Below are 55,141 nucleotides of genomic sequence, written 5' to 3'. Positions count from 1 at the left end.
GACCCCGCCACCTACGACGCCCAACTCGCCGAGAAGAAGGCCCGCCTGGTCGAACTGCTGGCGCCGTTCGCTGCACCGGAACCCGAGGTGTTCGACTCGCCACGCGAGCACTACCGCATGCGCGCCGAATTCCGTCTGTGGCGTGAAGATGGCCAGCGCCACTACGCGATGTTCGCCCCGGGCGACAAGCACACACCGATCCTGCTCGACGACTTCCCCATCGCCAGCCTGCGCATCAACGACCTGATGCCGCGCCTGCGCGCCGCCTGGCAGGCCAGCGAGGCGTTGTCGTTCAAGCTGTTCCAGGTCGAGTTCCTCACCACACTGGCAGGTGATGCGCTGATCACCCTGGCCTATCACCGCCCGCTGGACGCAGCCTGGCAGGCCGAGGCGGAAAAACTGGCGGCCGAGCTGAACGTCAGCCTGGTCGGCCGCTCCCGTGGCCAGCGCCTGGTGATCGGCCGCGACTATGTGGAAGAAGAACTCAGCGTGGCCGGGCGCAGCTTCCGCTACCGCCAGCCGGAAGGCGCCTTCACCCAGCCCAATGGCCGAGTGTGTGAAAAGATGCTGGGCTGGGCCTATGACGTGCTCGGCGAGCGCAGCGATGACCTGCTGGAACTGTACTGCGGCAACGGCAACTTCACCCTGCCGCTGGCCACCCGCGTGCGCCGCGTGCTGGCCACCGAGATCAGCAAGACCTCGGTGAACGCCGCCCTGGCCAACCTGGCTGACAACGGCTTGAGCAATGTCGAGCTGGTGCGCCTGTCCGCCGAGGAACTGACCCAGGCGCTCAACGAGGTGCGCCCGTTCCGCCGCCTGGCCGATGTCGACCTCAAGAGCTACGACTTCGGCAGCGTCTTCGTCGACCCGCCGCGCGCCGGGATGGATCCGGACACCTGCGAGCTGACCCGGCGTTTCGAACGCATCCTGTATATCTCCTGCAACCCGGAGACCCTGGCCGCCAACATCGCCCAGCTCGCCGACACCCACAAGGTGACGCGCTGCGCCCTGTTCGACCAGTTCCCCTACACCCATCACATGGAAGCGGGTGTGCTGCTGGAAAGGCGCTAAGCCTGAGTGCAACCGAGCGCCGGCAGTAAGGTGGACAACGCTTTTTTGTCCACCTGCGTGAAGTGCCCGATCGCCCATCAGCTCTCGCGCTGAATCCCCCGCAACGCCCACCAGGCCAGCCCGGCTGATATCACCTCCAGCAGCAGCGCCGTCAGGTTGAAGGTTTGCTGCGCGCCGCCGTCCAGCCACAGGCCGGCGATACGCGCCAGTGCCAGCGCGGCGTAGAGCAGAGTCAGCAGCGTCAGCGCCGGGCGCAACAGATCCAGGCGCGTCAGCGCCATCACCAGGTAGGCGGCCAGGCCCAGTTGCAGGCCGCCGTAGTAGGCGCGCACCTCGGTGACGGCGGCATTGCCCATCAACAGCGCACCACTGAAGCTGGCCATTTCCTCGGGGCGAATGAAGTAGGCCAGCCCCAGACCGGCGAGGGCGACAATCTGGATCATCAGTACGATTCGGGCGAACAGCATCGGCGGGCTCCTGATCGTTGAAGGCAGCCAGCAGCATAGGCGCCGTCAGTCGCGACGCCTAGTCGCAATGGCTTGGGCGGTCGGCAAGGGCGGGCTATCCTTGGCTCTCACCTTCAGGAGTCCCATCATGCGCCGCACTCTCCTCGCCCTTTGCCTCTGCAGTGGCCTGGCTCAAGCCGCCGAGCCACTGACCATCGACGTGCACCGTGACGCCAACTGCGGCTGCTGCACCGCCTGGATCGATCACCTGCAGGCCAACGGTTTCGTGGTCAACGACCATGTGGAAAACGACATGAGCGTAGTCAAGCAGCGCCTTGGCGTGCCGCCGCGCCTCGCTTCGTGTCACACCGGCGTGATCGATGGCAAGTTCGTCGAAGGTCACGTCCCGGCCGCCGATATTCTCAAGCTGCGCCAGCGCCCGGATCTGCTCGGCGCCGCCGTGCCCGGCATGCCCATGGGGTCGCCCGGCATGGAATATGGTGGCCGCGTGGATGCCTACCAGGTGATCGGTGTGGATCGTGAGCACCAGGACGTCGTGCTGAGCGACTATCCGGCCAACTGAGCGAACAGGGAGCACGCCCATGCGCTGGCAGCGCGGTAGACGCAGTGACAACGTGGTGGACGCACGCGGCCGTACCGGCATGCGCGTCGGCGGTGGCCTGAGCCTGGGCGGAGTGGCGGTGATCGTCATTTTCGGCCTGCTCACCGGGCAGGATCCGCTGCAGATACTCGGTCAGATCGCCGGCCAGGCCACGCAACCGCAGGTCAGCCAGACTGATCGCACAGCGCCGGCCCAGGATGAGCAACGCAACTTCGTCAGTGCCATTCTCGGTGATACCGAGGACACCTGGCGCGAGCTGTTCCAGCAGGCCGGCAAGCAGTATCGCGATCCGCAACTGGTGCTGTTCTCCGGCGGCGTCAACTCGGCCTGCGGCTTTGCCAGCTCGGCAGTCGGCCCCTTCTACTGCCCGGGCGATCAGCGCGTGTACCTGGACATGGCGTTCTTCCGCGAGATGGAGCAGCGCTTCGCGGCGGCGGGCGATTTCGCCCAGGCCTATGTGATCGCTCATGAAGTCGGCCACCACGTGCAGACGCTGCTGGGCGTCTCGGCCAAGGTCAACGCCGCGCGCCAACGTGGCGAGCGGGTCGAGGGCGACGGCGGCTTGCTGGTGCGCCAGGAACTGCAGGCCGACTGCCTGGCCGGCGTCTGGGCCCATCATGCCCAGCGGCGCCACGCCTGGCTGGAAGCTGGTGATCTGGAAGAGGCGCTGAACGCGGCCAGCGCCATCGGCGATGATCGCCTGCAGAAGCAGGCCCGTGGTCAGGTGGTGCCGGACGCCTTCACCCATGGCACTTCGCAGCAGCGCGTGCGCTGGTTCAGCACCGGTTTCGACACGGGCCAGCCAGGGCGTTGCGACACCTTCAAGGCAACGCGCCTGTAACGATCACTCAGGCCTGCGAAGGCGTCAGACTCGCCACCCGGCGCGCCGGCAACAGCACCAGCAAGAGCAGCGCCGCCGCGACGAACACCAGGGCGAACCAGCCATACAGCTCCAGCGGCTGCCAACCACCGTCGAGCATCAGCCCGGCCACGGTCGGCGACAGAATCGCCCCGCCACGGCCAATACCGATGGCCCAACCCACGCCAGTGGCCCGGATCGACGCGCCATAGAGCAACGGCGACAACGCATACAGACCGGCCACGCAACCGTTGGAAAACAGCCCGATCAGCAGCCCCATGCCCAGTGCGGCCAGGTAGGACGAGCCGATAGTGGTGAACACCAGCAGCATCACCGCCGTGATCAGCATGAAAGCGGCCAGCACCCGTGGCAGGGCGAAACGTGCGGAGAGCAGCCCCAGCAGCGTGGCGCCGAAGATGCCGCCAACGCTCAGCAGCACCCCGCCGGTGACGCCCTGCTGCACCGACAAACCGGCCGAGGTCAGCAGCTTGGGCGTCCAGCTCATGATGAAGTAGAAGCCGAACATCACCAGGAAGAACAGCAGCCAGATCAGCAGCGTGCTGCGCAGCAAACTCGGCTCGAGCAGGCGCAGCACCGGGTTGCTGCTGCCACCCGCCGCCTGCACGGGGCGTGCAGGCAAGGCGCTCAGGCTCGGCTGCTGCAGGCGCGCCGCCAGGGCGTTGACTCGCTGCAAGGCATTGCGCGGCTGCTTGCTGAGCAGGAAGTCCAGCGACTCCGGCAGCCACAGCAGCACCAGGGCGATGGCGGCGAAGGTGATCAGCCCGCCGGCAAGGAACACCGAGCGCCAGCCCCAATGCGACAGCAGCCAGACCGCCAGCAGGCCACCTAGCGTCGCCCCCAGCGCATAGCCGGTGGACTGCAGGCTGACGGCCAGGCCGCGCCAGCGCGCGCAAGCGTATTCACTGGCGATCACGTTGCTGCTGGCAAGAATGCCGCCGATGCCCAGCCCGGTCAGGCCGCGTAGCAGTGCCAGTTGTGTGGGCGACTGACTCAGCGACGACAGCACCATGCCCGTGCCGGACAGCACCAGACACAACAGGATCAGCGGGCGCCGGCCGATGCGATCAGCCCAAGGCGCCAGCAGCAGCGAGCCCAGTGCCATGCCGAGCAGGCCGGCGCTGAGCAGCATGCCCAGTTCGGCACCGCTCAGCGACCATTCCGCCGTCACCGACGACGCGGTAAAGGCCATCACCAGCACATCGAAACCATCGATCATGTTGAGCATCACGCACACGGCGATGGCCACCCACTGGAAGCCGCGCATCGGCCCCTGATCGACTATCTGGCGTAGATCACTCATTGCCCACCCTCCTTGCCGGCAATCGGCATGGACAGTGCATTGGAGGCGAGAGGACACAGCCGGCAGCAGACCGCTACCAGCGAAAAGCAGGCATGATTCATCAGCGAGAACCCTTGATTGTTCTTGTCGGGTGACAACCCAGGGCAAGCTCGCAGAGCTGGATCCAAAGCACAATTCATCGACAGGCTGGCGAGACCATGCCGAGTCGACGAAAAATGCGTGAAAGGTTGGCAAAATCTGGCTTTCAGCCCTTTTTCAGGGCACCAAGATTGTGTGCGCTGATCGAACGCCGCCAGCGCAGGGGGCGCACGGACTAAAACCGTAGGGCGGGTGTAACCCGCCAGCTCCTCTGTCGGCGGGTTACACCCGCCCTACGCCTGGCGATCAATATCGAGCACGCCTTCAGGCGTCAATGGATCCAAACCTGGCGAAAGCCAGGCGGCGACGCTCTTCACTGCAGCGGCAGAATCAGCCCAGCCGGGCCAACAACTGCGCACAATCCACGGCATGCAGCTCGGTCAGCTCCGGCCAGGGGTTGTCCGGCAGATTGACCAGTACGCTCCGTGCCCCGGCAGCCTGGGCGCATTCCAGGTCGAAGCGGTAATCGCCGATCATCAGCAACTCGCTCGGCGCCACCTGCCAGCGTTCGGCCAGATGCAACAAACCGCCGGGGTGCGGTTTGGGCGGCGCCTCGTCACGGCCGAGGATGTCGTCCACGGCAAAGCAGTCGTTCAGGCCGATGGCCTGCAGGGTCAGCAACGCCAGCTCATGGGCGTTGCGGGTCAGGATACCGAGCCGGCAGCCGCGCTCACGCAGGCTGCGTACCAGCTCGATGGCGCCCGGCGCCGGCTGCGAGGCCACCGCCAGTTCGCGCTCATGTTCCAGCAGCCAGGCGTGCTTGGCGGCAGCCTCCTCGGCTGGCAGCGCCGCGAGGTGGTGGAGGATGTCATCTTCCTGCGGAATGCCCAGCACCCGCTTGATCGCCGGGAAATCGTGCACGGCCAGGGTCAGGGTGCCGTCCATGTCGAACACCCAGTGGCGAACATCGTCGAGGTTCATTTCCAGTCCTCACGCACGCGGGTCAAGCCTTCCTGGGCGACCGAGGCCACCAGTTCGCCCTGGCGATTGAAGATGCTGGCGCGGGAGAAGCCACGGGCATTGCCGGCCCAGGGGCTGTCCATGGCGTACAGCAGCCAGTCGTCCATGCGCAGGTTGCGATGCACCCACAGCGAATGGTCGAGGCTGGCCACCTGCATGAACTTCTGGAACACCGAGACGCCATGCGGCAGCAGCGAGGTGGTGAGCAGGTTGAAGTCACTGGCGTAGGCCAGCAGGTACTTGTGCAGTTGCGGGTCGTCCGGCAGTTCGCCCGCAGCGCGGAACCACACGTACTTCACCGGCTCGGCCGGCTTCGGGTCGAACGGGTTGACCGAGGTGACCGGACGAATCTCGATGGGTTTGTCGCTGATGGCCCGATCACGCAGGCGTTCCGGGATCATCGCCGCCACCAGGCGCGCCAGCTCGGTTTCCGACTTGAGGTTCTCCGGGCCGATCACTTCGGGCATCGGGCTCTGATGATGGAACCCTTCCTCGTCGTACTGGAACGAGGCGCTGCAGAAGAAAATCGGATGGCCCTTCTGCACCGCGGTGACGCGGCGCGTGCTGAAGCTGCCGCCGTCGCGGGTGCGGTCGACCTGATAGACCACCGGCAGGCTGGCATCGCCGGGGCGCAGGAAGTAGCCGTGCATGGAATGCACATGGCGCGCTTCCTCGACCGTCTGGCTGGCGGCGGAAATGCACTGGCCAAGTACCTGGCCACCGAACAATTGGCGAAAGCCCAGATCCTGGCTGACGCCACGGAACAGGTTTTCCTCGATCTGCTCCAGGCTGAGCAGCGCGACCAGATCGTTGAGCACCTGGGTCATGGAGTCTCTCCTCGTGCGGTATGGGTCGGGGTGGGCAGGGAGCGAGATGGTAAAGAATTTGCGCGCGTCTGTCGGCATCGGCAGGCGATCAGCGGCCGAAATGCGGCGATCATCGTCGCGCCAGCCATCGCTCACGGCTGATGCGATAGAGCAGGTGCGGTTGCAGCGGATGGCCGTTCGGCAATTTCGGATGAAGGAAATCACCACGCTCGTCACGCTGCATGCCGATGCTGCGCATCACCGCCTGCGAAGGCAGATTGGCCGGCACGGTAAAACTCACCACCTCGTCCAGCCCGAGACGCTCGAAGGCCACGACCAGTGCCGCGCACGCCGCCTCACGGGCAAGGCCCTGACGCCAGTGCGCCCGGGCCAGACGCCAGCCGATTTCCACGGCGGGCACGAAGGGCGCCTCGAAACTGACATGCGCCAGCCCGGTGACCCCAATCAGCTCACACGTGTCGCGCCGTTCCAGCGCCCAGAAACCAAAGCCATATTGATCAAACTGCGCGCGCAGACGCGCCAGCATCTGCTCGCTCTGCGCGGCATCCAGCGGTGCCGGGAAATGGCGCATCACCTCGGCATCGGCATTGAGCGCGGCCAGCGCCGGCAGGTCACTGTCGCGCCAGGCGCGCAACAACAGCCGCTCACTGTGGGTTTCGATCAAAGGCATGGCGATTGACTCGGCAGATTGCGACCATAGGCCGTCGCGTCAACAAGGTTAAAGTGTATGCGCTTACCGCTGGTCTACCACGAGGATTACAGCCCGCCCTTCCCGACCGGGCATCGTTTCCCCATGGAAAAATTCCGTCTGTTGCGCGATCACCTGGTCGAGAGCGGCCTGACCCGCGATGCCGAGCTGCAACGCCCCGAGCTGTGCCCGGCGGAGGTTCTCGGCCTGGTGCATTGCCCGGACTACATCGCCCGTTACATGGCCGGCGAGCTGTCCCATGAAGACCAGCGCCGCCTCGGCCTGCCCTGGAGCGAGGCGCTGGCGCGGCGCACGATACGTGCCGTGGGCGGTTCGCTGCTGACCGCCGAACTGGCGCTGCGTCACGGCCTGGCCTGCCACCTGGCCGGGGGCACGCACCATGCGCACTACGACTTTCCGTCGGGCTTTTGCATCTTCAACGACCTGGCGGTGATCGCCCGCTACCTGCTTGAAGCAGGCCGCGTGCATCGGGTGCTGATCTTCGACTGTGACGTGCACCAGGGCGACGGCACCGCGCGGCTGCTGGAAGACGAGCCGGACGCGATCACCGTATCGCTGCACTGCGAACAGAACTTCCCGGCGCGCAAGGCCAACAGCGACTGGGACATTCCCCTGCCACGCGGGATGGGCGACGCCGATTACCTGAAGGTGGTGGACGATACGCTGAACTACCTGCTGCCGATCTACCAGCCGGATCTGGTGCTCTACGACGCCGGCGTCGACGTGCACAAGGACGATGCCCTGGGCTACCTGCAACTCACCGACGCCGGCCTGGCGGCGCGCGACGAAGCGGTGCTGCAGCACTGCCTGGGGCGCGACATACCGGTACTCGGGGTGATCGGCGGTGGCTACTCCAAGGATCACACTGCCCTTGCCCGCCGCCACGGCATCCTCCATCACAGCGCGGCGAAGGTGTGGGCGGCGCGCGGGTTGGGCTAAGCGCGCTTCCGATGGCGGGTAGCACCCGCCCTACAGGCCTGCTCGACACGTAGGGCGGGTGCAACCCGCCAGTTCAGCGAATGGCTCAGCCGGCCAGCACCTTGTCCAACGCCTGTTCCAGCGTGGCCACGGTGCGTTCGATATTCTGCAGCTTATCGAGCCCGAACAGGCCAAGGCGGAAGGTCTGGAAGTCCGCCGGCTCGTCGCACTGCAGCGGCACACCAGCGGCGATCTGCAGGCCGATGGCAGCGAACTTGGCGCCGGTCTTGATCTGCGCGTCGTCGGTGTAGCAGACCACCACGCCCGGTGCATCGAAGCCCTTGGCCGCCACACTCTTGAAGCCGCGTGCTGCCAGCAGCGCACGCACCCGGTCACCGAGTTCCTGCTGTTGCTCGCGCACCTTGGCGAAACCGAGGGCCTTGGCCTCCAGCATAGCGTCGCGGAAGCGCGCCAGGGCATCGCTGGGCATGGTGGCGTGATAGGCATGGCCGCCCTGCTCGTAGGCCTGCATGATCTGCAGCCACTTCTTCAGGTCGCAGGCGAAGCTGGTGCTCTGGGTCGCTTCGACGCGCGCCTGGGCCGCCTCGCTCATCATCACCAGCGCGCAGCAGGGCGAAGCGCTCCAGCCCTTCTGTGGGGCGCTGATCAGCACGTCGATGCCACAGGCCTGCATGTCCACCCAGAGGGCGCCGGAGGCGATGCAATCGAGCACGAACAAGCCGCCAACGGCATGCACCGCGTCACTCACCGCGCGCAGGTAATCGTCCGGCAGGATCATGCCCGAGGAGGTTTCCACGTGCGGGGCGAATACCACCTGCGGTTTCTGCTCGGCGATGGTCGCCAGCACCTCGTCCAGCGGCGCCGGAGCGAAGGCGGCTTGCGGGCCTTCGGCGACCGGGCGCGCCTTGAGCACATGCGCTTCGGCGGGAATCCGACCCATATCGAAGATCTGCGTCCAGCGGTAGCTGAACCAGCCGTTGCGCAGCACCAGGCACTTCTGCCCGGTCGCCAACTGGCGCGCCACCGCCTCCATGCCATAGGTGCCGCTGCCCGGCACCACCGCCACGGCATGGGCGTTGTAGACCTGTTTCAGGGTGGCGGAGATATCGCGCATCACACTCTGGAACGACTGCGACATATGGTTCAGCGAGCGGTCGGTGTAAACCACCGAATATTCGATCAGGCCATCGGGGTCGATGTCGGGGCAGATATGGGACATGGCAGGCTCCATCCAAAAAAGGTTCGCACAGAACCTGCCCGATGCCTGGGCAAATGACAAGGCCACGAGGCACTCGGGTAGAATGCGCAGCCTTTCTTCGACCGTCCTGCCGCCATGACCACAGCACCCCAGCCCATCACTCATCACGTCGCCATCATCGGCGGCGGCCCTGCCGGGCTGATGGCTGCCGAAGTGCTGGCGCAAGGCGGCGTGCGGGTGGAGCTGTTCGACGCCATGCCCTCGGTGGGGCGCAAGTTCCTGCTGGCCGGTGTCGGCGGCATGAATATCACCCACTCCGAGCCCAAGGACGACTTTATCAGCCGCTACGGCGAGCGCCAGGCCGAAGTCGCGGCGCTGCTGCGCGAGTTCGACGCCGATGCCCTGCGCGAGTGGATTCATGGCCTGGGCATCGATACCTTCGTTGGCACCTCCGGCCGCGTATTCCCCGGCGACATGAAGGCCGCGCCATTGCTGCGCGCCTGGCTGCGTCGCCTGCGCGAACTGGGCGTGGTGATCCATACACGCAGCCGCTGGCTGGGCTGGAACGACGACGGCAGCCTGCGTATCGCAGACGCCGACGGCGAACGCGCCTTGGCCGCTGATGCCTGCCTGCTGGCTTTGGGCGGTGGCAGCTGGGCGCGGCTGGGCTCGGATGGCGCCTGGGTGCCGCTGCTGCAGGCGCGCGGTATCGAGGTCGCGGCGCTGAAACCGAGCAACTGCGGCTTCGAGGTGGACGGATGGAGCGAATACCTCAGGGAAAAATTCGCCGGTGCGCCGCTGAAGAACGTCGCCCTCGCCCTGCCCGATCAGCCCGCCCGCATCGGTGAATTCGTGCTGACCGCAAGCGGTATCGAAGGCAGCCTGGTGTACGCCTTTTCCGCCGCTATCCGCCGCGCCATCGAGGCCGACGGCCAGGCGCTGATCCACCTCGATCTGCTGCCGCAGATGCCACTGGCAAAGCTGCAACAGGCGTTGGCCAAGCCGCGTGGCAAACACTCGATGGCCAAGCACCTGCACCGCCAGGCGGGACTCGATGGGGTGAAAGCTGCGCTACTCCGCGAGCTGGCGCCGGCTGCTGCCTTTGCCGAGCCTGCCGATCTGGCGCCCTGGATCAAGGCGCTGCCGCTTACCCTGCTGCGTACTCGACCGCTGGATGAGGCGATCAGCAGCGCCGGCGGCGTGCCTTTCGCAGCGCTGGATGAGGGCCTGATGCTCAAGTCGCTGCCCGGCGTGTTCTGCGCCGGCGAAATGCTCGACTGGGAAGCACCCACTGGTGGCTACCTGCTCACCGCCTGCTTCGCCAGCGGTCGGGTGGCCGCACAAGGCGTGCTGAACTGGCTAGAACCGTAGGGCGGGTGCAACCCGCCATCCCCTGTTGGCGGGTTGCACCCGCCCTACACAAGGAAAAGCCTCGTAGCCCTCATGTAATCCGGGACAGCGCCACATCAGCCCCCGGATTTCATCCGAGCTACGCTTGAAAAAGCACGCAAAGCGCTGTGACGCCGCTCGGCGTGCAGCTATGCTGTTTTCCAGCGCTTCTCCACACAGGTAAAACCACGCCGTGATCCCCCTGCTGGTCTGCGACGACTCCAATATGGCGCGCAAGCAATTGATCCGCGCGCTTCCAGCTGAATGGCCGGTTAGCCTCAGCCAGGCGAGCAATGGTGAGGAAGCCCTGGCCTTGATCCGCCAGGGACAGGGACAGGTCATGCTGCTCGACCTGACCATGCCGGTGCTCGACGGCTACCAGACCCTGGCTGCGCTCAAGGCAGAGGGGCTCAGTACCCAGGTCATCGTGGTTTCCGGTGACGTACAGGACGAAGCCGTGCGTCGCGTCCGCGAGCTGGGCGCGCTGGCCTTCATCAAGAAGCCGGCCGACCCCGAGATTCTGCGCCAGACGCTGCTCGAACTGGGCCTGTTCAATCCGCAACCCAGCCCGGCGCCACACGCTCAGGCCGTGGAACTGCCTGAGCTGAAGGTGAGCTTCCGCGACGCCCTGCGCGAGGTGACCAACGTCGCCATGGGCCGCGCTGCCGCGCTGCTGGCCAAGGTGCTCGGCGTATTCGTGCAGCTCCCCGTGCCGCAGGTGAACATCTTCGAAGTCAGCGAACTGCACATGACCCTGGTCGACGCCCAGCGCGGCGAACGCTTCAGTGCCATTTGCCAGGGTTTTATCGGCGAAGCCATCGCCGGTGAGGCATTGCTGCTGTTCCATGACTCGGAAGTGAACGACATGGCGCGTCTGCTGGGCTGGCAGCCGAAGAACGAGGCGGAAACCTCGGAGATGCTGCTGGATCTGGCCAGTATTCTGATCGGCGCGTGCCTGGCCGGCGTTGCCGAACAGCTCGACCTGCGCTTCTCCCAGGGTCATCCGCAACTGCTCGGCCAGCACGCCAGCCTCGACCAGCTCATTCAGGTCAATGCCCAGCGCTGGCGCAAGACCCTTGCCGTCGAGATCAGCTACAGCCTCGAAGGCCACGCCATTCATTTCGACCTGCTGCTGTTGTTCACCGAAGACTCGATCAAACGCCTGACCGGCAAGATCGGCTACCTGATGGAGTAAGGCGATGCCCGCGCAGATCGATATCAAGGAAGTTCACTGGCTGCTCGACATCGTGCAATGCATCGACGTCGGCGTGGTGGTGCTCGACCGCCAGTACCGCGTCGAGGTGTGGAACGCCTTCATGGAAAACCATTCAGGCCTGGGGCCGGATCAGGCGCAAGGGCGCTCGCTGTTCGAACTGTTCCCCGAGATCGATCGCCCCTGGCTGGAACGCAAGGTGGAAAGCGTGGTGCAACTGGGAACCCGCGCCTTCAGCCTGTGGCAACAACGTCCGTACCTGATGCGCTTCAAGAGCTACCAGCCAATCACCGGCCAGGCCGATTTCATGTACCAGAACGTCACCCTGCTGCCACTCGCCGGCCAGCCGGTGGAGCATGTGTGCCTGGTGATCTATGACATGACGGCAGCGGCGGTGGCGGCGCAGCCGTAGGGCGTACTCGCCACAGACAGTACGCCAGGGAGCCTGCATGGCGGACTGTTCGCTGGCGCTCCTGAGTCCGCCCTACTAGCTGGCGGGGTTCCCCCGCCCTACAGTTTGCACCCGTAGGGCGGGTGCAAACCGCCAACTTAGCCTGCTATTTCTTGCCCCCCTTGGGCTTGCTGCCAAAGCTAGGCACCTTGCGCACCGCCTTGGCCTTGGGCTTGCTGTCCTCCTCCTCGAACCAGCGGCCGAGGTGGATATTGCCCTTGCCGGCAGGCTTGGCCGCACCAGGAATCAGCTTCTGCTTGGGCTTTTTCGGCTTCTTCAACACCTGGCCACCAACTGCCGTCAGCGGTACGCGATGATCCGGAATGAAATCCGGCTCGTCGACGCGCTTGATCAGTTGCTGAGTCAGGTTCTCGATGGCCGCCAGCTGATCCACCTCGTCGGCGCAGACCAGGGAGATCGCCTCGCCGGTGCTGCCGGCACGGCCGGTACGGCCGATGCGGTGCACGTAATCCTCGGCATTGATCGGCAGGTCGAGGTTGACCACCAGCGGCAGGTCGTCGATATCCAGGCCACGCGCGGCCACATCGGTGGCCACCAGGATCTGCACCTCGCCGGCCTTGAAGCGTTCCAGCGCACGCAAGCGGCTCGGCTGCGGCTTGTCGCCGTGGATCGAGTCGGCGGCCACGCCCATGGCCAGCAGTTCCTGCTCTAGCTGGTCGACGCCCTTGCGGGTCTTGGCGAACACCAGGACCTGGCTCCAGCGTTTGACTTGCAGCAGGTGCAGGAACAGCTCGCTCTTGCGCTTCTTGTCCACCGGGATCAGCCACTGCTTTACGGTTTTTGCCGCAGCATTACGCGGGCTGACTTCCACCGACAGCGGGTCGCGCAGCAGCTCGCCGGCCATCTGCCGGATGGCATCGGAGAAGGTGGCGGAGAACAGCAGGGTCTGGCGCTTTTTCGGCAGCGCACTGAACAGCTCGTCCAACTCGCGGGCGAAGCCCAGGTCAAGCATGCGGTCGGCCTCATCGAGGATCAGCGTCTGCAGTTGGGAGAACTTCACCGCGTTCTGTCGGTACAGGTCGAGCAGCCGGCCCGGCGTGGCCACCAGCACGTCGACGCCCTTGCGCAGTTTCATCATCTGCGGGTTGATGCTGACCCCGCCGTACACCGCGTAACTGCTCAGCGGCAGATGCTGGCCGTAACTCAGAAAGCTCTGCAGCACCTGTTCGGCCAGTTCGCGGGTCGGCGTCAGCACCAGCGCGCGCACCGAGTTACTTGCCACCTGCGGGCCTTCCAGGGTCAGACGCTGCAGCAGCGGCAGGGCGAAACCGGCGGTCTTGCCGGTGCCGGTCTGCGCAGCGGCCATCAGGTCGCGGCCCTTGAGCACGGCCGGGATGGCCTGGCTCTGCACCGGAGTCGGGGTCTGGTAGTCGAGATCGGCGAGGGTGCGCAGCAGCGGCTCGATCAAACCGAGGGAGGCGAAGGTCATGGAGGGTAACCGCAGGAGTCAGAGAAACAGGCGCATAGTTTACCCGTTCACGCCCACCGTAGGAGCGGCTGGGCGGCATTCCGTTTCAGCCGCGAAAATCCTACAGTCTGTGCCAGGACAGAACAGTGGGTGGGGCTTTAGCCGCTATAAACGCTCGCGGCTAAAGCCCCTCCTACAAACCTCGCAGACGCAAGCTAGGTAGCCCGGATGCAATCCGGGGATTTACCCATCTGAATTCCCGGATTGCATCCGGGCTACGGACATGGCGCTGCCAACAGCGCGCGCACCTTGGCAGCGGAGAGGTTCTGCAACTGGCAGAGAAACGCATGATCGGCCTGGTGCCGGCCATGGCGTTCACGCAGCAGGCCGAACAGGTGCAACGTCAGGTTCGCCGCCATCTCGGCATCGGCCAGGGCACGGTGGGCCCGACCTGTGTCCGGCAAACCAGCCCAGGCGTTGAGGTTGCCCAATTTGTGGCTGGGTGCTTCCGGCAGCAGACGCCGCGACAGCAGCAACGAGCAGGCGAACGGCTGCGAGCGACGGCGGCGCACACGCGCCAGCTCAGCGTCCCAGAACTTCTGGTCAAAGGCGGCGTTGTGCGCCAGCAGCGGTCTGTCACCGATGAACTCGGCCACCTCGTTCATCACCTGATCGGACGGCGGCGCCTTGCGCAGCATGGCATTGCTGATACCAGTGAGCTGTTCGATGAACGGCGGCACCCAGGCGCCACTGTTCATCAGGCTCTGGTAACGGTCGACGATGCGCCCGCCTTCGATGATGGCCACGCCGATTTCGGTGGCGCGCGCCTGGCTCGGCGATACGCCCGTAGTTTCGAAGTCGATAACGGCGATGGATTCCACGTGAAACCTCAGTTGTTGCGTAGTAACAGTTCGCCCTCGATGGGCACGTACAGGCTGGCGGCGCGGATCAGCGACTGCGCGGTCAGCCCTGGCGCGCCGAAGGCGATGGCCTCGACGCCACGGCTGCGCACGCGTTCGAGCAGCAGGTCGAAATCGCCATCGCCAGAGGCCAGGACGATCTCGTCGACACGGTCGATGGCGTCGAGCACATCGATGGTGATGCCCACGTCCCAGTCGCCCTTGGCCGAGCCATCGGCACGCTGGATGTAAGGCTTGAGCTTCACGGTGAAACCCAGTTTGCGCAGGATCTGCTGGAACTGCTGCTGCTTGGCGTCACCACGGTCGATGGCGTAGGCGTAGGCCTCTACGATCACGCCACGGCGGCTGACCTCGGCCCACAGCACGCTGTAGTCGAAGTGACAGCCATGCACCTGGCGCACCGTGTAGTAGAGGTTCTGCACATCGGCGAATACGGCGATCTTCTTCACCGGGAGTCCTCGGGGGGCAACGAAGGCGCCAGTATGCCAGAGCCGGGCTGCCGACGCGCCCAGGGCTGGCCCGGATGCGGCGCAACCCCTATGCTGACCGACATGACGCCTCTCGACCGCCTCTGCCAACGCAACCTCGACCTGCTTCAGCGCCTGCAAATCCGTCATCGCCTAGTCGAGCACGAGCCCGTGCTCGACTACCCCACCGCGCATGCCGTGCGCCAGCGGTTCGGCCTGCGTGGAGTGGAGAGCAAGAGCCTGTTCCTGCAGGTGGACGGCACGCGCTACGCCATGCTGATCACCCTCGAAGGTACACGCGCCGACTGGGCCGCGCTCAAGCACCTGCTGGGCAAGCGCCCACGTGTCGCCAGCGACGAGGCGCTGAGCGCGCAGACCGGCTGCGTGCCGATGTGCGCCTGCCCGTTCGGCCACGACGCGAGCATCACCTTGCTGATCGATCGCGCGGTATTGGCCTGCGACTTTCTTCTGTACTCCCCCGGCCCGCCCGAGCTGACCCTGGAAGTACCAGGCGAAGAGCTGCCGCGTCTGCTCGCTGCGCATCCCAATGCACAGCTGGAGTACCCTTGAACCTGTCCCGGCAACCCGCCACAGTGCGGGGGCCTTCACCCTTGGTAATCTGCCGATGAGTCCACTTTCCGTCCTGCGTGACGCCTGGTTCTTTTCCAGCCACAACCTGGCCGCCATCGCCCGCCTGACCCTGCCACTGCTGCTGCTCGAAGCCATCGCCCAGGCCTTGCTGGCCTCCCAGCTCGGCGCAGGCGCCAACCCCGCGTACGGCATCCTGCTCGGCATCCTGTTCTATCCGCTGTATGCCGGCCCGCTGATTCTCTTCCTGCACGCACGCAGCAACGGGCAGACGCCCGGCAACGCCCAACTGTTCGCCGCCGGCCTGCAGTTGTGGCCAAGCTTCGCGCTGCTGGCCGGTTTCAGCACGCTGGCGATCATGCTCGGCCTGTCATTGTTCATCGTGCCGGGGATCTGGGTCATGGTGCGCCTGGCTTTCGCCGAACTCCTGCTGGTGCTGCGCCAGGAGCCGCCACTGCGCGCATTGCAAGGCAGTTTCGCGATGACCGAAGGGCGCTTCTGGCCAGTGCTGACCTGCCTGCTCAACGTACTCCTGCCCCTCTGGTTGCTGGACTGGTGGACGGTTCCGGAACCGAGCGACACCCTGCTCTGGGTGGTGCAGCAAAGCGCCAGCGGCTTCCTCCAGCTGTTCGCCATCGTGGTGCTGTTTCGCCTGTTCATGCTGCTCGAAGGGCAGCAACCGGCACCGGAAAATAACGACTAGGCCGGATGAGTCGTGCCGGCCAGGCTGTCTCAGGCGGACGGGCGGTGACGGCCAGCCTCATGCAGACTGCAGCTACTGCTGCACTACGACCTCGTGATAGCGCATGGCCGCACGGGCGATCCAGCCATCGGTCTGCATGCTGCTCAGCGCAGCCGCTACGCGGGGCAGTTGCGCCAGACGCTTGCGGGAGAAGCCGATGTAAAGATCGGTACGCGCCTGCGGCTGGTAGCTTGCCTTGACGATATGCCCGGCCAGATTGGGGTCGAGCAGGGCGAAATCGACCTGGCAATCGGTGCCGATCAGTGTGTCGATGCGCTTGCGCACGAGCATTTCCAGCAACTGTGCCTCGGCGCTGACGCCGACCTTGTCCAGCGCCTGGTCGGCATCGAAGCGCGGAAAATAGGCCGACTCCAGCACATAGCCGATGCGCAGCCCGCGCAGGCGGTCGTAACGATCGAGTAGCGATGCCACCGACGGCCGGGCGTAGAAACGTGGCGAACAGGCGTAATAAGGCGTCTCCAGGTACTGGATATAGCGCTCGCGCTCCGGGGTTTTCGCCAGACCGGTCATCATGTCCGCACGCCCCTGCTCCAGGGCGGCGAGGCCTCGCGCCCAGGGTGCGCGCTCGATCTCGAAGCGCAAGCCGCTGCGCCGCGACAGTTCATCGAGCAGATCGATGTCCAGCCCGATCAGTGTGCCGTCGGCCGCCTCCATGCGAAACGGCGGCCAAAGATCGGTCATCACCCGCAACGGCTCAGGTTCCGCAGCCCGGCAAAGCAAGGGCAACAGGAACAGGCCAAGCCAGCAACGACGCATATCAGCGCACCTCGGAGCGTTGCGGCTTGAGCCCGGACAGGCGCGGCAGCAGCGCCCGTTCGAACAGCCGGGGGAAGAAGCGCGCCAGCAAGCGGGCCCGCCAGTCGACATTGGACAACACCAGCAGGCGCTTGCGCCTGAGTGCGCCACGGTAGATCGCTTCGGCGACGTCCTGCGGCGAGGCCACCTTGCCCATTGCCAGCGGCGGCTGCGCAGCCACCGAGCCGTCCCCAACCAGGGCATTCTTGCGCAGATCGGTGGCGGTGAAGCCAGGGCACACCAGCATCACGTTCACGCCCGAGCCCTTGAGCTCGTAGCGCAGGGTTTCGAACAGGCCATGCAGCGCATGCTTGCTGGCGTTGTAGGCGCTGCGGTAGAGCAACGGCGCGATGCCCGACAACGAGCTGAGTACGATCACCTGGCCGCTGCGCGCGATCAGGCTCGGCAGGGCCGCCTGGGTGCAATGCAGGGCGCCGAAGTAGTTGACCGCCATGACCCGCTGGAACACGTCCAGCCGGGTATCGGCGAAGGTGCTGCGATGGGTGATGCCGGCATTGTTGACCAGCACGTCGATACCGCCGAAATGATCCACCGCCAGTGCCACGGCGCGCTGCACCGCCTCGGCGTCGGCCACGTCGCAGAGCAGGCCGAGCGCCTCGGCATTGTGATGATCGGCCAGGTGCTGCACCAGGCTGTCCAGCGCCGCCTGATCGAGATCGAGGATCACCAGGCGCGCACCGGCCTGCGCCATGCGCATGACCAGTGCCCGACCGATCCCGGCGCAACCACCGCTGACCAACACCACCTTGCGCTCGAATACCTTGTTGGCGAATACCTTGCGATGCATCTGTACTCTCCCCGTCTGCCAGGCTTTTTAGCACGGTCACCATGACAACTGTCACCCAGCCTGGGCCACGAGGCCCGGGTCGGTTATTCTCGCCACCTTCTCAGCATAGTCGTCGACACTGCCATGTCCCTGCCTCGCCTCGCCCGTCTGCTCGCACTTGCCCTGGTGCTGCTGTTCGGTGCGCTGTGCGCGCTGATCTACGCCCTGACCTGGCAGCCCAAAGCGCACGAAGTGGCGCCGAGCGCCTGCAACGGCAAGGTGCCGCCCTTGCAGCCGGGCCAGGCGCTGAAGGTGATGACCTGGAACGTGCAGTACCTGGCCGGCAAGCGCCATGTGTTCTGGTACGACCTGCCCGACGGCGATGGCCCGGACACCCGCCCGAGCAGCGAGGATCTGGCCACCACGCTCGACGAGGTGGTGCGCATCCTGCGCGACGAAAAGCCGGACGTGGTGCTGCTACAGGAACTGCACGACGGCGCCCGGGCCACCGACTACCAGGATCAGCTCGCGCTGCTGCAGGCGCGCCTGGCCGATCTCTACCCCTGCGCCAGCCAGGCCTTCTACTGGAAGGCCGGCTTCGTCCCACACCCGCGCATCCTCGGCAGCGTCGGCATGAAGCTCGGCACCCTGAGCCGCTTCCGGATCAGCCGGGCCGAGCGCCTGCAACTGCCGGAAATGCCCAGCGACCCGATCAGCCATCTGTTCCAGCTCAAGCGCGCGCTGCTGGTCAGCTACCTGCCGATTCGCGGCGGTGGCGAACTGGTGGCCATCAATACCCATTTCGATGCCTTCGCCCAAGGCAACGACACCATGCAGCGCCAGGTGGCGATGACCGATGGCCTGCTGCAACACCTGCAGAAAACCGATGCGCCCTGGGTACTGGGCGGCGACCTCAACCTGCTGCCACCCGGCCAGTTCCAGCACCTGCCGGAAAATCAGCGCGGCTGGTACGCCGCCGACAGCGAACTGCAAAACCTTGCCCGCCGCTACCCGATGATTCCCAGCCTCGTGCAGGCCAGCGGAACGCAGCAGGCAAAGTGGTACACCCACTATCCCAACGATCCGGCGGCCAGCGGCCCGGATCGCACGCTCGACTACCTGTTCTACAGCCCGCACCTGACCCCCTTCACCAGCCAGGTACGCCAGCATGACACCCAGGCCATCTCCGACCACCTGCCGCTGATCGGCCGTTTCTTCCTGCCGCACCAGCAGTAGTGCGTATCAGCCTGACGTATCGGGCTGGACAGGCCCTGACGAGTTGTCCATGCTCGTCCAGCCCGACAATGACAAGACGGCCCAGCGCCGCGACACCCGGATGCCAAGACGTTTCTGCCTGCTGCTTTTCGCCCTGCTCTGGCTACCTGTAGCCCAGGCCACCGATGGCACACGCCATATTCAGGTCGGCTACTACGAATTCCCGCCCTATACCTACACCGACGCCCAGGGTGAGCCTGCCGGCCCCGGCCTGGCACTGACCCGGCGCCTGCTGCAGCAGGCCGGCTATACCGGCGACTTCCGCTCCTACCCCGGCGCCCGTCTGTACAGCGGCCTGCGTGACGGCAGCGTGCAGCTGTGGCTGGGCGCACCGGGCAAGCCGGAGCTGGCCGCGCATACGCTGGAAGGACGCAACCTCTTGGGTGAAATCACCCTGAATCTGTACTTCCTGCGCGATACCCTGCTACCGCGCCTACCCGAGGATCTAAAGGATCGGAGCCTGATTCTGATCACCGGCTACAGCTATTGGCAGGCAGTGAATGAATGGCTGGAAGACCCCGCGCTGAACCTCACCCTGCACCGCACCGCGACTCACACCTCGGCACTGGAAATGCTGCAGCGCCACCGTGGCGACTTCCTGCTCGACTACCAGACACCGGTCGAACAGGCCAGGCGCCGCCTGGGCATGGCCGAGCTACCGTTCGTGCAACTGCAGCATCTACCGCTGAAGTTCATCTACTCGCGCGCCTGGCCGGGAGCCGAACGCCTGCGCGACGATATGGAGCATGCATACCAGCAACTCGAAGAGGCCGGCGAGGATCTGCGGCTGTACTGATCAGAGATATCGGCAGCTCTCCAGGGCACGGGTTCAGTCCACCCCTTGCCCGAGCATCACGCCGTTGACGACCTTGCCGTACAGGTTCACACCATCATCAGCGTGGTACTTGTCTCGGGTTTTCTCGATGGAGCCGTCGATCAGCCGAGGGTCCTGCGGGCGCTCGTGGCTGTTCATGTAGGCCGCCACATGCCAGGCATCGGCATCGCTGAGCGTACCGCCCTTGCCCAGCGGCATGTTGTGACGGATGAAGCCGGCGGCGGTGTTGATACGGTGCATGCCCGCTCCCCAGTTGTAGGAGTCCTTACCCCATAGCGGCGGCAGGACATAGTCCTTGCCGGCTTTCTGCCCCTCACCGTTATCGCCATGACAAACCGCGCATTGCTGCTGATAGACCTGCTCGCCACGGGCCAGGTCATAGCCACCCGCCGGTTCCTGCACCACTGGATACAGCCGCCCCGGTAGCGCCTTGCCCACCGGGGCACCGGTCGCCAGCCAGTACGAATAGGCCGTGATGGCGTTGATGATGTGGCTGTCCACCGCTGGCGCGGTGCCGTTCATGCTGAACTGGAAGCAGCCCTGGATACGCTCGGCGAAGCTGTTGACCTTGTCGTTCTTCTTTCGATAAGCCGGATACATGGTGTAGGCACCCCACAACGGCGCCGAGTTGGCCTTGCGCCCCTGATCCAGATGGCAGTTGGTGCAGTTCATGCCGTTGCCGACATACTCGCTCGCCTGGTTGCGGGTATCGACGAAGATAGCTCGCCCCTCACGTACCAGTTGGCCGAATCCATCGTTGGGCAGGTCTTTCTCATGCGGAGGCTGAAACCACTCGCTATGTTCGGCCTTGGCCGGCGCTGCGGGTAGCTGACTCTGGTCTTCCATGGCGATGGTCGCGGCATGGGCGGTGGCAGCGCTGGCCAGGCCAAGCGCGAACGGGATCAGGTGTTTCATCGGGCACCTCCGGCGGGCAGACCGGCAAAGTAGTCGGACACGGCTTGGATTTCTTCTTCGTTCAGGGCCTTGGCGATATGCCCCATCAGGTCGTTCGGATCATTGCGGCGCACGCCCTTCTGCCAGTCGTGCAACTGATTGGCCAGGTACGCAGCAGGCTGCCCGGCCAGGGGCGGGAAGGTCTTGCCAACGCCGACACCTCCCGGGCCATGACAGGACACGCACTCGGGAATATTGCGTTCCCAGGCGCCACGCAAAGCCAGGCGCGCACCGAGGTCGCTGGCCGCTGCGGCACGGTTGGGTCTTGCGTACTGTGCCGCTGGTAACGCGGCGAAGAACCGCGTCACGGACTGGATATCCTGATCACTCAACCCGGCCGCGAATTGCTGCATGAAGGGATTGGAGCGTTTGCCCGCCTTGAAGTCATAAAGCTGCTTGGCCAGGTAGTCGGCAGATTGCCCGGCCAGACGTGGAAAACCGGCAGCCGCCACGCCCATCAGGGCATCGCCGTGACATGCCGTGCAAGTCAGCATCACCTGGCTGACGCCGCCTTGCTGCGCAAGCGGTAGCGACTCGAAAGCGAACACGCTGGACGTCAGCGCCACACACAGCCCTAGCAGAGATAAACGAGAGGCTCTCATTGGTATCCTCTTCAATAGTTGTTATCAGGCTTTTCCAGGCGCACAACCAAGGCTGTGCGCCGTCACTCAGGGCTTGGCAGAGCCCATGATGGTTTCCAGCATGTCCGGACGCGGCGCACCGTTCTGCTGCTGCAGACGGCCCGCATCATCGAGGTAGTAGATGGCCGGCGTCGCGGAGGCGCCCATTTCTCCCATCAGCTCCATGTTGGCGTTCAGTTGCTCCGTGATCTTTTCGGGGATCTTGCCCATTGGTTTGAGCGTGCTTTCGCGTCCGGCCGATTCATGCTCGCCGAGCGCCTTGCGCTGATCGCTGGCATCGAGCAGCGCCGCCGCCTTGCCGGGGCTGTCCGGGCGCAGCATGCCGACCATGACGTGGCGTACCTGCACACGCCCAGCCTCGACCCAGGGCCGCGCCTGACGCCAGAACATGTTGCAGTAAGGGCAGTTGGGGTCGGAGAACATGTAAACGACGCGTGGCGCCTTGTCGTCGCCGTCAGCGATCCAGGTGCTGTCTTGCAACTGCTGCCACATCTCCTGGCCCAGCGGCTGATAGACCAGACGCTCCAGTGGCTCCTTGGTCAGGTCCTCACCCTTGGCATCGAGCAAGGTACCGATCAGCACATGCTCACCATCGGCCGTCAGGTACAGCGCCAGCCCCTGGCCGTTGTAGCGCGCGGCATAGCCCTTGAGTCCACCAGGCGCGTCGAAGCTACCCACTACCTTGGCCCCACGGCCTTCGACAGCCTTGATCGCCGCAGGCAGCTCATCGGCCTGGGCCAGTGGCGTCAGCAACAAGCCGAGCAAGGCTAGAGACTTGATTGAGTTCATGATCATTCGTCCGTCTTCAGGGTTTCCAGGGCCCGGGCCAGGCTGGCGCGGGACAGTTCACCGAGGTGGCTGCCAACCTGGCGACCCTCGGCGTCGTAGAACAAGGTGGTGGGCAGTGCCCGTGAGCCAACCAGTTGCCCGAGGCGGCCGCCACTGTCGAGCAGCACGTTGTCCAGTTGCAGCGCCTGGCTAGTGAGAAAGGCACTGACCTCTCCAGCACCCTCGCCCTGGTTGGCAAAGACGAAGGTCACACCCGGATGCTCACGCTGCGCCTCGGCCAGTACCGGCATCTCCCGCCGGCAAGGTGGGCACCAGGTCGCCCAGAGATTGATCACCATGGGTTGGCCAAGCTGTTCGCGCAGCACCACCGACTGCCCCTGGACATCGCGCAGGGCCAGTTCCGGCAGCCGTGTACCCTGCTCCAGCGTGTGCAGCACCAGGCTGCCCATGCCCCAGATCAGTAGCCCCGTGGCCATGCCACCGCCCAGCGCCACACGCAACTGCGCGTGACGCCACAGATACCAGGCGCCCAGCAGCCCTGCTGCCAGCACACCGCCCCAGGCGATGAAGCCGCCATCGCGGATGTCGATCACGCGCCAGGGCGCATCCTGATAGTGCTCGAAATACAGCGCGACGAAAGCCAGGCGCGCGCCCAGCAAGGCGGCCAGCAACAGGCGAAAGATCAGTTTTTCCGGATTGACCTGACGCTTGCGCCCCAGCCACCAGCCGACCAGGGTCGCCAGCAGCAGGCTCACCAACAGCAATACATGGCTGACGCCCAGCGCCAGCGGACCTACACCTATCGTCAACATCAGCCACGCTCCATCGTGCTATCCCAGACCCGCAAAAACTGCTGCGCATCCGCCTCGCCGGTGATGCGCTGCTGGCGCCTCTCCTCGCCGTCCGGGCCGATCAGCAGCAGCGTCGGCGGCCCCAGTACCTGGTAACGGCTGAGCAGTTCACGGCTCGCCGCCCCAGGCGCGGTGACGTCCAGACGCAGCTTGCGCGCATCGGCCAGGCGCGCCTGCACCTCGGTGTTGCCGAATACCTCGCGCTCCATGACCTTGCACGACACGCACCAGTCCGCGTAGTAGTCCACCAGCACCCATTGTCCCTGCGCCTTGGCTTCATCCAGTTCGCGCTGCAGGTGTTCGGGCTCGCGCACATCGACGAAGCTGGCCGTGCGCACCTCGGCCTGGGGCGCAGCGACAGCAGTGAACACCCCCAAAGGGCGCAAAGGATCGCTGCCGCCAGCCGCCGCGCCCAGCAGCATCGCCACGCCCCACAATCCGAGTAACGCTGCGCCGGCATGGGCCAGCGCACGCTGCGCCTGAAGCTGAGCAGCCAGGTGCACGAGACTGCTGGCCGCCAGGATCAGCCAGGCGCCGCTCAGTGCCAGCCAGATCGACTCGGCCAGCAGTGGCCGCAGCAGGTACAGCGCCGTGGCCAGGAAGAGAAAACCGAACACCACCTTGACCCGCTCCATCCACAGCCCCGGCTTGGGCAGCAGGCGATTGCCCAGCGTTACCAGCAGCACCAGCGGCGTACCGATGCCCAGCCCCAGCGCGAACAGCACCAGGCCGCCCTGCAACAGGTCGCCACTCTGCCCGATGAACAGCAAGGCAGCCGCCAACGGTGCGGTCATGCAGGGGCCGACCAGCAGACCAGAGAGCACGCCGAGCAAACCGGCCCCCACCAGGCTACCGCCCTGCCGCCCGCGCCCGACCCGCTCCAGGCGATCCCGCAGCGCATCCGGCAATTGCAACTCGAAGAAACCGAACATCGGCAGCGCCAACAGCACGAACAGCGTCGCGAACGAGCCAATCAACCAGGGTTGCTGCAACAGACTCTGCAGATTGGCGCCGAGCGCTGCCGCCAGTACGCCGAGCAGCGCATAGACCAGCGCCATGCTCAGCGCATAAGTACCCGCCAGGGCAAAGCCACGTGATGGCGAAGCGCGGCTACCCACCACGATACCCGCGAGAATCGGCAGCATCGGTAGTGAACAAGGGGTGAACGCCAGCAGCAGGCCCAGGCCGAAGAACACCGCCATACTCAGCCACAGCGCCTGCTGCTGCAGACCATCGAGCAAGGCCAGATCGTCGGTCCGGCCGGCTTCGATGGCGCCAGTACCACCGAGATCGAGCATCCGGGTCTGCGGTGGGTAACACAGGCCGGCATCGGCACAGCCCTGCCATTGCACCTCGATACGCCCACGCGCCTCGGCTGGCAGGGTCAGTTGCAGCCGCTCACGATAGATCTGCGAGGCGCCGAAATACTCGTCCTCATGAGCCAGGCCCTGTGGTAGCTCTGGCGCCTGTTCATCCGTCAGGCCAGTGAACTTGAGCCGTTGCTGATACAGGTAGTAACCAGGCGCTATGTCCCAGCTCAGCGTCGTTTCACCTTCGCTCTGCTGCTGCACGTCGAGCACGAATGCCTGCTCGGCAGCGAGAAAGTCATCGCCCGAGCGCAGGCCGTCGATGGGCAGCGAGGCAAACGCGGCGCTACAGAACAGACTGAGTAGAACAACGAGCGAACGCATGACGGCACCGCGAAACTGAGGAGGTGTCGAGGATGCCAAAGTGCAATTAACAGCCGATTAACAGCCCGCCAATCAGCGCCAATAATCCTGCCTTAATCGCGATGAGCGATACTGTCGACTCGCCCTCTGCCGCCACTACCGCCCTATGCATGTTCTGCTTACCGAAGACAACTCGCTGATCGCCAGTGGCGTGCTCGCCGGCCTGCAAGCCCAGGGGTTCACCGTCGCCCATGCGGCCAGTGCGGCGGCGACGCAAAGCCTGTTGCAACACAGCCATTTCGACCTGCTGATTCTCGACCTCGGCCTGCCCGACGAAGACGGCCTGGCCTTGCTGCAACGCCTGCGCCGCGACGGCATGGCACTGCCGGTACTGATCCTCACCGCACGCGATGCCATCGCCGAACGGGTTGCTGGTCTGCAGGCCGGTGCCGACGACTACCTGACCAAACCCTTCGATCTGCGCGAGCTGGCTGCCCGCCTGCACGCCCTGCTGCGCCGCGCCGCAGGCCGGACCACGCACCTGATCGATCACGGGCCATTGCAGTACGACCCGACCACCTGTGCGGTGAGTCTTTGCGGCCAGCCCATCGATCTTTCGCGCCGCGAACAGGCGCTGCTGCAGGCGCTGCTGCAGAATCCGGGGCGCATCCTCAGCAGCGAACACCTCAAGGACTCGGTCTACGGCCTCGATGACGAAGTCGAGAGCAACGCCCTCAACGTGCATATCCATCACCTACGGCGAAAACTCGGCAACGGCATCGTCGAAACGGTGCGCGGCCTGGGCTATCGCCTCGGCCCTGCCGGGCATGAGGAGCAGCAGCCATGACCTTGCGTCTGCGCCTGACCCTCGGCCTTGGCGCCGCCTTCGTCCTGCTCTGGTCGCTGGCCGCGACCTGGATGCTCTATGACTTGCGCAACCAGCTGATGCAGTCGCTCGACGAACGCCTGGCCGCCTCCGCGCGCATGGTCGCGGGCTTGCTGGTGCAACTACCGCAGGCACGCACGGCCAATGATGGCGTGCCACATCTGAGCGCAGAACAGTTGGGCATTCCCAACGGTCTGGCCTGCCAGATCAGCTCGCTGCGCGGCGAGGTACTGGCGCGCAGCCATTCGACACCGGACGACCTGCTCGACGCGGGTCAGAAAGGTTTTCGTGACCAGATCATCGGTGATCGCCCCTGGCGCAGCTTCACCCTGATCCAGGGTGATCTGCGCATCACCACGGCCGATCGCCTGGATGAGCGCGCCACGCTGAAACGCTCGATTTTGCTGGCTGCGGCGCTGCCCGTCGTGGTCGCCCTGCTCGGTAGCCTGGCCTTGCTGTGGATAGGGCTCGGTCGCGGCCTGGCGCCACTGGAACGCATCCGCGCCGCACTCGCCGGGCGCAGCGCCAATACCAGCGAGCCGCTGCCCTTGACCGGTCTATCGGCAGAACTGGCGCCCCTGGTAGAAGCGCAGAACCAACTGTTCCAACGCATCGGCGATACCCTGGAGCGCGAACGCAGGTTGACCGACGACGCCGCACACGAACTGCGCAGCCCGCTGACGGCGGTGAAAACCCATCTGCAAGTGGCGGCAATGACCGAGGGCGACAACGCACGCACGGCCATCGCCATGGCCGAACAGGGCGCCGACCGCCTGCAACGCATCCTCGAACAGTTGCTGATGCTGGCACGGGTCGAGGGCAACCTGCCGTTCGATGAAGGCCTGCCCTGCCGGCCGTTGCAGATCGCCCGTCAGGCCATCGCCGATGCCACGCAGAAGACTGGTGCGCCCATCGAGCTGAGCTACGCCGACGATCTGCCCGAACGCTGTCTGGCGATGCCACCGGCCCTGGCCATCGCCGCATTGCGCAATCTGCTGGAAAACGCCCGCCGCCACACCAAAGCAGGAACCTCGGTGTCTCTGCACATAGCCCTTGATGGCCCGCATGGCGTGCTGTTCAAGGTACGCGATCAGGGACCGGGCATTACCCCTGAACGCCTGCAGCGTTTCACCGAGCGCTTCTGGCGCAGCGCCGACAGCGACGGTAGCGGCCTTGGTCTTTCCATCGTCAAGGCCATCGCTGAACGCTGCGGCTGCACCCTGCAGTTCATCGCCCATGGCGATGGCCTGGAAGTGCAACTGGGCGCAGCGCTACGCCGCGAAACACCCTAGGCCCTCACTTGCGCGGCTTGGCCCGCGCAGTGGGCTCGGCAATCAAGGGATCGTCCGGCCAGTAGTGCTTCGGATACCGGCCTTTCAAATCCTTCTTCACCTCGATATAGGTGTTGGCCCAGAAGCTGGCCAGATCCTGGGTCACCTGCACCGGGCGGCGCGCGGGCGAGAGCAGGTGCAGCTTGAGGCCGAGGCGACCACCTGCGATGCGCGGAGTCGCGGCCAGGCCGAAGAGTTCCTGCAGGCGCACGGCAAGTACCGGCGGGTGTTCCGTGTAGTCGATGGCGATGCGCGAGCCGGACGGCACGGCCAAGGTCCGTGGTGCCAGTTCGTCGAGGCGTTGCGGCAGCGGCCAGGGCAGCAAGGTCTGCAGAATCGATGGCAGGTCGAGATTAGCAAAGTGGCTGAGGCGATTGACCTTGCCCAGGAACGGCGTCAGCCACTGATCGAGGCAGGCCAGCAGCGCGGTATCGGACAAGTCTGGCCATTCGCTCTGCCCTTGCTGCTGAATGTCCAGCTCACGCAGCAAGGCCACGCGCGCCTGCCACTGGCGCAGCTCGGGCGTCCAGGGCAGCAGCTCCAGGCCCTTGCGTTTTACCAGGCCGACCAGGGCGCGACAGCGCGTCTCCTCGTCCAGTGCAGCCAGCGCCTGACGGTCCAGCACCAGCTCGCCGACCTTGCGCTGGCGCTCGGCGCGCAGCACGCCTTCGCGCTCATCCCAGTCGAGGATCTCCAGCGTCTGCACCTGCTCGGCCAACTCGCCCGCGAACAGCGCCGGATCGAGGTCAGTCGCCAGGTAGATACGCTCCTCGCGCTGGCCCTGGCGACTGCCGAGATCGGCCACCACCAGCCATTCATGCTTCATCAACGCATCGGCCTCGCCGAATTGCGCGGCGCGGCCATTGGCCAGGCGGTAATCGGCGCCACCGGCGCGGCGCTGTTGGGCGATGCGATCCGGGTAGGCGAAGGCCAGCAGGCAGCCGAGCCAGCACGGATGCTCGGGGTCGCTCACTGCCTGAGTCACCGGCCGATTCCTGACCAGCCCGTGAAACTGTTTCGCCAGTTGCCGTGCACGCTGCACGCCGCCTTGGGCCGAGCGTGCGACGCGGTTTTCGCCGCTGAGCAGGGTCAGGCGGCTGTGCAGATCAGCACCGCCACCGCGCAGAATATCGCGCTCGGACAGCAACGCTGCCAGGTCGCAGGCCAGCGCACCGAGGCCCAGCGCTTGGCCACGCAGCAGCAGATGGGCGATACGCGGGTGGCTGGGCAGCTCGGCCATGGCCTGGCCGTGGGCATTGAGGGCACCGCGCTCATCCAGCGCGCCAAGACGGCCGAGCAGATCCAGCGCCTGGGCGTAGGCGGCCGGCGGCGGTATATCGAGCCAGCTCAGCTCCTGCGGCGTTACGCCCCAGCGCAGCAGTTGTAGCGCCAGGCCGGCGAGGTCGGCCTGAAGGATTTCCGCGCTGGAATAGGCACTGAGTTGTTCGTGCTGCGCCTGCGACCACAAGCGGTAGCAGGCGCCCGGTTCCAGGCGCCCTGCTCGACCGGCACGCTGGGTAGCCGAAGCGCGGGAGATGCGCTGGGTGTCGAGGCGGGTCATACCGCTGGCCGGATCGAAGCGCGGCACCCGCGCCAGGCCGGCATCGATGACCACACGTACGCCGTCGATGGTCAGGCTGGTCTCGGCGATATTGGTGGCCAGTACCACCTTGCGCTTGCCCGCCGGTGCAGGCTCGATGGCTGCGCGCTGGGCCGACAGTTCCAGCTCGCCATGCAACGGGCAGAGCAGGATGTCGTCGCGTCCTGCCAGCACCTCGCCCAGTTGCTCGGCCACGCGACGGATCTCGGCCTGCCCGGGCAGGAACACCAGCAGGCTGCCGGGCTCGTCGGCCAGGGCCTGCTGCACCGTCTGCACGACGCGCGGTTCGACCCACTCGCCTGGCTGAAACGGTGCGCCCCAGCGGATATCCACCGGGAACATGCGCCCCTCGCTGCGCAGCACCGGCGCCTCGCCCAGCAACGCAGCCAGGCGCTCGCCTTCAAGGGTGGCGGACATCAGCAGCACCTTGAGTGGCGCCTCGCCGCTGTCTGCCGCGCGGAACATGGCGCGGCCATTGAGCGTCAGGGCCAGGGCCAAATCGGCGTCCAGACTGCGTTCGTGAAATTCATCGAAGATCACCAGGCCGACGCCCTCCAGCGCCGGATCATCCTGCAGGCGGCGCGCGAGAATCCCTTCGGTGACCACCTCGATGCGGGTGTTAGGCCCCACCTTGCTGTCCAGGCGGATGCGGTAGCCGACCGTTTCACCAACCCGCTCGCCCAGCTCGCTGGCCAGTCGCTCAGCCGCCGCGCTCGCCGCCAGCCGGCGTGGTTCGAGCATGAGTATCTTCTGCCCGGCCAGCCAAGGCGCATCCAGCAGTGCCAGCGGTACGCGGGTGGTCTTGCCGGCGCCGGGCGGCGCCTCCAGCACGACTTCGTGACGGGCGGACAAGGCATCGCGCAGGGCGGGCAGCAGGGCATCGATGGGCAGGGCGTTCATGGTTTCTCCACAGCAGGCCGGCGATTATAGGGCACTTCGGCCAAACACCCGCGCCGCGCCGGCCTTGTGCTACCTATCGATAGCGGCGAACCGCCAACGCGCGCGTCGGTCTGAGGAGAACCGGGATTGCCGGCGCGAAGAGAATTCATGGCGCAACCGAGCCGGCCCGATCAACGGTTTTGCAATGTCAAACTGCTATAGTTGCGCCACTTTTTTCTGGAGGTGCTCATGCGCACGAAATCCCGTTTCATCGCTGGCGTCGTCGCCGCCACTCTGCTCGCTCAACTCTCTGCCTGCGGCACGATCTTCTACCCGGATCGGCGTGGCCAGATCGAAGGCAAGATCGACCCGCTGATCGCTGCTGCGGATGCCATCGGCATCCTGTTCTTCGTCATTCCCGGCCTGATCGCCTTCGCCGTGGACTTCGCCACCGGCGCCATCTACCTGCCCGAAGGCCAGACCGCTCAGGTCGACCCGCAACAGCTCAAGCAACTGATCGGCAAAGACGGCAAGGTCGATCAATTGGCCCTCAAGCAACTGATCGAAACCCAGACTGGTCGCCACCTGCCCCTCGACGATCCGCGCCTGATCCAGCACAGCGGCAGCAGCCAACAACTGGCCGCCTACGGCCTGCGTCCGGCAGCCTGAGCCCATGCACAATCCACAGCATGCCAGGCTGATGCGCCTGGCCACCGGGGCCGCACTGACGGTGGCGCTGACCCTGGTACTGGCCAAGGCCATCGCCTGGTGGCTGAGCGGTTCGGTCAGCCTGCTGGCGGGCCTCACCGACTCGCTGCTCGACAGCGCCGCTTCGCTGATCAATCTGGTGGCCGTGCACTTCGCCCTGCGCCCGGCCGACGAGGATCACCGCTACGGCCATGGCAAGGCCGAGGCGCTGGCGGGGCTGGGCCAGGCGTTGTTCATCGGCGTCAGCGCCATTCTCATCGGCCTGCAGGGCGTCGAGCGCCTGCAATCGCCGCAACCACTGGAAGCCGAAGGGGCCGGCATCGCCGTGATGCTGCTGTCGCTGGTCCTGACCGTCGCCCTGTTGGCATTCCAGCGCAAGGTGGTGCGCGAAACCGGCTCCACCGCGATCCACGCCGACTCCCTGCACTACCGCTCCGACATCCTGCTCAACAGCAGCATTCTCGTCGCCCTGCTGCTGACCCGTTTCGGCTGGTTGCAGATGGATGCGATCTTCGCCATCGGCATCGCGCTCTACATCTTCTGGAGCGCCATCAGCATCGTTCGCGGCTCCGTAGCCGTGCTGATGGACGAAGAGCTGCCCAGCGAAACCACCCAGCACATGCATGACCTGGCCACCGCCGTGCCGGGTGTGCTGGGCGCCCATGACCTGCGCACGCGCATTTCCGGCACGCGCTGGTTCGTGCAACTGCACCTGGAATTGCCGGGCGCAATGAGCCTGTCCGACGCTCACGCGCACTGCGAAGCGGTAGAGAAGGCGATCCACGCGCACTACCCGCGCGCCGAGGTGCTGGTGCATGCCGACCCACAGGAAGTCGTCCAGCACTGAACGCAGCCGTGCCGTCGGCCACGCTACTCACTGAATCCCAGGCATAAAAAAGGGGCCTCGCGGCCCCCTCGGGAAATCTGTCCGGTGCTGGCGATGGTGTCGCCGCTTTCGTCGCCTGCCTGGTTGGGCAGTGCGGACCCGGGGGCCGGGCGATCCGGTGGGATCGTCGGCGCCGGCTCACCTGGTTGGGCGAGGCCGGTAGGACTTATCGTCCGGGCCGTGAAACTGAGAGAAAGCTTACGCCTGCCGCATCGAAAGAAGATTGCGAATATTGCTTACATATTTGCCGATTGCGCAATCAACCACCAAAGGAGCAATATTTAGCGCAATCAAATAAAGAGCCAGTTAAAAAATGGACAAACTCGACCGTTACGACCTGAACATTCTCGCCGAATTGCAGCGCAACGCTGCCCTGTCCAACCAGGAACTCGCCGAACGCATCGGCCTGTCACCCTCGCCCTGCTCGCGGCGGGTCAAACAACTGGAAGACGACGGCTACATCACCGGCCAGGTCGCCCTGCTCGATCGCAAGAAACTCGGCCTGAGCCTGACCGCCTACGTGCTGATCGGCATGGATCGGCATACGCCGGAACGCTTCGAGCACTTTCAGGACGAAATCCGCAAATGCCCGGAAGTGCTGGAATGCTGCCTGGTGACGGGGATGGACGCCGACTACCAGCTCAAGGTGGTGGTGCCGGACATGGATCATTACCAGAAGCTGCTGCTGGGCACGCTGACGCGCATTGACGGGGTGTCCAGCGTGCGCTCGAGCTTCGTGCTGCAGCAGATCCTGTCCAGCACGCAACTGCCGTTGCAGCACCTGCGCGGCTGATCGACGCAGGCGTGATCGGCTCTACTGCGAGCCTGAGCGCACAGGCGTACAATTGGCGCCCCGCGCTTTCCGTGAAGCGTTTCGACGCCCGCGTGAAAGCCCCTTCATCCGCCGCCAGGGGCTTATCCCTGGCGACAGCAGGTGCATGAGGCTGCAATGGAAACCGAACAATTCGAAGCCCTGATGATGTACGTCCTGGTGGGCGGGCTGATTCTGTTCATGTTCTTCATCATCTGGGACCTGGCCAAGAAGTCCAAGGCTGGTCGCCTGGGTACCGCCATCCTGTTCCTGGGCCTCGGGCTGTGCCTGTTCGCCTTCCTGGCCAAGCCCATCATCACCTACATCATCGAGGTCACGCGCGGCATTCACGGCTGACCCCGCCGCTTCGTCACCCCCTGTGGTTTCAAGGAGAGCCAATGACCGCCGCCGATCGCGTGATGCAGAGCTATGGACGCTGCTGCGCCAGCCCTCTGTTCTTCGCTGATTTCTACCGCCATTTCCTCGCCAGCTCACCGCTGATCCGCGAGAAATTCGTCGACACCGACATGGACGCGCAGAAGCAGTTGCTGCGCCAGGGCATCATGAACCTGGTGATGCACGCCCGTGGCATGTCCGACAGCAAGCTGCGCGCCCTGGGTGAATCGCACTCGCGCCAGCGTCTGGACATCCGCCCCGAACTCTACGACCTGTGGCTCGACGCGCTGCTGCTGACCATCAGCGAGCACGACAAGGAATGCAACGCGGATGTGCGTCAGGCCTGGCGTGAAGTGCTGAACAAAGGTATCGCCGTGATCAAGGCCGGTTATTGACTCAGGTCATGGTCGCCAAGGCCGCCCCTGCGACAAAACGCCTGAGAACCTGTTCACGATCTGCTGCGCGTCGGCCATGCTGCGTTGAAACCAGCCTCAAAATGCTCATTTACAACTCGTAAACTGCGCTTTTTCGCCTGGTTTCGCCTTGCCTGGCTCTAGCTCGCGAGATCGTGAACAGGTTCTGAGTTCAATCCAGCCTGGCCGGTAACTCGCGCCACTGCCCCGGTTGCAAGCCATCGAGCCGCCAAGGACCAATCGCCACACGCACCAGACGCAGCGTGGGCAAGCCGACGGCGGCCGTCATGCGCCGCACCTGACGGTTGCGCCCCTCGCGGATCACCAGCTCCAGCCAGGCCGTTGGCACGCTCTTGCGAAAGCGCACCGGCGGATTGCGCTCCCACAACTCGGGCTCAGCCAACAAACGCGCTTCGGCCGGCAGGGTCGGGCCGTCATTGAGCGTCACGCCCTCGCGCAATTGCTGCAACTGCGCCTCGCTCGGCTCACCCTCCACCTGCACCCAGTAGGTCTTCGGCAACTTGTGCTTGGGATCGGCGATACGCGCCTGCAGGCGGCCATCGTTGGTCAGCAGCAACAAGCCCTCGCTGTCACGATCCAGACGTCCGGCCGGGTAGACGCCGGGCACATCGACGAAGTCCTTCAAGGTGGCGCGGCCCTGCTCGTCATTGAACTGAGTAAGCACGTCGAATGGCTTGTTCAGCAGCAACAGACGCGGCTGCGCAGGTGGCGCCTTGGCCACGCGGCGGGGAGCGGCAGGACGGCGATTGACAGGGGGACGAGGGCGGGACATGCAACGGGCTTCGCGGCAACCGGGCTGCGCAGTGTAACCCACGATAAGCCGCATTGATGGTGCTTCCCTGATTCGCCACGGCAGCTAAGCTGCTGATTCACCCCTGCGATCCGGAGCTACCGATGAGCAACAACGCCGAACTCGCCACCTTCACCGGCTGGGCCGCCACCACGCCCAAGGCGCCATTGGAACGCCTGAGCTACGACCCAGGCCCGCTCGGCGCCGAAGAAGTGGAAGTGGCGGTGGAATATTGCGGCATCTGCCACTCCGACCAGTCGATGATCGACAACGAATGGGGCAACGCCCGCTACCCCTTCATCCCCGGCCATGAAGTGGTCGGCACCATCGTCCGCCTCGGCGAGCAGGCGCGCGGCCTCAAGCTCGGCCAACGGGTCGGCATCGGCTGGTACAAGGGCAGTTGCATGCATTGCGGCTCGTGCATGGAGGGTTCGCACCAGCTGTGCCGCTCGGTGAAGCCGACCATCGTCGGCAGCCACGGCGGCTTCGCCGACCGCCTGCGCTCGCACTGGGCCTGGGCCGTGCCGCTGCCGGAAGGCCTCGACCCGGCCCTGGTCGGCCCGCTGTTCTGCGCTGGCTCCACGGTATTCAGCCCGCTGCTGGAGTTCGACATCAAGCCCACCGACCGCGTCGGCGTGGTCGGCATCGGCGGCCTTGGCCACCTGGCACTGCGTTTTCTCAATGCCTGGGGCTGCGAGGTAACCGCCTTCACCTCGTCGCTGAACAAGCAGGACGAAGCCAAGCGCCTGGGTGCGCACAAGGTGGTGGCCTCCACCGACAGCGCGGCGATGAAGGCGATTGCCGGCACCCTGGATTTCCTCCTGGTCACCGCCAGCGCCGACCTCGACTGGCCAGCGCTGATCGGTACCCTGCGCGGCAAGGGCCGCCTGCACTTCGTCGGCATCGTGCCCAGCGCCATTCCGGTGCATGTGTTCAACCTGATCCCGCAGCAGAAGAGCCTGTCCGGCTCACCGGTCGGCTCGCCGAAAAACATGGCGACCATGCTCGAGTTCTGCGCGCGGCACCAGATCCTGCCGCAGGTCGAGCACTTCCCCATGAGCCAGGTGAACGCGGCCATCGACCATCTGCGCAGCGGCAAGGCGCGTTATCGCGTAGTGCTCGACGCCAGCAAATGACAGCACGGGCGCAGCGCTGGCATGCTCTGCGCCCTGCTTGATCTTTCGATGCCTACTGCCATGCCGCTGACTCTCGACACACCCACCGCCGCCGAACTGCCCACCCTGGTGGAAATCTGGGAGGCCGCCGTGCGCGCCACCCACCATTTCCTGCCGGAAAGCGACCTGCAGGTGATCAAGCCCTTGCTCTGCAGGCAGTATTTCCCCGCCGTGCAACTGACCTGCGCGCGGGACGAGTCGGGGCGGATACTGGGCTTTCTCGGCACAAGCGAAGGCATGGTGGAAATGCTCTTCGTCGACCCGGCCTGCCACGGTCAAGGTGTGGGCAAGCAGTTGATGCTTCACGCCATCGACGAGCTGGGCGCTACCCGCGTCGACGTCAACGAGCAAAACCCGCAGGCCTTGGGCTTCTACCAGCATCTGGGGTTCGTCGTGACCGATCGCTCGCGCCTGGACGGCGGCGGGCGCCCCTTCCCTATCCTGCATATGCAACTCGCAGGGGCGTAGGGCGGGCTCAGGAGCGCCAGCGAACAGCCCGCAGGCCCATGCGAGCGCAGACAACGCAAACGAGCCCAAAACGCTCTCGGCGACTCATTGCCAGATTCAAACCTGCCACCACGGCGGCGTACTGCTGCGCGAACGGATCGCCGCCCGGTACGCCCTACCACGCTAAACAGGCCAAGCCGCCACGATCCCTTCCAATGCCTGCTTGAGCTCGACCCGGCTGGCTGCTGCCGCGAGGCTGACACGCACGGCGTGCCCCGGATTGGCCTCGACCGCAAACACCTCTGCCGGCACCACCTCCACACCGTTCTGCCGGCACGCCTCAGCCAGACCAACCGGCACCGCACCATCCAGCCACAGATGCGGTGCCACCGCCCGGCCCTGCGGCATACGTGATCCGAGCACACGTGCGGCCAGGCGCCAGCGCTTCTGCAGTTCGTCGATTTGCCAGGCCAAGCGCTGTTCGGCGATGCCGCTTTCGATCCATTCACAGCCCAGCGCCAGGCTCAGCGGCGTCACCGCCCAACGGGTTGCCTGGGCCTCGGGATCGATACGCTCGAGCAGCTCGGATGCACCGGCGATAAAGCCCAGGCGCAGGCCGGGTGCAACGCTCTTGGACAGGCTGCTGATCAGCAGGCAATGCTCGGGAAGCTGCACGGCCAACGGCGCCTCGCTGCCGAGCACGCCGTAGACATCGTCCTCGATAATCCACAAGCCACGACGCCGCGCCACCTCGGCGATGGCAGCACGGCGCTCGGCATCGAGGCTGGCGCCGGTGGGGTTTTGCAAACAGGGCGTAAGCACTGCCACACGGGCGCCAGTGGCGCGGGCCTGACGGTCGAGGTCATCTGGCAGGATGCCGTGCTCATCCATCGCCACGCCGTGCAGCGGCAGACGTAACTGGCGTGCAGCGGCCTTGATCCCCGGCGCGGTGTAGCGCTCCACCAGGATCGGCTCGCCCGCTTCGCACAGCGCCAGCAGCGCCGCCGAAACACCCTGCTGGGCGCCGGCGCAAAGCAGCAGGCCACCCGGCGCCAGCTCCAGTCCGCGTCGGCGCAACCAGCTCGCGCCCGCCAGGTGCGCACGCTCGACCAGTGCCGCCGATGGGTAAGCCTGCAACGCGTCCAGCTCGCCGCGCGCCGCCAGGGCAGCGAGGCTGGCGGAGAGGTCGCGGTTGTCCGGGTCATGCACCGGCACGTTGGTCGACAGGTCGATCAGCTCGCCCTGCGCGGCCGGTTGCTTGAGGCGGAACAGGCTCGCCTCACGGCTGCCGGCGAGCACGTAGGTGCCACGCCCCACTTCGCCGGACACCAGATGCCGCCGCGCCGCCTCACGGTAGGCGAGCATCACCGTGCTCGGGTTGATGCCCAGCGTCCAGGCCAGCCGGCGCTGCGGCGGCAGGCGTTCGCCAGGCTTGAGTTCGCCCCGACCGATAGCCGCAGCGATGGCCTCGACCAACGCCAGGTAAGTCGGCAGGGCGCTGTCTTGCAGATCAGGAAGCCACATTGTTTGCCATGCAATATAAATATTTACCCATACAATGCGCCGCACTAGCATCGAGGTCAACGCCACCCGGAGCATTCGCCATGTTCGACCTCACCCAACTGCGCCAGAGCGCGGCACTGGTTCACCGCCACATGGCGCCCACGCCACAACTGAGCTGGCCGCTGCTGGCGCAGCGCACGGGCTGCGAGGTCTGGGTCAAGCACGAGAACCACGCTCCAACCGCGGCCTTCAAGGTGCGCGGCGGGCTGGTCTATATCGACGCCCTGCTGCGCCGCGAGCCGCAGGTGCGCGGGCTGGTCACCGCCACCCGTGGCAATCACGGCCAGAGTCTGGCGCTGGCCGCGCGTCAAGCGGGCCTGGCGATTCGGATTCTGGTGCCGCACGGCAACGCCCGCGAGAAGAACGCGGCGATGCGCGCCCTCGGCGCCGAGGTGATCGAACATGGCCGCGACTTCGACGAGGCCCGCGCAGAAGCGGCACGCTTGGCCGAGCGCGACAACCTGCACTGGGTACCGTCACTGCATGAGGATCTGGTGCGCGGCGTGGCCACCTACGCCCTGGAGCTGCTGGAAGCGGTGCCGAATCTGCGCCGGGTCTATGTGCCCATCGGCCTTGGTTCGGGCATCTGCGGGATGATCCGTACCCGCGACCTGCTTGGTCTCGACACCGAGATCATCGGCGTAGTCGCCAGCGGTGCCGACGCCTATGCACGCAGCTTCGAGCAGGGTTGCCTGGTGCAGACCGAACGTGCCGACACCCTGGCCGACGGCATGGCCTGCCGCCAGCCGCAGCAACTGACACTGGACATGCTCAGCGCCGGCGCTGCACGCATCGTACGAGTCAACGACGAGGAAATTCGCGCCGCCATCCGCGCCTACCACGAAGACACCCACAACCTCGCCGAAGGTGCCGGCGCTGCCGCACTGGCGGCTCTGATGCAGGAGCGCGAACTCAATGCCGGGCAGCGCTTGGCCGTGGTACTCAGCGGCGCCAATATCGACCGCGCAGCGCTGGCCGAGCTGCTGCGTGACGAGGCGCCGGTGGCCGCCTGAACTCAAACCGTGGCGAGCGGCTCGGCAGGCTGACGAGCGGGTGCCTGCCGTAACCAACGCGCCAGGCCCCACTCGGCCGAGATCAGTACCAGCAACAGAGCGAGCTGAATCAGCAGGGCAATATAGAACGGCTTGAACACATGGCCGACCTGCTTCTTGAACAACCCGAGAAGAAACTCGGCCTGGAACAGCTGCTCGATACGGGCATCCAGTACCTGAGTCAGCACCTTCTCGTGGAGCCCGCTGTAACGGGCGGTTTTCTCTACCGCCATCTCGCCAATCGCCTTGCCTAGCAGGCTGGCGCGCAGACGGTCGAACAGGTCGAAGGCAATGCGCTCGGCAGTCGAGGCATCGGCACGGGCCTCGGCCTCCAGCAGCCGTTCGCTGCGCAGGTAGTCCAGCGCCAACTGGTTGAGCACCTCCTGCACGCTGGCATCGCGCACCGCCAGGGCGCCCTGTTGGCCCTGTGCCTCGACATAAGCCTGGAAATCACTCCAGACGCCATCAGCAAGCTCCTGCACCACGGGGGCGTAGCTGTCGAGATGGCGATTGATCTGCTGCTGGCTGCCATACAGCAATCCGCCCTGGAAACCGAGAAACCCTCCGGCCAGCGGCAACAGCAGAAAGTAGAGTTTGAGCAGCCAATGGTGCCAGCGGTTATTGCGCGCCAGCCAGCCCAATCGGTGCAGCTTTAGCGCCAGCAACAGACCCGCAACCGCACCAAGCGACAGGGCCAGGCCGGTGTAGAGGAAAAGACTGAAGAAGCTGCAGGGTTCCCACAGCGCCGTGAGCAGCAGACGTGCCTGTTCCATGTGTATCGCCTCGTTCGTCCATGATGCAGGCGAGTCTAAAGCAGAGCGCGGGCAAGCGCCGCCAGGGCGTGGCCAGACTGTGCGTCAGGCCACGCCCTGCTTATCAACGGAACGGCGGCTCGTCGAAGCTACGCAGCTTGCGCGAGTGCAGCGAGTCGAGCTGGCTGCGCATCAGCTCTAGGGCGGCGATGCCGATATGCAGGTGCTGGGTCACCGCGCGCTCGTAGAAGGCGCCCGCCGCACCGGGCAGCTTGATCTCGCTGTGCAGGGGTTTGTCGGACACGCACAGCAGCGTGCCGTAGGGCACCCGCAGGCGATAGCCTTGCGCAGCAATGGTGCCGCTTTCCATGTCCACCGCCACCGCGCGCGACAGGTTGATCAGCGGGCGTTCCTGGGCCCAGCGCAGTTCCCAGTTGCGATCGTCATAGGTCAGTACGGTGCCGGTGCGCAGGCGCTTCTTCAGCTCATCGCCCTGCTCGCCCGTCACCTGCTTGGCCGCCTCCTGCAGCGCCTGCTGCACTTCGGCCAGCGCCGGCAGCGGGATGTGCGGTGGCAGCACGCGGTCGAGGATGCCGTCGCGGCGCATGTAGGCGTGGGCCAGCACGTAATCGCCGATGGTCTGCGACTGACGCAGGCCGCCACAGTGGCCGATCATCAACCAGCAGTGCGGGCGCAGCACGGCCAGGTGGTCAGTGATGTTCTTGGCGTTGGACGGGCCGACGCCGATGTTCACCAGCGTCACGCCATGGCCATCTTCGGCCTGCAGGTGGTAGGCCGGCATCTGGTAGCGGTGCCAGACCACGTTCTCGATGATCGCCTGCATCTCGCCTTCGTTCATGCCGCGCTCGATCACCACATTGCCGGGCAGCACCATGCGGGTGAAACGCGAGTCGCCCACCAGCATATCCAGGCCATGGCGGATGAACTGGTCGACGTAACGGTGGTAGTTGGTCAGCAGAATCCAGGGCTGCACATGGCGCCAGTCGCTGCCGGTGTAGTGCTGGATGCGCTTGAGCGAGAAGTCGGTACGCGCCGCGTCGAACAGCGCCAGCGGCAGCGGGTCGATGTTCTCCCAGTCGTACAGGCCATCGGCGGTGCCATCGGTGGCGGCGGACAGGTCGGTGCTGGGGAACACCCGCGCCAGCTCGGCGGCAGTCACGCCACTGCCGGCCAGCTCATCGCCGCCCTCAACCACGTAAGGGTAGGGAATGTTCTGCTGGCTGCGGCCGACCTCCACCCGCACGGTAAAGTCGTTCATCAATGGGCGCAGCTGCTCCAGCAGGTATTTGCGGAAGGCCGCCGGCTGGGTCACGGTGATCGCGTAGGTGCCTGGGATCTGCACCTTGGCGTAGGCGCGCACGGTGGTCGGCACCTCGCCCTGGCACAGGTAGGTCAGGCGCAGTTCGGGGTAGCGGAACAGGCAGTGCTCGCTGGCATCCGGGCGGATGCGCTCCTTGAGGTAACGCTTGAGCGCGTGGCTCAGGGCACCGGTGGCTTCCTGGTGCAGCGCAGCAAGGCGGTCGACCGCCTCTTCAGGGGTATGGGCAACGATGAAATCATCGGAACAGGCTTTCACAGGCGTCTTCCTGGCTGAACGAACGCCCCTATCTTGCCTGTAACCTCATGGCAAAACATAGCGCGGCGACCGAACCAGTGGCCGCCGCACTTTGCATCAGACGGCTGCCTGATGCAGTCGCACGTTGAACAGCGGGCCTCGGCTGAAACGCGCCAGCGCCTTGGCACCAGCCAGCCCCCCCAGGTCGATCAGCGGCTCGACCAGAATCACGCTCATATAAGCCAGGCCGAAGCTGCCCACCGCGGCCAGGTTATCGCTGGTAAAGCCATGGCCGTAGAAGGCCCAGAAGCCGACCCAGGCAACAATGCCGCCCTGATAGGCGGTCGACAGCGCCAGCGCCTGCTTGTAGGACAGGTCGACGTAGGCGGTACCGGGCGCAACGATACGTTTGGCCAGCACACTGATGGCCCACAGCGGCACCAGCAACGTGGTGACGTTCATGCCGTACTGCGGCAGGTCGAATGGGGCGAACAACAGCCCTTGCAGCAGCAGGCCAGCGGCCAGACCGACGGCCGTGGCACCGGCGCCGAACAGCAGGAGCAAGGTGGAGCCGAGGATCAGGTGCACCTCGGAAACGCCAACCGCATGGTGCGGCAATACCTCGAAGAAGCAGAACACCAGCGCCGTGGTCAGCAGGCTGCGCAGCGCCAGGGCGGTCGCCCCGCCGTTGTCGCGGATGGCATCGCGCGCCAGTTTGGCGGTCAGCCCGAAGGCACCGACTGCGGTTGCGTAGCTGAGGAAGATCTTGGCGCCTTCGACGACACCGGGTTCGATATGCATGCAAGTTCCTTGGCCGCGCCCACCGCGCGACGAGTTGGAGGATCGATGGATTCGATGGCAGGTCTCCTGGCTCACGGCTTGGCACTTCGCCCGCCTTCCCGACCGGAGTCAGTGGCATGAGGGCATCGTTCGCCGCTTACAGTTGCGGGGGCAGCCAGGGCATTGGCGAGACTCGCCGCACCCTGTTCCCTTTTCATCCGCGTCACGTACGTGCACGCAGAACCATCGGCCGCCAGATTACTCGCCTACTGGGCTAAAAAACAGCGCGCCGGGCTGGCACGCTTGACTCATCCCTGTTGGCGCGGGGAGCACGTTTAGTACGACCAACTATCCCAAAGGGAAAAATCAGCCGCTAAAAATCCACCAACTGTTCCTTGTTAAAGATCGCTCAAGAATCAAAGCAGATTCGGCGTGCTACGCGCCAGCAACGCCTCGACGTCGACACCTCGCGGCAGAGTGCCGTAGACCCGTCCACGGCCTTCCAGGCGGCTGGCGATAAAGGCATCGGAGACGGTGGCGTTGCCTGCCTCCAGCAGCAGCTTGGCCTGCAGGGCCACGGCCATATCTTCGGTGAGTTGGCGGGCGCGGTACTGGATATCGGCGGTATCGGCAAAATCGGCTTTAAGGCGCTGGATATGCGCCTTGAGGCGGGCATCGCCGTGGCCATCGCCCAACTCATCGAACAGTGCATCGAGAACGCCCGGCTCCTTGGACAGAGCACGCAGCACGTCCAGGCATTGCACGTTGCCGGAGCCTTCCCAGATCGAGTTGACCGGCGCCTCGCGGTACAGGCGCGGCAGGATGGTTTCCTCGACGTAACCGGCACCGCCCATGCACTCGCTGGCCTCGTAGATCATTTCCGGGGCGCGCTTGCAGATCCAGTATTTGCCCACGGCGGTGACCAGGCGGGCGAACTTGTCTTCCTGCGCATCATGCTGGTGATCGAGCGCGCGGCCCATGCGCATGCAAAGCGCCAGCGCGGCTTCGCTCTCCAGCGCCAGGTCGGCGAGCACGTTCTGCATCAGTGGCTGGTCGGCGAGCCGCTTGCCGCCCACCTGACGGTGCGCGCAGTGGTGCGCGGCCTGGGTCAGGGCCTGGCGCATCAGGCTGCTGGAGCCGACCATGCAGTCGAAGCGGGTCATGGCCACCATCTCGATGATGGTCGGCACGCCGCGCCCTTCCTCGCCGAGCATCCAGGCAAAGGCGCCACGGTATTCCACCTCGCTGGAGGCGTTGGCCCAGTTGCCCAGCTTGTTCTTCAGGCGCTGGATGTAGAACTGGTTGCGCGTGCCGTCCGGACGATGACGCGGCAGCAGAAAGCACGACAGGCCCTTGTCGGTGTAGGCCAGGGTGAGGAAGGCGTCGCACATCGGCGCCGAGCAGAACCATTTGTGGCCGACCAGCTCGTAGCCCTGCCCCGGCCCGCCAAGACCGATGGCGTAGGCGCGGGTGGTGTTGGCACGCACGTCGGTGCCGCCCTGCTTCTCGGTCATGGCCATGCCGATGGTGACGCCGGTTTTCTGCTCCATCGGCAGGTTGCTCGGATCGTACTCGGTGGACAGGATCTTCGGCAGCCACTGTTCGGCCACGTTGGGCTGCAGACGAATGGCCGGCACGGCGGCAAAGGTCATGGTCAGCGGGCAGCCACTGGCGGCCTCGGCCTGGCTGTGCAGGTAGGTCAGGCCGGCACGGGCGACATGCGCGCCGGCACGCGGATCGGCCCAGGGCAACGAAGGCAGACCATGCTCGACCGCCGTGCGCATCAGTTCGTGATAGGCCGGATGGAACTCCACCAGGTCGATGCGGTTACCGTAGCGATCATGACTCTTGAACACCGGTTTGTTCTCGTTAGCGAGAAAGCCGGCCTGCATCAGCGTGCCACCGGCCAATGCGCCGTAGGCACTCAGGCGCTCGTCGGCCCAGGCCCCGTCATAACGACGAGTCCACTCCTGCAATGGCAGGTCGAGCCGATAGAGGTTAGCGCCGTCCAGGCTCGGCACCTGGTTGAACACATCATGAGTTTCGGCGTGCAGGCTGGGTTTCATCGCGTGGAGTCCTCGGCGCCGACGGCGCGCAGGCAGAAGGTGGCAAGGCTGGCACTGACCTGATCCAGAGTGAGGCCGACATGTCCGGCTTCGCGCGCCGCCCGGGCGGGTGGCGACAGCGGCCCGATCAAGGCTTCGGCGATGGCGCCGACCAGGCAGGCGGCGGTGAGGCCGAGTTGCTCGATGCGAAACTCGCCAGCACGAACGCCCTCGCCGAGCAGATCGACGAACAGTTCGGCATAGGCTTCGCGATAGAGCAGGCGCTGCTCGTCGACTTCCGGGTCGACCGGTTCGGCAATCAGGGCAAAGCCCAGACGACGGCTTTGCCAGGCCCGCGCCGCGAACTGCTCGAGCCCCAGGCGCAAGCGCTCGGCCGCGCTACCGGGACCACGCAGTGCGACGGCCAAGGCGTCGACCTCACGCTGGCTGGCCGTGGCGAACACCTCCGCTGCCAGTTCGCCCTTGCTGCGAAAGTGGCGGTACAGACTGCCGGTGGCGATGCCGACATCGCCGGCCAGCGCCTGCATGGTGAGGGCCGCGAAACCGCCCTCGACCACGCGCTTCAGGGCGCAATCGAGGATACGCTGGCGCAACGCCTGATCGCGGTCGATGCGCGCTTCACTGGTGTGATAGGCCATGGTCTGAATCCTGATTCATTCGCACCCAGTGAATCAGGATTCAGACCTTGGCTAAAGCGACGATCCGGCCAAACCTGCCGCCGAATCGGGAATGGGATGAACGGTAAACCGCGTGGCGGTCAAACCGCCGCAGTGCCGCTGGTAGCGCTCACTGGGCGGCAGAGCACCCAGTCATGCAGCAGGATGCGCAGCTCGTCGAACTTCACCGGCTTGGCCAAGTAGTCGCTCATGCCGGCAGCCAGGCAGCGTTCGCGATCCCCGCTGTGGCTGTGGGCGGTGATCGCCAGCACCGGCAATTCGGCGCAGCCCGGCAGGCCACGCAGCGCGCGGCAGGTGGCAAAGCCGTCCATCACCGGCATCTGGCAGTCCAGCAGCACCGCATCCACCGGCTCGTGACGCAGCAGCTCGAGCGCTTCGGCGCCGTTGTCGGCCGTGCGCACGCGGTAGCCGAGCTTGAGCAGCATGCCGCGTGTCACCAGTTGGTTGATGGCGTTGTCCTCAACCACCAGCACCGTGCACTGCTGCGGTGTGCGTTGCGCGATCCCGCCGCTACGTCGGACAGGCCGCACGCCCGCGCTGGCAGGTTGCTGAGGCAAGGTCAGCGGTACATCGAGACGGAAGCGGCTGCCCTGGCCAGGCGTGGAGTCGTGCGTCAGGCTGCCGCCGAGCAGGTCGACCAGTTGCCGGCACAGCGCCAGGCCGATGCCAAGACCGCCATATTGGCGCGTCATCGAACCGTCGAGCTGACGGAAACGTTGGTACAGGAGGTTCTCCGCCGGGTCGAAACCGATGCCGCTGTCGCTCACCACCACGGTCAGGGGCAAGCCTTCTCCTGCCCGGCTGGCCCGACCGATCTCCAGGCTGACCTGGCCTTCATTGGTGAACTTGATGGCGTTGTCCAGCAGGTAGCCAAGCGCCTGCGCCAGCTTGCCGGCATCGCCTTCGAGAATGTCCGGCAGGCTGTCATCGAGGTTCAACTCGAAACGCAGACCTTTCTCTTCGGCACGCGGCGCATACTGGGCGCGCAGCCCATCGAACAGGCCGCGCAGGCTGAACGCCTCGCGGCGCGGGTAGAGCTTGCCGGCCTGCAGTTCGGTCAGGGCGAGGATGTCGTTGACCATGCGCATCATGTCGCGGGCCGAGGCCGCAGCGGTTTTCTGGTACTGCTCCAGTTCCACGTCCATCTTCACCGTCTGCATCAGTTCCAGCGAGCCGATCACGCCGTTCATCGGCGTGCGCAACTCGTGGGTGACGGTGGCGAGGAATTCATCCTTGAACCGGTTGCTGTCGGCCAGTTCCTGGTTGAGCGCCTCCAGCTTGTGCCCGGCGTCCTGCAGGATACGCGCGCGCTCCTCCTTCATGGCGTTGATGCGGTCGGCCAGCGCCAGCGACAGCAGGCCGACCTCGATGGCGGAACCGATCTGGCTGGCATACATGGTGAGGAAGACGTTGGGCAGATAACCCAGCACCATCAGCGTATTGATCGCCCCACCGACGAGGAAGGCCGTCCAGGCGAAGATGAAATAGCGCGCCACGCGCATGCCGCGCAGCCAGGCCAGAATGCCGGCGGCGAAGATCACCACGGTGAAGCCCAGCGCCAGGTAGGTGGCCAGGCGCAATGCGGTGGCATAGCTGATGGTCAGTGCCAGGATCATCACCACGGTGCCACACAGCATCAGCAACATCAGGCTGCGGTCGACCCACGGGCTGTGCTCCGAGGTATGCAGGAAGCTGCGCGCGAACTGGCAGCCGAACAGCGCGGCCGAGCCGATCAGAAATGGCGTGGCGGCATTGGCCCACCAGGGACTGTTGGGCCAGAAATACTCGATGCCGGCGCCGTTGACCGATACCTGATAGAGGCCGAACGAGGCGATATAGAGGATGTAATAGAGGTAGCTGGTGTCACGCACGCTGAGGAAGATGAACAGGTTGTACACCAGCATCACCAGCAGCACGCCGTAGATGATCCCCAGCACGTAGATGCGCTCGGGCTGCTGCTCCAGATAGGCGTTGGGCGCCCACAGCGTCAGCGGTGCCTGGATCGAGCCCTGGCTTTCCAGGCGCAAGTAGAAGCGCTGCGACTCACCGGGCGGCAGTTCGAGTTCGAACAGGTAATTGTTCTGCTTGATCTGCCGACTGTCGAAGGGCAGCGCGTCGCCGGTGCGCTGCGCCAGGCTGAAGCGGCCGTCGGCACCACGACTGTAGAGTTCCAGATGATCGAGCGGCGGGTAGGCCAGTTCCAGCAACCAGTGGCGCGGCCCTTTCAGGCTCTGCGGCTGGTATTGCAAATCCAGGCGCAACCAGAACACCGAGCGCGAATAGCCGGCATTGAGCACCGGCCGTTCGTGCCGAACGAAACTGCGCTCCAGCGCCGGAGAAACGATGTCGTCGATGCTGGCGTCGCCGCGCACGTCCTCGAACACGTACATACTCTGCCCGAGCGGCAGTGCGCGCGTCTGCTCGTCGAAGGTCACGGCACCTGCCAGCGAGGAAAGAACGAGGCTCACGAAGAGCAGGAGCAGCCGGTACATACAACCCCACGAGCCCTGTCGGACGACATCGGGACCCCATTACCCCTCGATGATGTCGTCACGCACGGCAGACTTATATTCGAATGCCGATACTCTAGGGGCAGTCGACTCGCTTTTCCAGATTTGCCCGCTCGCTTGCGGCACGCCAGTGCAGAAAAGCCGCCCGGCCGCCCCGTGCGGCAATGCGTGGTGAGGCCGCGAGAAGCGGTTAGTGATAAGCTCGCGCACCATGAAAACGCCAAACTCCCGCCCCGTAGTGCTCTGCATGTCCGGCCACGACCCCAGCGGTGGTGCCGGCCTGCAGGCCGATATCGAAGCCCTGCTGGCTCAAGGCTGCCACGCCGCACCGACGGTGACCGCCCTGACCGTGCAGGATACCGTCAACGTCTCCGACTTCCGTGTGCTCGACCGCGACTGGGTACTGGCCCAGGCCCGCGCGGTGATGGCCGATATGCCGGTCGCCGCCGTCAAGCTGGGCATGCTCGGCTCGGTGGAGATGGTCGAGACCGTGCTTGAGGTGATGAGCCAACTGCCCGGTGTCCCGCTGGTCTGCGATCCGGTGCTGCGTGCCGGTGGCGGTGGTTCACTGGGCAAGGACGACGTTGGCTACGCCATGCGCGAGCGTCTGTTCGCCGTCTCCACCATCGCCACGCCGAACCTGCCGGAGGCGCGCATCCTCGCCGAGCTGCCGGAAGGCACAGCCGACGAATGCGCCGAGAAACTGCTGCCCTTTATCGAGCACCTGCTGATTACAGGCGGCCACGGCGACGAAGCCGAAGTGCACAACCGCCTCTACTGCCGCGATGGCAGCCGCCATACCTTTACCTGCGCACGCCTGCCCGGCAGCTACCATGGCTCCGGCTGCACCCTGGCCAGCACCCTGGCAGGTCGCCTGGCGCTGGGTGAAGAATTGGTCAGCGCGGTGAAAAGCGCCCTGGATTACACCTGGCGCACCCTGCGTGACGCCGAGCAACCCGGCCACGGCCAGTACGTGCCACGCCGCCTACCGTTGGATTACGGCCAATGAGCCTGCGCGGCCTCTACGCCATCACCGATACGCCGCTGCTGGCCGGCGGCAAGCTGCTGCCCTACGCCGAAGCAGCGCTGATTGGCGGTGCGCGGCTGCTGCAGTACCGCGACAAATCCGCCGACGCCGTGCGCCGTTTCGATGAAGCCCAGGCACTGGCCGAACTGTGCCAACGCCACGGCGCCACGCTGATCATCAACGATGACTTGGAATTGGCCGCTCGCCTGGGCGTCGGCCTGCACCTGGGCCAGACCGACGGCTCGCTGGCCGCTGCCCGCAGCCGCCTGGGCGCGGATGCCGTGATCGGCGGCACCTGCCATGCCCAGCTGGAACTGGCCGAGCGCGCTGCAGACGAAGGCGCCAGCTACATCGCCTTCGGCCGCTTTTTCAACTCCAACACCAAACCCGGCGCTCCGGCGGCCACCGTGGAGCTGCTAGATCAGGCCCGCGCACGTTTCGCCCTGCCCATCGTCGCCATCGGCGGTGTGACCTTGGGCACCGCACCCGACCTGATTGCCCGTGGCGCCAGCATGATCGCCGTGATCCACGCCCTGTTCGCTGCGGACTCCGCCACCGAGGTGGAAGACCGCGCCCGCGCCTTTGCCGCGCTGTTCGCTTGATCATTTTGCAGAGAGAACCTGACATGTCCCGCTCCGAAATCCTCTTCGCCAACGCTCAGAAACACATCCCCGGCGGCGTCAACTCGCCGGTGCGCGCCTTCCGCAGCGTCGGCGGCACGCCGCTGTTCTTCAAGCACGCCGAAGGCGCCTACGTGGTGGATGAGGACGACAAACGCTACGTCGATTACGTCGGCTCCTGGGGCCCGATGATCCTCGGCCACAGCCACCCGGACGTACTCGACTCGGTACGTCGCCAGCTCGAACACGGCCTGTCCTACGGCGCACCGACCGCGCTGGAAACCGAGATGGCCGAGCTGGTGTGCAGCCTGGTGCCGTCGATGGAGATGGTGCGCATGGTCAGTTCCGGCACCGAGGCGACCATGAGCGCGATCCGCCTGGCCCGTGGCTACACCGGCCGCGACAGCATCATCAAGTTCGAGGGTTGCTACCACGGCCACTCCGACAGCCTGCTGGTGAAAGCCGGCTCCGGCCTGCTGACCCAGGGCGTGCCGAGCTCGGCCGGGGTGCCGGCGGACTTCGCCAAACACACCCTGACCCTGCCCTTCAACGACATCGCCGCAGTCGAGCAGACCCTGAGCGAAGTCGGCCAGACCGTGGCCTGCATCATCGTCGAGCCGGTGGCCGGCAACATGAACTGCGTGCCGCCGGCGCCGGGCTTCCTCGAAGGCCTGCGCGCACTGTGCGACCAGCATGGCGTGGTGCTGATCTTCGATGAGGTGATGACCGGCTTCCGTGTCGCCCTCGGCGGCGCCCAGGCGCACTACGGCATCACGCCGGATCTGTCGACCTTCGGCAAGATCGTCGGCGGCGGCATGCCGGTCGGCTGCTTCGGCGGCAAGCGCGAGATCATGGGCTGCATCGCCCCGCTCGGCCCGGTCTACCAGGCCGGCACCCTGTCGGGTAACCCGCTGGCGATGGCTGCCGGCCTGACCACCCTCAAGCTGATCAGCCGCCCGGGCTTTCACGCCGAGCTGAGCGACTACACCTCGCGCATGCTCGCCGGCCTGCAGGAGCGCGCCGATGCCGCCGGCATTCCCTTCGTCACCACGCAAGCCGGCGCCATGTTCGGCCTGTACTTCAGCGGCGCCGACGATATCGTCACCTTCGCCGACGTGATGGCCAGCGACAGCGCGCGCTTCAACCGCTTCTTCCACCTGATGCTGGACGGTGGCGTGTACCTGGCACCGAGCGCCTTCGAAGCGGGCTTCACCTCCATCGCCCATGGCGACAAGGAGCTGGACATCACCTTCGCCGCCGCCGAGCGCGCCTTCGCCGAGCTGAAAAAAGGCTGATGCAGTACAGCACCGCCTTCAGTGACGGACTGCTGGCCATCGCCTGCGCCGCCTGTGTGTTGTGGATAGGCCGGGCACGCGGGCGCTACGGCGAGGGCGACCAGCCGGCGCTGTTCTGCGCCCTGCTCGGCTTCCTCCTGCCGGCGGCCGCCGCCAGCGTCGGGGTGATCCGCTACGGTTTCGACCCGAGCTGGCAGGCGGCACATCTGTGGCTGTCACAGGCCAGCAGCTTTCTCGGCCTGCCGCTGCTGGGCGCGACTGCGTTGGCGCTAGGGCGAGGCTGGGTCTGGAGTCGGCCCAACTGGGGGCGCATCCTGCTCGGGCTGTGCGCCTTCTTCGAGCTGTTTCGTCAGTTCGGCCATCTGGAGGAATACCGCCTGGCGCTGAATCTGGCCAGCCTCGCAGCCATCGCCTATGCAGGCGCCGTGCAATGGCCTCGGCGTGGAGCGGTGATCGCTGGCGCGCTGGTCGTTGGCCTGTTCCTGCTGGCCGGCGTGGCCGTCGGCAGCGAAGGCTGGCTCGGCCCGGTGCGTCGTATCGACCTGTTCCACGTCATTCTCGCTCCGGCCTATCCGCTGCTGGCGTGGTTACTCCTGACGCTGCCGGGTAATCGCGAGCAACACACCGGGTAAAGGCTTTGTAAGATCGCGGCGGTTTATTCCATAATGCGCCGGTCGGCACGTATCGCGCCGACCGGGCCTGTAACCCGCCCCGAACCGCTGAGGCGCCGTAATCCAGATGACTCGCACCGGCCGCACCCTGTCCATGGGCTGCCTGTTGCTTTTCCTCCCGCTGTTTGCACTCGCAGGCGGCAATTCCCTGCTGATCCCGGCGACCGGCAGTTGTGCCCTGAACGGCCCTGCCGAAGAAATGCCCGACGCCCTCGCCAGTTGCCAGGACATGGCGCGCAGCGGCAACGTCCAGGCGGCTTTCGAACTCGGCGAATACTATTACGACGGCAAACGCACCCCGCGCGACTTCAAGCAGGCGCTGACCTGGTTCGAGCGCGCCTCACTGCAAGGCCACGCCGAAGCGCAGCTGCGCCTGGGCACCATGTTCTTCCGTGGTGAAGGCGTACCGGCCAACAACGTGCAGGCTTACATCGTGCTGAAGATGGCTTCGGTCAATGGCTCGGACGAAGCCATGGACACCGCCGACCTGGTGTCGGCGCAGATGCGTCGCGATGAACTGGAAATCGCCAGCCAGGTGCTGGGGCAGATTTTCCGCAGCTACCTGCTGGAACTGCAGACCGCCGAAAGCCGCTCGCCTTTCGCGCCGCTGCCCTGACTCACAGGGCTGATCCGCTTCAGCCGTAGGGTGGGCCGGGCGGCACTCCGCTTCAGCCCACCAATATAGCCTCTCGATACCGCCGGTGGGCTAAAGCCCACCCTACTTGCAACTTGTCGCTTATTTGTCCGGCATCGGCATGGGGAATGGCATCACGTTGCCACCGCCCTTGGCTTCGCTGATCTTCGCCGTGCCCAGGCGCTCCACCTCGTCGATGCGGATGATCGCGTGCATCGGCACGAAGCTGCGTACCACGCCTTCGAACTGTGCCTTGAGCTTCTCCTCGCTGGGGTCGACCACCAGTTGGCTGCGCTCACCGAAGACGAATTCCTCCACCTCCAGAAACCCCCACAGATCGCTCTGAAAGATCTGCTTGGCGTACATCTCGTACACCTGGCCCTGGTTGAGGAAAATCACCTTGTAGATGGGATCACGCTTGCTCATGAAGGCTCGAAATCAGGAAAAACGGGGCGCGCAGGATAGCACAAGGTCGGAAGCTGCAAGCAGGCGTAGCCCGGATGCAATCCGGGCTAGGGAACTGCCGCCTGTAGCCTGTCGCCTACCTCTCCCCTATAATGCGCGGTCATTTTTTAACCACCTCAGACAGTGCCATGACCAAGAAGCTCTATATCGAAACCCACGGTTGCCAGATGAACGAGTACGACAGCTCGCGCATGGTCGACCTGCTGGGCGAGCATCAGGCCCTGGAGGTCACGGAAAAACCCGAAGAAGCGGACGTGATCCTGCTCAATACCTGCTCGATCCGTGAGAAGGCGCAGGACAAGGTATTCTCCCAGCTCGGCCGCTGGCGCGAGCTGAAGCAGGCCAACCCGGATCTGGTGATCGGTGTCGGCGGCTGTGTGGCCAGCCAGGAAGGCGCAGCGATCCGCGACCGCGCGCCCTATGTCGACGTGGTATTCGGCCCGCAGACCCTGCACCGCCTGCCGGAAATGATCGACGCCGCGCGTACCACCAAGACCGCCCAGGTGGACATCAGCTTCCCCGAGATCGAGAAATTCGACCGCCTGCCCGAGCCGCGCGTCGACGGCCCCAGCGCCTTCGTCTCGGTGATGGAAGGCTGCAGCAAGTACTGCACCTTCTGCGTGGTGCCCTACACCCGCGGCGAGGAAGTCAGCCGCCCGCTGGTCGATGTGCTCATGGAAATCACCTCCCTGACCGAGAAGGGCGTGAAGGAAGTCACCCTGCTCGGGCAGAACGTCAACGGCTACCGTGGCGAAGCGCCGGACGGTCATATCGCCGATTTCGCCGAGCTGCTGCATGCCGTGGCGGCCCTCGATGGCGTCGAGCGCATCCGCTATACCACCAGCCACCCGCTGGAGTTCTCCGACGCGATCATCGCCGCCCATGCCGAGATCCCGCAGTTGGTGAAGTACCTGCACCTGCCAGTGCAGTCCGGCTCCGACCGCATCCTCGCGGCGATGAAGCGCAACCACACCGCGCTGGAGTACAAGTCGCGCATCCGCAAGCTGCGCGCCGCCGTCCCGGACATCCTGATCAGCTCGGACTTCATCGTCGGCTTCCCCGGCGAGACCGAGAAGGATTTCGAGCAGACCATGAAGCTGATCGAGGACGTCGGTTTCGACTTCTCCTTCTCCTTCATCTACAGCTCGCGCCCGGGCACACCGGCTGCCGATCTGGTCGACGACACCCCGGAAGAGGTGAAGAAGCAACGCCTGGCCCTGCTGCAGCACCGCATCAGCCAGAACGGTTTCGAGAACAGCCGGCGCATGGTCGGCACGGTGCAGCGCATCCTGGTCAGCGACTACTCGAAGAAAGACCCGGGCATGCTCCAGGGCCGCACCGAGCAGAACCGCATCGTCAACTTCCGTTGCGATAACCCGCGCCTGATCGGCCAGTTCGTCGACGTGCACATCGACGACGCCCTGCCGCACTCGCTGCGCGGCACCCTGCTCGATACCGACACCCTCCACTAAAGACGCAGCCGCCGACACTTTGCGTTGTCGGCGGCCAGCGTTATGCTGCCTTTCCCTACCTAGCCAAGTGACGATCACACCATCACCTTGAACGCTTCCCTAGAACCCCATCGTTTCACCCTCGAACCTTTCGAGGCCCGCCGTTTCGCCAACCTCTGCGGCCAGTTCGACGAGCACCTGCGCCTGATCGAAGAGCGCCTCGGCCTGGAAATCCGCAACCGTGGCAATCAGTTCGAGATGCTCGGCGCCGCCGACAAGACCCGGGCCGCCGAAACCCTGCTGCGCAAGCTGTACCGCGAAACCAAAGCCACCGAGCTGTCGCCCGACCTGGTGCACCTGTATTTGCAGGAGTCCGGCGTCGAGGAGCTGGTCAACCCCAGCAACCTGCCGCAGGTTACATTGCGCACCAAGAAGGGCGTGATCAAGCCGCGTGGTGCCAACCAGCAGCGCTACGTCAAGGCGATCCTCGACAACGACATCAACTTCGGCATCGGCCCGGCCGGTACCGGCAAGACCTACCTGGCTGTCGCCTGTGCAGTGGATGCGCTGGAGCGCGAGCAGGTGCGGCGCATCCTGCTGGTGCGCCCCGCGGTGGAAGCCGGCGAGAAACTCGGCTTCCTGCCCGGCGACCTGGCACAGAAGATCGACCCCTACCTGCGACCGCTGTACGACGCACTCTATGAAATGCTCGGCTTCGAACACGTCGCCAAGCTGATCGAGAAGCAGGTGATCGAGATTGCGCCGCTGGCGTACATGCGCGGCCGCACGCTTAACAACAGCTTCATCATTCTCGACGAGAGTCAGAACACCACCGTCGAGCAGATGAAGATGTTCCTTACCCGTATCGGTTTCGGCTCCACCGCCGTGATCACCGGCGACATCACCCAGGTCGACCTGCCGCGCGGCACCAAGAGCGGTCTGGCGCATGTGATCGAAGTACTGCGTGACGTGCCCGGCATCAGCTTCACCCACTTCAAGCCCAAGGACGTCGTGCGCCACCCGCTGGTGCAGCGCATCGTCGAGGCCTACGAGCGCCACGACGCGCGCCTGAACGGCAAGGGCGACAGCCACGATGCTTGAGCTTGACCTGCAACTGGCCACTGACGGCCAGCATCCGGACGAGGCGCAGCTGCGCCGCTGGTGCGAACTGGCGCTGCGCCAGCGCACAGCCGATTCGGAGCTGACCATCCGCCTGGTCGACGAAGCCGAAGGCCGCGAACTGAACCACACCTGGCGGCACAAGGACTACGCCACCAACGTGCTGTCCTTCCCCGCCGAGATTCCCGACGGCATTCTCGACATTCCGCTGCTCGGCGATCTGGTGATCTGCGTGCCGGTGGTCGAGCGCGAAGCAGCCGAGCAAGGCAAGGCGCTGGAGGCGCACTGGGCGCACCTGGTGATCCACGGCTGCCTGCACCTGCTGGGCTATGACCATATCGAGGAAGACGAAGCCCTCGAGATGGAAGATCTGGAACGACAATTGCTCGCCGAATTGGGTCACCCCGATCCATATGCCGGTGATGAATCTCCTAATGAAAAGGACCCCGAGTAAAACGCCATGAGCGAAGACCGATCGAGCAACGAGCAGAAGTCCTGGTTCAACAAGCTGACCCACGCTTTTGCTCATGAGCCGAGAAACCGCCAGGAACTGCTGGAAGTCCTGCGCGAAGCCCACCAGAACAAACTGCTCGACAGCGAAGCGCTGGCCATTGTCGAAGGCGCCATTCAGGTCGCCGACCTGCAGGTACGCGACATCATGGTGCCTCGCTCGCAGATGATCAGCATCAAGGCCACTCAGACGCCGCAGGAGTTTCTCCCGGCGATCATCGAGGCCGCCCACTCGCGCTACCCGGTAATCGGCGAAAGCCTCGACGACGTCATCGGCATCCTCCTCGCCAAGGATCTGCTGCCGCTGATCCTGCAGGGCGACCAGCCCAACTTCAACATCAAGGACATGCTGCGCCCGGCCACCTTCGTGCCCGAGTCCAAGCGCCTCAACGTGCTGCTGCGCGAGTTCCGCGCCAACCACAACCACATGGCCGTGGTCATCGACGAATACGGCGGCGTCGCCGGTCTGGTGACCATCGAAGACGTGCTGGAACAGATCGTCGGCGACATCGAGGACGAGCATGACGTCGAGGAAGACGGCCACATCAAGCCGCTGCCCTCCGGTGACTACCTGATCAAGGCGCTGACCCCCATCGACAGCTTCAACGAGGCTTTCGACAGTCACTTCTCCGACGACGAATACGACACCGTCGGCGGCCTGGTGATGAATGCTTTCGGCCACCTGCCCAAGCGCAACGAAGTCACCGAAATCGGCGAATTCCGCTTCCGCGTGCTCAACGCGGATAGCCGCCGCATCCACCTGCTGCGTCTGACTCCGGTCAATCGCTGAGCCTCCAGCAGGCCGTTGAAAAACGTAGGCGAGGCAGGCAAGACAAGGCAAAAACAGCCGAAAAAGCGCAGTTTACGTGCTGTAAATGAGCATTTTGAGGCTGTTTTTAACGCAGTATTGCCAACGCAGGTAGTTTTTCAACAGCCTGCTAGCCCGAGGCGCGAGATTCGCGTCCTCGGGCAATCCCCCCTACAATCGCGCCCTTGAGCCGCAACGGGATCGCAACCTCGTCATGAAACCCTGGATTCTCGGCCTGACTGGCGGCATTGGCAGTGGCAAGACCGCCGTCGCCCAGGCCTTCATCGACCGTGGCGTACACACGGTGGACGCCGA

General features: G+C 65.2%; 57 protein-coding genes and 1 riboswitch (2 of these 58 only partly in view). Of the genes, 31 read left to right on the top strand and 26 right to left on the bottom strand.

What is annotated here, in order from left to right; genetic code table 11:
* Window positions 1-1,071, top strand: the 3' portion of a protein-coding gene (gene trmA / locus ACODS1_RS12360) for a tRNA (uridine(54)-C5)-methyltransferase TrmA (protein WP_489085874.1). The gene continues 18 nt to the left of window position 1, outside the view; only the last 1,071 of its 1,089 coding nucleotides appear in the window; its start codon lies off the left edge, out of view; the stop codon is at window positions 1,069-1,071.
* 77 nt (window positions 1,072-1,148) lie between these two features.
* Here the strand turns inward: trmA and ACODS1_RS12355 are convergent, their stop codons facing one another.
* On the bottom strand, window positions 1,149-1,538 hold the full coding sequence (locus ACODS1_RS12355; protein ID WP_322980542.1) for a DUF4345 family protein: 390 nt from the start codon (window positions 1,536-1,538) through the stop codon (window positions 1,149-1,151).
* 127 nt (window positions 1,539-1,665) lie between these two features.
* On the opposite strand from ACODS1_RS12355, the gene ACODS1_RS12350 reads away from it, so the two are divergent.
* Window positions 1,666-2,100: a DUF411 domain-containing protein gene (locus tag ACODS1_RS12350; RefSeq protein ID WP_489085873.1), complete on the top strand. Its 435-nt coding sequence runs from the start codon at window positions 1,666-1,668 to the stop codon at window positions 2,098-2,100.
* Between the two features lie 19 nt (window positions 2,101-2,119).
* Entirely contained in the window at window positions 2,120-2,980 is an 861-nt protein-coding gene (ypfJ, locus tag ACODS1_RS12345) for a KPN_02809 family neutral zinc metallopeptidase (RefSeq protein ID WP_489085872.1), read from the top strand.
* 7 nt (window positions 2,981-2,987) lie between these two features.
* Here ypfJ and ACODS1_RS12340 read toward each other — a convergent pair whose 3' ends face one another.
* From ACODS1_RS12340 to ACODS1_RS12325, 4 genes are all read right to left on the bottom strand, one after another.
* Window positions 2,988-4,319, bottom strand: a complete 1,332-nt coding sequence (locus ACODS1_RS12340) for an MFS transporter (RefSeq protein ID WP_489085871.1) — start codon at window positions 4,317-4,319, stop codon at window positions 2,988-2,990.
* 468 nt (window positions 4,320-4,787) lie between these two features.
* Entirely contained in the window at window positions 4,788-5,378 is a 591-nt protein-coding gene (locus ACODS1_RS12335; RefSeq protein WP_489085870.1) for an HAD family hydrolase, read from the bottom strand.
* Window positions 5,375-6,244 carry an acyl-CoA thioesterase II gene (tesB, locus tag ACODS1_RS12330; protein WP_489085869.1) on the bottom strand — a complete coding sequence of 290 codons (870 nt, stop codon included), beginning with the start codon at window positions 6,242-6,244 and terminating at the stop codon, window positions 5,375-5,377. The genes ACODS1_RS12335 and tesB overlap by 4 nt, the downstream gene beginning before the upstream one ends.
* 109 nt (window positions 6,245-6,353) lie before the next feature.
* Window positions 6,354-6,914, bottom strand: a complete 561-nt coding sequence (locus ACODS1_RS12325) for a GNAT family N-acetyltransferase (RefSeq protein WP_489085868.1) — start codon at window positions 6,912-6,914, stop codon at window positions 6,354-6,356.
* Between the two features lie 57 nt (window positions 6,915-6,971).
* On the opposite strand from ACODS1_RS12325, the gene ACODS1_RS12320 reads away from it, so the two are divergent.
* Window positions 6,972-7,892: a histone deacetylase family protein gene (locus tag ACODS1_RS12320; protein ID WP_489085867.1), complete on the top strand. Its 921-nt coding sequence runs from the start codon at window positions 6,972-6,974 to the stop codon at window positions 7,890-7,892.
* An 85-nt stretch (window positions 7,893-7,977) separates the two neighbouring features.
* Here ACODS1_RS12320 and ACODS1_RS12315 read toward each other — a convergent pair whose 3' ends face one another.
* The gene (locus tag ACODS1_RS12315; RefSeq protein ID WP_489085866.1) at window positions 7,978-9,111 is read right to left on the bottom strand and encodes an aminotransferase class V-fold PLP-dependent enzyme; all 1,134 of its coding nucleotides are present in this window, start codon (window positions 9,109-9,111) and stop codon (window positions 7,978-7,980) included.
* Window positions 9,112-9,225: 114 nt separating this feature from the next.
* Here ACODS1_RS12315 and ACODS1_RS12310 point away from each other — a divergent pair, with 114 nt between their 5' ends.
* From ACODS1_RS12310 to ACODS1_RS12300, 3 genes are all read left to right on the top strand, one after another.
* Window positions 9,226-10,461 (top strand): TIGR03862 family flavoprotein, encoded by a 1,236-nt coding sequence (locus ACODS1_RS12310; RefSeq protein WP_489085865.1) that lies wholly within the window; start codon window positions 9,226-9,228, stop codon window positions 10,459-10,461.
* A gap of 211 nt (window positions 10,462-10,672) precedes the next feature.
* Entirely contained in the window at window positions 10,673-11,674 is a 1,002-nt protein-coding gene (locus ACODS1_RS12305; RefSeq protein ID WP_489085864.1) for a response regulator, read from the top strand.
* Between the two features lie 4 nt (window positions 11,675-11,678).
* A complete protein-coding gene (locus ACODS1_RS12300; protein ID WP_489085863.1) occupies window positions 11,679-12,104 on the top strand; it encodes a PAS domain-containing protein in 426 nt (141 codons plus the stop codon).
* Between the two features lie 145 nt (window positions 12,105-12,249).
* On the opposite strand, the gene rhlE1 is transcribed toward ACODS1_RS12300, so the two are convergent.
* The 3 genes from rhlE1 to ACODS1_RS12285 form a co-directional block, all read right to left on the bottom strand.
* The gene (rhlE1, locus tag ACODS1_RS12295) at window positions 12,250-13,593 is read right to left on the bottom strand and encodes an RNA helicase RhlE1 (protein ID WP_489085862.1); all 1,344 of its coding nucleotides are present in this window, start codon (window positions 13,591-13,593) and stop codon (window positions 12,250-12,252) included.
* A 254-nt stretch (window positions 13,594-13,847) separates the two neighbouring features.
* Window positions 13,848-14,453, bottom strand: coding sequence for a 3'-5' exonuclease (locus ACODS1_RS12290; RefSeq protein WP_322980577.1), 606 nt, complete (start codon window positions 14,451-14,453; stop codon window positions 13,848-13,850).
* Between the two features lie 8 nt (window positions 14,454-14,461).
* Window positions 14,462-14,941 carry a LabA-like NYN domain-containing protein gene (locus ACODS1_RS12285; protein ID WP_322980578.1) on the bottom strand — a complete coding sequence of 160 codons (480 nt, stop codon included), beginning with the start codon at window positions 14,939-14,941 and terminating at the stop codon, window positions 14,462-14,464.
* Between the two features lie 102 nt (window positions 14,942-15,043).
* Between ACODS1_RS12285 and ACODS1_RS12280 the strand changes: the two genes are divergently transcribed.
* Both ACODS1_RS12280 and ACODS1_RS12275 read left to right on the top strand, forming a co-directional pair.
* On the top strand, window positions 15,044-15,529 hold the full coding sequence (locus tag ACODS1_RS12280) for a YbaK/EbsC family protein (RefSeq protein ID WP_489085879.1): 486 nt from the start codon (window positions 15,044-15,046) through the stop codon (window positions 15,527-15,529).
* 55 nt (window positions 15,530-15,584) lie between these two features.
* Entirely contained in the window at window positions 15,585-16,250 is a 666-nt protein-coding gene (locus tag ACODS1_RS12275; protein ID WP_489085861.1) for a hypothetical protein, read from the top strand.
* A 72-nt stretch (window positions 16,251-16,322) separates the two neighbouring features.
* Here the strand turns inward: ACODS1_RS12275 and ACODS1_RS12270 are convergent, their stop codons facing one another.
* Window positions 16,323-17,066, bottom strand: coding sequence for a substrate-binding periplasmic protein (locus ACODS1_RS12270; protein WP_489085860.1), 744 nt, complete (start codon window positions 17,064-17,066; stop codon window positions 16,323-16,325).
* Between the two features lies 1 nt (window position 17,067).
* Window positions 17,068-17,913: an SDR family oxidoreductase gene (locus tag ACODS1_RS12265; RefSeq protein ID WP_322980582.1), complete on the bottom strand. Its 846-nt coding sequence runs from the start codon at window positions 17,911-17,913 to the stop codon at window positions 17,068-17,070.
* Between the two features lie 123 nt (window positions 17,914-18,036).
* Between ACODS1_RS12265 and ACODS1_RS12260 the strand changes: the two genes are divergently transcribed.
* Together ACODS1_RS12260 and ACODS1_RS12255 are read left to right on the top strand one after the other, a co-directional pair.
* A complete protein-coding gene (locus ACODS1_RS12260) occupies window positions 18,037-19,128 on the top strand; it encodes an endonuclease/exonuclease/phosphatase family protein (protein ID WP_489085859.1) in 1,092 nt (363 codons plus the stop codon).
* A gap of 100 nt (window positions 19,129-19,228) precedes the next feature.
* Window positions 19,229-19,963, top strand: coding sequence for a substrate-binding periplasmic protein (locus ACODS1_RS12255; RefSeq protein ID WP_489085878.1), 735 nt, complete (start codon window positions 19,229-19,231; stop codon window positions 19,961-19,963).
* 33 nt (window positions 19,964-19,996) lie between these two features.
* Here the strand turns inward: ACODS1_RS12255 and ACODS1_RS12250 are convergent, their stop codons facing one another.
* The 5 genes from ACODS1_RS12250 to dsbD all read right to left on the bottom strand — a co-directional run bounded on the left by ACODS1_RS12250 (window position 19,997) and on the right by dsbD (window position 24,928).
* Complete coding sequence (locus tag ACODS1_RS12250; protein WP_489085858.1) at window positions 19,997-20,917, bottom strand: c-type cytochrome; 921 nt, start codon at window positions 20,915-20,917, stop codon at window positions 19,997-19,999.
* On the bottom strand, window positions 20,914-21,558 hold the full coding sequence (locus tag ACODS1_RS12245) for a c-type cytochrome (RefSeq protein ID WP_489085857.1): 645 nt from the start codon (window positions 21,556-21,558) through the stop codon (window positions 20,914-20,916). Before ACODS1_RS12245 ends, ACODS1_RS12250 begins: the two co-directional genes overlap by 4 nt.
* A gap of 66 nt (window positions 21,559-21,624) precedes the next feature.
* Window positions 21,625-22,386 (bottom strand): thiol:disulfide interchange protein DsbG, encoded by a 762-nt coding sequence (gene dsbG / locus ACODS1_RS12240; RefSeq protein ID WP_489085856.1) that lies wholly within the window; start codon window positions 22,384-22,386, stop codon window positions 21,625-21,627.
* 2 nt (window positions 22,387-22,388) lie between these two features.
* On the bottom strand, window positions 22,389-23,198 hold the full coding sequence (locus ACODS1_RS12235; RefSeq protein WP_489085855.1) for a TlpA family protein disulfide reductase: 810 nt from the start codon (window positions 23,196-23,198) through the stop codon (window positions 22,389-22,391).
* Window positions 23,198-24,928 (bottom strand): protein-disulfide reductase DsbD, encoded by a 1,731-nt coding sequence (gene dsbD / locus ACODS1_RS12230; protein WP_489085854.1) that lies wholly within the window; start codon window positions 24,926-24,928, stop codon window positions 23,198-23,200. The genes ACODS1_RS12235 and dsbD overlap by 1 nt, the downstream gene beginning before the upstream one ends.
* 145 nt (window positions 24,929-25,073) lie before the next feature.
* Between dsbD and ACODS1_RS12225 the strand changes: the two genes are divergently transcribed.
* Both ACODS1_RS12225 and ACODS1_RS12220 read left to right on the top strand, forming a co-directional pair.
* A complete protein-coding gene (locus ACODS1_RS12225; protein ID WP_489085853.1) occupies window positions 25,074-25,754 on the top strand; it encodes a response regulator in 681 nt (226 codons plus the stop codon).
* A complete protein-coding gene (locus ACODS1_RS12220) occupies window positions 25,751-27,085 on the top strand; it encodes a sensor histidine kinase (protein ID WP_489085852.1) in 1,335 nt (444 codons plus the stop codon). Before ACODS1_RS12225 ends, ACODS1_RS12220 begins: the two co-directional genes overlap by 4 nt.
* Before the next feature lie 4 nt (window positions 27,086-27,089).
* On the opposite strand, the gene hrpB is transcribed toward ACODS1_RS12220, so the two are convergent.
* The gene (gene hrpB / locus ACODS1_RS12215) at window positions 27,090-29,624 is read right to left on the bottom strand and encodes an ATP-dependent helicase HrpB (protein WP_489085851.1); all 2,535 of its coding nucleotides are present in this window, start codon (window positions 29,622-29,624) and stop codon (window positions 27,090-27,092) included.
* A 228-nt stretch (window positions 29,625-29,852) separates the two neighbouring features.
* Here hrpB and ACODS1_RS12210 point away from each other — a divergent pair, with 228 nt between their 5' ends.
* The 5 genes from ACODS1_RS12210 to ACODS1_RS12190 all read left to right on the top strand — a co-directional run bounded on the left by ACODS1_RS12210 (window position 29,853) and on the right by ACODS1_RS12190 (window position 32,799).
* A complete protein-coding gene (locus ACODS1_RS12210; RefSeq protein ID WP_322980592.1) occupies window positions 29,853-30,272 on the top strand; it encodes a polyribonucleotide nucleotidyltransferase in 420 nt (139 codons plus the stop codon).
* 4 nt (window positions 30,273-30,276) lie between these two features.
* Window positions 30,277-31,158, top strand: coding sequence for a cation diffusion facilitator family transporter (locus ACODS1_RS12205; protein WP_489085850.1), 882 nt, complete (start codon window positions 30,277-30,279; stop codon window positions 31,156-31,158).
* Window positions 31,159-31,510: 352 nt separating this feature from the next.
* Entirely contained in the window at window positions 31,511-31,990 is a 480-nt protein-coding gene (locus tag ACODS1_RS12200) for an Lrp/AsnC family transcriptional regulator (protein ID WP_322980594.1), read from the top strand.
* A gap of 156 nt (window positions 31,991-32,146) precedes the next feature.
* A complete protein-coding gene (locus ACODS1_RS12195) occupies window positions 32,147-32,365 on the top strand; it encodes a DUF2788 domain-containing protein (RefSeq protein WP_268179077.1) in 219 nt (72 codons plus the stop codon).
* 41 nt (window positions 32,366-32,406) lie between these two features.
* Window positions 32,407-32,799: a globin gene (locus ACODS1_RS12190; protein ID WP_489085849.1), complete on the top strand. Its 393-nt coding sequence runs from the start codon at window positions 32,407-32,409 to the stop codon at window positions 32,797-32,799.
* A gap of 190 nt (window positions 32,800-32,989) precedes the next feature.
* Here ACODS1_RS12190 and ACODS1_RS12185 read toward each other — a convergent pair whose 3' ends face one another.
* Entirely contained in the window at window positions 32,990-33,559 is a 570-nt protein-coding gene (locus ACODS1_RS12185; protein WP_489085877.1) for a pseudouridine synthase, read from the bottom strand.
* Between the two features lie 173 nt (window positions 33,560-33,732).
* Here ACODS1_RS12185 and ahr point away from each other — a divergent pair, with 173 nt between their 5' ends.
* Window positions 33,733-34,764 (top strand): NADPH-dependent aldehyde reductase Ahr, encoded by a 1,032-nt coding sequence (ahr, locus tag ACODS1_RS12180; protein WP_489085848.1) that lies wholly within the window; start codon window positions 33,733-33,735, stop codon window positions 34,762-34,764.
* Window positions 34,765-34,824: 60 nt separating this feature from the next.
* The gene (locus tag ACODS1_RS12175) at window positions 34,825-35,271 is read left to right on the top strand and encodes an acetyltransferase (protein ID WP_489085876.1); all 447 of its coding nucleotides are present in this window, start codon (window positions 34,825-34,827) and stop codon (window positions 35,269-35,271) included.
* 162 nt (window positions 35,272-35,433) lie between these two features.
* Here ACODS1_RS12175 and ACODS1_RS12170 read toward each other — a convergent pair whose 3' ends face one another.
* Window positions 35,434-36,774, bottom strand: a complete 1,341-nt coding sequence (locus ACODS1_RS12170; protein WP_489085847.1) for an aminotransferase-like domain-containing protein — start codon at window positions 36,772-36,774, stop codon at window positions 35,434-35,436.
* 80 nt (window positions 36,775-36,854) lie between these two features.
* Between ACODS1_RS12170 and ACODS1_RS12165 the strand changes: the two genes are divergently transcribed.
* A complete protein-coding gene (locus tag ACODS1_RS12165) occupies window positions 36,855-37,826 on the top strand; it encodes a threonine dehydratase (RefSeq protein WP_489085846.1) in 972 nt (323 codons plus the stop codon).
* Between the two features lie 2 nt (window positions 37,827-37,828).
* On the opposite strand, the gene ACODS1_RS12160 is transcribed toward ACODS1_RS12165, so the two are convergent.
* From ACODS1_RS12160 to ACODS1_RS12135, 6 genes are all read right to left on the bottom strand, one after another.
* Window positions 37,829-38,638 (bottom strand): hypothetical protein, encoded by an 810-nt coding sequence (locus ACODS1_RS12160; protein ID WP_489085845.1) that lies wholly within the window; start codon window positions 38,636-38,638, stop codon window positions 37,829-37,831.
* A 103-nt stretch (window positions 38,639-38,741) separates the two neighbouring features.
* Window positions 38,742-40,214, bottom strand: coding sequence for an AMP nucleosidase (amn, locus tag ACODS1_RS12155; RefSeq protein WP_489085844.1), 1,473 nt, complete (start codon window positions 40,212-40,214; stop codon window positions 38,742-38,744).
* Between the two features lie 96 nt (window positions 40,215-40,310).
* On the bottom strand, window positions 40,311-40,994 hold the full coding sequence (locus tag ACODS1_RS12150) for an energy-coupling factor ABC transporter permease (RefSeq protein WP_489085843.1): 684 nt from the start codon (window positions 40,992-40,994) through the stop codon (window positions 40,311-40,313).
* A 39-nt stretch (window positions 40,995-41,033) separates the two neighbouring features.
* Window positions 41,034-41,236, bottom strand: a riboswitch (cobalamin riboswitch).
* A gap of 153 nt (window positions 41,237-41,389) precedes the next feature.
* Window positions 41,390-43,039: an acyl-CoA dehydrogenase family protein gene (locus ACODS1_RS12145; protein ID WP_489085842.1), complete on the bottom strand. Its 1,650-nt coding sequence runs from the start codon at window positions 43,037-43,039 to the stop codon at window positions 41,390-41,392.
* On the bottom strand, window positions 43,036-43,677 hold the full coding sequence (locus ACODS1_RS12140; protein WP_489085841.1) for a TetR/AcrR family transcriptional regulator: 642 nt from the start codon (window positions 43,675-43,677) through the stop codon (window positions 43,036-43,038). Before ACODS1_RS12140 ends, ACODS1_RS12145 begins: the two co-directional genes overlap by 4 nt.
* Before the next feature lie 119 nt (window positions 43,678-43,796).
* Window positions 43,797-46,208, bottom strand: a complete 2,412-nt coding sequence (locus ACODS1_RS12135; protein WP_489085840.1) for a hybrid sensor histidine kinase/response regulator — start codon at window positions 46,206-46,208, stop codon at window positions 43,797-43,799.
* Window positions 46,209-46,437: 229 nt separating this feature from the next.
* On the opposite strand from ACODS1_RS12135, the gene ACODS1_RS12130 reads away from it, so the two are divergent.
* The 5 genes from ACODS1_RS12130 to ACODS1_RS12110 all read left to right on the top strand — a co-directional run bounded on the left by ACODS1_RS12130 (window position 46,438) and on the right by ACODS1_RS12110 (window position 50,455).
* On the top strand, window positions 46,438-47,235 hold the full coding sequence (locus tag ACODS1_RS12130; RefSeq protein WP_489085839.1) for a hydroxymethylpyrimidine/phosphomethylpyrimidine kinase: 798 nt from the start codon (window positions 46,438-46,440) through the stop codon (window positions 47,233-47,235).
* On the top strand, window positions 47,232-47,855 hold the full coding sequence (gene thiE, locus ACODS1_RS12125) for a thiamine phosphate synthase (protein ID WP_489085838.1): 624 nt from the start codon (window positions 47,232-47,234) through the stop codon (window positions 47,853-47,855). Before ACODS1_RS12130 ends, thiE begins: the two co-directional genes overlap by 4 nt.
* A gap of 23 nt (window positions 47,856-47,878) precedes the next feature.
* A complete protein-coding gene (gene hemL / locus ACODS1_RS12120; RefSeq protein WP_322980607.1) occupies window positions 47,879-49,168 on the top strand; it encodes a glutamate-1-semialdehyde 2,1-aminomutase in 1,290 nt (429 codons plus the stop codon).
* The gene (locus tag ACODS1_RS12115) at window positions 49,168-49,800 is read left to right on the top strand and encodes a DUF6962 family protein (RefSeq protein WP_489085837.1); all 633 of its coding nucleotides are present in this window, start codon (window positions 49,168-49,170) and stop codon (window positions 49,798-49,800) included. The genes hemL and ACODS1_RS12115 overlap by 1 nt, the downstream gene beginning before the upstream one ends.
* 106 nt (window positions 49,801-49,906) lie before the next feature.
* Window positions 49,907-50,455, top strand: a complete 549-nt coding sequence (locus tag ACODS1_RS12110) for a tetratricopeptide repeat protein (protein WP_322980609.1) — start codon at window positions 49,907-49,909, stop codon at window positions 50,453-50,455.
* Between the two features lie 120 nt (window positions 50,456-50,575).
* Here ACODS1_RS12110 and ACODS1_RS12105 read toward each other — a convergent pair whose 3' ends face one another.
* Window positions 50,576-50,899, bottom strand: a complete 324-nt coding sequence (locus ACODS1_RS12105; protein ID WP_004424773.1) for a DUF1820 family protein — start codon at window positions 50,897-50,899, stop codon at window positions 50,576-50,578.
* A 167-nt stretch (window positions 50,900-51,066) separates the two neighbouring features.
* Here ACODS1_RS12105 and miaB point away from each other — a divergent pair, with 167 nt between their 5' ends.
* From miaB to coaE, 5 genes are all read left to right on the top strand, one after another.
* Window positions 51,067-52,410, top strand: coding sequence for a tRNA (N6-isopentenyl adenosine(37)-C2)-methylthiotransferase MiaB (miaB, locus tag ACODS1_RS12100; RefSeq protein WP_489085836.1), 1,344 nt, complete (start codon window positions 51,067-51,069; stop codon window positions 52,408-52,410).
* Between the two features lie 87 nt (window positions 52,411-52,497).
* Window positions 52,498-53,490, top strand: coding sequence for a PhoH family protein (locus ACODS1_RS12095; RefSeq protein ID WP_489085835.1), 993 nt, complete (start codon window positions 52,498-52,500; stop codon window positions 53,488-53,490).
* Window positions 53,483-53,962 carry an rRNA maturation RNase YbeY gene (gene ybeY / locus ACODS1_RS12090; protein ID WP_179543967.1) on the top strand — a complete coding sequence of 160 codons (480 nt, stop codon included), beginning with the start codon at window positions 53,483-53,485 and terminating at the stop codon, window positions 53,960-53,962. Before ACODS1_RS12095 ends, ybeY begins: the two co-directional genes overlap by 8 nt.
* Before the next feature lie 6 nt (window positions 53,963-53,968).
* Window positions 53,969-54,808 (top strand): CorC family transporter, encoded by an 840-nt coding sequence (locus ACODS1_RS12085; protein ID WP_322982133.1) that lies wholly within the window; start codon window positions 53,969-53,971, stop codon window positions 54,806-54,808.
* Between the two features lie 232 nt (window positions 54,809-55,040).
* On the top strand, window positions 55,041-55,141 hold the beginning of the coding sequence (coaE, locus tag ACODS1_RS12080; RefSeq protein WP_489085834.1) for a dephospho-CoA kinase. The gene runs 508 nt beyond the window's last position; 101 of the gene's 609 nt are visible here — the first part of the coding sequence; the start codon lies at window positions 55,041-55,043; the stop codon falls past the right edge of the window.

The organism is Pseudomonas sp. FG29, from assembly GCF_057809355.1.
This window is presented reverse-complemented; position numbering and strand designations above follow the sequence as displayed.

Coding starts and splice junctions, on each gene's coding strand:
- ACODS1_RS12355 (WP_322980542.1), bottom strand. CDS start 1,538: ATGCTGTTCGCCCGAATCGTACTGATGATCCAGATTGTCGCCCTCGCC.
- ACODS1_RS12350 (WP_489085873.1), top strand. CDS start 1,666: ATGCGCCGCACTCTCCTCGCCCTTTGCCTCTGCAGTGGCCTGGCTCAA.
- ypfJ (WP_489085872.1), top strand. CDS start 2,120: ATGCGCTGGCAGCGCGGTAGACGCAGTGACAACGTGGTGGACGCACGC.
- ACODS1_RS12340 (WP_489085871.1), bottom strand. CDS start 4,319: ATGAGTGATCTACGCCAGATAGTCGATCAGGGGCCGATGCGCGGCTTC.
- ACODS1_RS12335 (WP_489085870.1), bottom strand. CDS start 5,378: ATGAACCTCGACGATGTTCGCCACTGGGTGTTCGACATGGACGGCACC.
- tesB (WP_489085869.1), bottom strand. CDS start 6,244: ATGACCCAGGTGCTCAACGATCTGGTCGCGCTGCTCAGCCTGGAGCAG.
- ACODS1_RS12325 (WP_489085868.1), bottom strand. CDS start 6,914: ATGCCTTTGATCGAAACCCACAGTGAGCGGCTGTTGTTGCGCGCCTGG.
- ACODS1_RS12320 (WP_489085867.1), top strand. CDS start 6,972: ATGCGCTTACCGCTGGTCTACCACGAGGATTACAGCCCGCCCTTCCCG.
- ACODS1_RS12315 (WP_489085866.1), bottom strand. CDS start 9,111: ATGTCCCATATCTGCCCCGACATCGACCCCGATGGCCTGATCGAATAT.
- ACODS1_RS12310 (WP_489085865.1), top strand. CDS start 9,226: ATGACCACAGCACCCCAGCCCATCACTCATCACGTCGCCATCATCGGC.
- ACODS1_RS12300 (WP_489085863.1), top strand. CDS start 11,679: ATGCCCGCGCAGATCGATATCAAGGAAGTTCACTGGCTGCTCGACATC.
- rhlE1 (WP_489085862.1), bottom strand. CDS start 13,593: ATGACCTTCGCCTCCCTCGGTTTGATCGAGCCGCTGCTGCGCACCCTC.
- ACODS1_RS12280 (WP_489085879.1), top strand. CDS start 15,044: ATGACGCCTCTCGACCGCCTCTGCCAACGCAACCTCGACCTGCTTCAG.
- ACODS1_RS12275 (WP_489085861.1), top strand. CDS start 15,585: ATGAGTCCACTTTCCGTCCTGCGTGACGCCTGGTTCTTTTCCAGCCAC.
- ACODS1_RS12270 (WP_489085860.1), bottom strand. CDS start 17,066: ATGCGTCGTTGCTGGCTTGGCCTGTTCCTGTTGCCCTTGCTTTGCCGG.
- ACODS1_RS12265 (WP_322980582.1), bottom strand. CDS start 17,913: ATGCATCGCAAGGTATTCGCCAACAAGGTATTCGAGCGCAAGGTGGTG.
- ACODS1_RS12260 (WP_489085859.1), top strand. CDS start 18,037: ATGTCCCTGCCTCGCCTCGCCCGTCTGCTCGCACTTGCCCTGGTGCTG.
- ACODS1_RS12255 (WP_489085878.1), top strand. CDS start 19,229: ATGCCAAGACGTTTCTGCCTGCTGCTTTTCGCCCTGCTCTGGCTACCT.
- ACODS1_RS12250 (WP_489085858.1), bottom strand. CDS start 20,917: ATGAAACACCTGATCCCGTTCGCGCTTGGCCTGGCCAGCGCTGCCACC.
- ACODS1_RS12245 (WP_489085857.1), bottom strand. CDS start 21,558: ATGAGAGCCTCTCGTTTATCTCTGCTAGGGCTGTGTGTGGCGCTGACG.
- dsbG (WP_489085856.1), bottom strand. CDS start 22,386: ATGAACTCAATCAAGTCTCTAGCCTTGCTCGGCTTGTTGCTGACGCCA.
- ACODS1_RS12235 (WP_489085855.1), bottom strand. CDS start 23,198: ATGTTGACGATAGGTGTAGGTCCGCTGGCGCTGGGCGTCAGCCATGTA.
- dsbD (WP_489085854.1), bottom strand. CDS start 24,928: ATGCGTTCGCTCGTTGTTCTACTCAGTCTGTTCTGTAGCGCCGCGTTT.
- ACODS1_RS12225 (WP_489085853.1), top strand. CDS start 25,074: ATGCATGTTCTGCTTACCGAAGACAACTCGCTGATCGCCAGTGGCGTG.
- ACODS1_RS12220 (WP_489085852.1), top strand. CDS start 25,751: ATGACCTTGCGTCTGCGCCTGACCCTCGGCCTTGGCGCCGCCTTCGTC.
- hrpB (WP_489085851.1), bottom strand. CDS start 29,624: ATGAACGCCCTGCCCATCGATGCCCTGCTGCCCGCCCTGCGCGATGCC.
- ACODS1_RS12210 (WP_322980592.1), top strand. CDS start 29,853: ATGCGCACGAAATCCCGTTTCATCGCTGGCGTCGTCGCCGCCACTCTG.
- ACODS1_RS12205 (WP_489085850.1), top strand. CDS start 30,277: ATGCACAATCCACAGCATGCCAGGCTGATGCGCCTGGCCACCGGGGCC.
- ACODS1_RS12200 (WP_322980594.1), top strand. CDS start 31,511: ATGGACAAACTCGACCGTTACGACCTGAACATTCTCGCCGAATTGCAG.
- ACODS1_RS12195 (WP_268179077.1), top strand. CDS start 32,147: ATGGAAACCGAACAATTCGAAGCCCTGATGATGTACGTCCTGGTGGGC.
- ACODS1_RS12190 (WP_489085849.1), top strand. CDS start 32,407: ATGACCGCCGCCGATCGCGTGATGCAGAGCTATGGACGCTGCTGCGCC.
- ahr (WP_489085848.1), top strand. CDS start 33,733: ATGAGCAACAACGCCGAACTCGCCACCTTCACCGGCTGGGCCGCCACC.
- ACODS1_RS12175 (WP_489085876.1), top strand. CDS start 34,825: ATGCCGCTGACTCTCGACACACCCACCGCCGCCGAACTGCCCACCCTG.
- ACODS1_RS12170 (WP_489085847.1), bottom strand. CDS start 36,774: ATGTGGCTTCCTGATCTGCAAGACAGCGCCCTGCCGACTTACCTGGCG.
- ACODS1_RS12165 (WP_489085846.1), top strand. CDS start 36,855: ATGTTCGACCTCACCCAACTGCGCCAGAGCGCGGCACTGGTTCACCGC.
- ACODS1_RS12160 (WP_489085845.1), bottom strand. CDS start 38,638: ATGGAACAGGCACGTCTGCTGCTCACGGCGCTGTGGGAACCCTGCAGC.
- ACODS1_RS12150 (WP_489085843.1), bottom strand. CDS start 40,994: ATGCATATCGAACCCGGTGTCGTCGAAGGCGCCAAGATCTTCCTCAGC.
- ACODS1_RS12145 (WP_489085842.1), bottom strand. CDS start 43,039: ATGAAACCCAGCCTGCACGCCGAAACTCATGATGTGTTCAACCAGGTG.
- ACODS1_RS12140 (WP_489085841.1), bottom strand. CDS start 43,677: ATGGCCTATCACACCAGTGAAGCGCGCATCGACCGCGATCAGGCGTTG.
- ACODS1_RS12135 (WP_489085840.1), bottom strand. CDS start 46,208: ATGTACCGGCTGCTCCTGCTCTTCGTGAGCCTCGTTCTTTCCTCGCTG.
- ACODS1_RS12130 (WP_489085839.1), top strand. CDS start 46,438: ATGAAAACGCCAAACTCCCGCCCCGTAGTGCTCTGCATGTCCGGCCAC.
- thiE (WP_489085838.1), top strand. CDS start 47,232: ATGAGCCTGCGCGGCCTCTACGCCATCACCGATACGCCGCTGCTGGCC.
- hemL (WP_322980607.1), top strand. CDS start 47,879: ATGTCCCGCTCCGAAATCCTCTTCGCCAACGCTCAGAAACACATCCCC.
- ACODS1_RS12115 (WP_489085837.1), top strand. CDS start 49,168: ATGCAGTACAGCACCGCCTTCAGTGACGGACTGCTGGCCATCGCCTGC.
- ACODS1_RS12110 (WP_322980609.1), top strand. CDS start 49,907: ATGACTCGCACCGGCCGCACCCTGTCCATGGGCTGCCTGTTGCTTTTC.
- ACODS1_RS12105 (WP_004424773.1), bottom strand. CDS start 50,899: ATGAGCAAGCGTGATCCCATCTACAAGGTGATTTTCCTCAACCAGGGC.
- miaB (WP_489085836.1), top strand. CDS start 51,067: ATGACCAAGAAGCTCTATATCGAAACCCACGGTTGCCAGATGAACGAG.
- ybeY (WP_179543967.1), top strand. CDS start 53,483: ATGCTTGAGCTTGACCTGCAACTGGCCACTGACGGCCAGCATCCGGAC.
- ACODS1_RS12085 (WP_322982133.1), top strand. CDS start 53,969: ATGAGCGAAGACCGATCGAGCAACGAGCAGAAGTCCTGGTTCAACAAG.